Source organism: Aliifodinibius sp. S!AR15-10 (genome assembly GCF_031569985.1).
In the GTDB taxonomy this organism is placed as follows: domain Bacteria; phylum Bacteroidota; class Rhodothermia; order Balneolales; family Balneolaceae; genus JAMQKA01.
The window spans coordinates 57,672-115,342 of sequence record NZ_JAMQKA010000003.1 but is presented as its reverse complement, the minus strand read 5'-3'; the positions used below and the strand labels follow the sequence as shown (position 1 = coordinate 115,342).

General features: G+C 46.4%; 50 protein-coding genes (2 of these 50 cut by a window edge). 21 read left to right on the top strand and 29 right to left on the bottom strand.

Annotated features, from left to right (window positions below; translation table 11 throughout):
• The 4 genes from NC796_RS03380 to NC796_RS03365 all read right to left on the bottom strand — a co-directional run.
• Positions 1-823, bottom strand: the 5' portion of a protein-coding gene (locus NC796_RS03380; RefSeq protein ID WP_310682147.1) for a ParB/RepB/Spo0J family partition protein. Its footprint begins 116 nt before the window's first position; the window shows 823 of its 939 coding nt (coding positions 1-823); its start codon is at positions 821-823; its stop codon lies beyond the left edge, outside the window.
• A 26-nt stretch (positions 824-849) separates the two neighbouring features.
• Positions 850-1,647, bottom strand: coding sequence for an AAA family ATPase (locus NC796_RS03375; protein WP_310682145.1), 798 nt, complete (start codon positions 1,645-1,647; stop codon positions 850-852).
• Positions 1,648-1,886: 239 nt separating this feature from the next.
• Positions 1,887-2,999: an alanine dehydrogenase gene (gene ald / locus NC796_RS03370; RefSeq protein ID WP_310682143.1), complete on the bottom strand. Its 1,113-nt coding sequence runs from the start codon at positions 2,997-2,999 to the stop codon at positions 1,887-1,889.
• A gap of 113 nt (positions 3,000-3,112) precedes the next feature.
• A complete protein-coding gene (locus NC796_RS03365; RefSeq protein ID WP_310682142.1) occupies positions 3,113-3,379 on the bottom strand; it encodes a hypothetical protein in 267 nt (88 codons plus the stop codon).
• Between the two features lie 548 nt (positions 3,380-3,927).
• Here NC796_RS03365 and NC796_RS03360 point away from each other — a divergent pair.
• From NC796_RS03360 to NC796_RS03345, 4 genes are all read left to right on the top strand, one after another.
• On the top strand, positions 3,928-4,260 hold the full coding sequence (locus tag NC796_RS03360; RefSeq protein ID WP_310682141.1) for a hypothetical protein: 333 nt from the start codon (positions 3,928-3,930) through the stop codon (positions 4,258-4,260).
• A gap of 308 nt (positions 4,261-4,568) precedes the next feature.
• Complete coding sequence (locus tag NC796_RS03355) at positions 4,569-5,444, top strand: DUF58 domain-containing protein (RefSeq protein WP_310682140.1); 876 nt, start codon at positions 4,569-4,571, stop codon at positions 5,442-5,444.
• Positions 5,445-5,566: 122 nt separating this feature from the next.
• Positions 5,567-6,598: a hypothetical protein gene (locus tag NC796_RS03350; RefSeq protein ID WP_310682139.1), complete on the top strand. Its 1,032-nt coding sequence runs from the start codon at positions 5,567-5,569 to the stop codon at positions 6,596-6,598.
• Positions 6,595-7,587, top strand: a complete 993-nt coding sequence (locus tag NC796_RS03345) for a VWA domain-containing protein (protein WP_310682138.1) — start codon at positions 6,595-6,597, stop codon at positions 7,585-7,587. The genes NC796_RS03350 and NC796_RS03345 overlap by 4 nt, the downstream gene beginning before the upstream one ends.
• Positions 7,588-7,607: 20 nt before the next feature.
• Here NC796_RS03345 and NC796_RS03340 read toward each other — a convergent pair whose 3' ends face one another.
• Positions 7,608-9,671, bottom strand: a complete 2,064-nt coding sequence (locus tag NC796_RS03340; protein WP_310682137.1) for a GWxTD domain-containing protein — start codon at positions 9,669-9,671, stop codon at positions 7,608-7,610.
• 240 nt (positions 9,672-9,911) lie between these two features.
• Here NC796_RS03340 and mfd point away from each other — a divergent pair, with 240 nt between their 5' ends.
• From mfd to NC796_RS03320, 4 genes are all read left to right on the top strand, one after another.
• Positions 9,912-13,268 (top strand): transcription-repair coupling factor, encoded by a 3,357-nt coding sequence (mfd, locus tag NC796_RS03335; protein ID WP_310682135.1) that lies wholly within the window; start codon positions 9,912-9,914, stop codon positions 13,266-13,268.
• 126 nt (positions 13,269-13,394) lie between these two features.
• On the top strand, positions 13,395-14,339 hold the full coding sequence (locus NC796_RS03330) for an L-threonylcarbamoyladenylate synthase (RefSeq protein WP_310682133.1): 945 nt from the start codon (positions 13,395-13,397) through the stop codon (positions 14,337-14,339).
• 989 nt (positions 14,340-15,328) lie between these two features.
• Complete coding sequence (locus NC796_RS03325) at positions 15,329-16,039, top strand: 5-formyltetrahydrofolate cyclo-ligase (RefSeq protein ID WP_310682131.1); 711 nt, start codon at positions 15,329-15,331, stop codon at positions 16,037-16,039.
• A 550-nt stretch (positions 16,040-16,589) separates the two neighbouring features.
• On the top strand, positions 16,590-16,949 hold the full coding sequence (locus tag NC796_RS03320; RefSeq protein ID WP_310682129.1) for a hypothetical protein: 360 nt from the start codon (positions 16,590-16,592) through the stop codon (positions 16,947-16,949).
• 5 nt (positions 16,950-16,954) lie between these two features.
• Here NC796_RS03320 and NC796_RS03315 read toward each other — a convergent pair whose 3' ends face one another.
• The 3 genes from NC796_RS03315 to NC796_RS03305 form a co-directional block, all read right to left on the bottom strand.
• On the bottom strand, positions 16,955-17,725 hold the full coding sequence (locus NC796_RS03315) for a hypothetical protein (RefSeq protein ID WP_310682127.1): 771 nt from the start codon (positions 17,723-17,725) through the stop codon (positions 16,955-16,957).
• Between the two features lie 573 nt (positions 17,726-18,298).
• Positions 18,299-19,765 (bottom strand): M20 family peptidase, encoded by a 1,467-nt coding sequence (locus NC796_RS03310; protein WP_310682126.1) that lies wholly within the window; start codon positions 19,763-19,765, stop codon positions 18,299-18,301.
• 226 nt (positions 19,766-19,991) lie between these two features.
• Complete coding sequence (locus tag NC796_RS03305) at positions 19,992-20,792, bottom strand: dienelactone hydrolase family protein (RefSeq protein ID WP_310682124.1); 801 nt, start codon at positions 20,790-20,792, stop codon at positions 19,992-19,994.
• A gap of 258 nt (positions 20,793-21,050) precedes the next feature.
• Here NC796_RS03305 and NC796_RS03300 point away from each other — a divergent pair, with 258 nt between their 5' ends.
• The 5 genes from NC796_RS03300 (at position 21,051) to NC796_RS03280 (ending at position 27,321) form a co-directional block, all read left to right on the top strand.
• Positions 21,051-22,055 carry a metal-dependent hydrolase gene (locus NC796_RS03300; RefSeq protein WP_310682122.1) on the top strand — a complete coding sequence of 335 codons (1,005 nt, stop codon included), beginning with the start codon at positions 21,051-21,053 and terminating at the stop codon, positions 22,053-22,055.
• Between the two features lie 134 nt (positions 22,056-22,189).
• Positions 22,190-22,669, top strand: a complete 480-nt coding sequence (locus NC796_RS03295) for a TlpA disulfide reductase family protein (RefSeq protein WP_310682121.1) — start codon at positions 22,190-22,192, stop codon at positions 22,667-22,669.
• Complete coding sequence (locus NC796_RS03290; RefSeq protein ID WP_310682119.1) at positions 22,666-24,177, top strand: DUF6029 family protein; 1,512 nt, start codon at positions 22,666-22,668, stop codon at positions 24,175-24,177. Before NC796_RS03295 ends, NC796_RS03290 begins: the two co-directional genes overlap by 4 nt.
• An 18-nt stretch (positions 24,178-24,195) precedes the next feature.
• Positions 24,196-24,801 carry a redoxin domain-containing protein gene (locus tag NC796_RS03285; RefSeq protein WP_310682117.1) on the top strand — a complete coding sequence of 202 codons (606 nt, stop codon included), beginning with the start codon at positions 24,196-24,198 and terminating at the stop codon, positions 24,799-24,801.
• Between the two features lie 252 nt (positions 24,802-25,053).
• On the top strand, positions 25,054-27,321 hold the full coding sequence (locus tag NC796_RS03280; protein ID WP_310682115.1) for a PAS domain S-box protein: 2,268 nt from the start codon (positions 25,054-25,056) through the stop codon (positions 27,319-27,321).
• Positions 27,322-27,418: 97 nt separating this feature from the next.
• Here the strand turns inward: NC796_RS03280 and NC796_RS03275 are convergent, their stop codons facing one another.
• The 4 genes from NC796_RS03275 to purB all read right to left on the bottom strand — a co-directional run bounded on the left by NC796_RS03275 (position 27,419) and on the right by purB (position 31,857).
• Complete coding sequence (locus NC796_RS03275; protein WP_310682114.1) at positions 27,419-28,489, bottom strand: hypothetical protein; 1,071 nt, start codon at positions 28,487-28,489, stop codon at positions 27,419-27,421.
• Positions 28,490-28,604: 115 nt separating this feature from the next.
• Positions 28,605-29,588 (bottom strand): hypothetical protein, encoded by a 984-nt coding sequence (locus tag NC796_RS03270; protein WP_310682112.1) that lies wholly within the window; start codon positions 29,586-29,588, stop codon positions 28,605-28,607.
• Between the two features lie 71 nt (positions 29,589-29,659).
• A complete protein-coding gene (locus tag NC796_RS03265) occupies positions 29,660-30,460 on the bottom strand; it encodes a DUF1080 domain-containing protein (RefSeq protein WP_310682111.1) in 801 nt (266 codons plus the stop codon).
• A gap of 101 nt (positions 30,461-30,561) precedes the next feature.
• On the bottom strand, positions 30,562-31,857 hold the full coding sequence (purB, locus tag NC796_RS03260) for an adenylosuccinate lyase (protein WP_310682110.1): 1,296 nt from the start codon (positions 31,855-31,857) through the stop codon (positions 30,562-30,564).
• A 227-nt stretch (positions 31,858-32,084) separates the two neighbouring features.
• Between purB and NC796_RS03255 the strand changes: the two genes are divergently transcribed.
• Entirely contained in the window at positions 32,085-32,699 is a 615-nt protein-coding gene (locus NC796_RS03255) for an inorganic pyrophosphatase (protein ID WP_310682109.1), read from the top strand.
• Positions 32,700-33,029: 330 nt separating this feature from the next.
• On the opposite strand, the gene NC796_RS03250 is transcribed toward NC796_RS03255, so the two are convergent.
• From NC796_RS03250 to NC796_RS03205, 10 genes are all read right to left on the bottom strand, one after another.
• Entirely contained in the window at positions 33,030-33,656 is a 627-nt protein-coding gene (locus NC796_RS03250) for a rhomboid family intramembrane serine protease (protein ID WP_310682108.1), read from the bottom strand.
• A 158-nt stretch (positions 33,657-33,814) separates the two neighbouring features.
• Entirely contained in the window at positions 33,815-34,546 is a 732-nt protein-coding gene (locus tag NC796_RS03245) for an ABC transporter ATP-binding protein (protein ID WP_310682107.1), read from the bottom strand.
• 5 nt (positions 34,547-34,551) lie between these two features.
• Entirely contained in the window at positions 34,552-35,943 is a 1,392-nt protein-coding gene (locus tag NC796_RS03240) for an efflux RND transporter periplasmic adaptor subunit (protein ID WP_310682106.1), read from the bottom strand.
• 45 nt (positions 35,944-35,988) lie between these two features.
• The gene (locus NC796_RS03235) at positions 35,989-37,329 is read right to left on the bottom strand and encodes a TolC family protein (RefSeq protein WP_310682105.1); all 1,341 of its coding nucleotides are present in this window, start codon (positions 37,327-37,329) and stop codon (positions 35,989-35,991) included.
• Positions 37,330-37,436: 107 nt separating this feature from the next.
• A complete protein-coding gene (locus NC796_RS03230; RefSeq protein WP_310682104.1) occupies positions 37,437-37,829 on the bottom strand; it encodes a hypothetical protein in 393 nt (130 codons plus the stop codon).
• A gap of 15 nt (positions 37,830-37,844) precedes the next feature.
• On the bottom strand, positions 37,845-38,276 hold the full coding sequence (locus tag NC796_RS03225; RefSeq protein ID WP_310682102.1) for a phage holin family protein: 432 nt from the start codon (positions 38,274-38,276) through the stop codon (positions 37,845-37,847).
• A gap of 3 nt (positions 38,277-38,279) precedes the next feature.
• On the bottom strand, positions 38,280-38,492 hold the full coding sequence (locus NC796_RS03220; RefSeq protein ID WP_310682100.1) for a hypothetical protein: 213 nt from the start codon (positions 38,490-38,492) through the stop codon (positions 38,280-38,282).
• A gap of 768 nt (positions 38,493-39,260) precedes the next feature.
• Complete coding sequence (locus NC796_RS03215) at positions 39,261-40,484, bottom strand: ABC transporter permease (protein ID WP_310682098.1); 1,224 nt, start codon at positions 40,482-40,484, stop codon at positions 39,261-39,263.
• Positions 40,485-40,496: 12 nt separating this feature from the next.
• Positions 40,497-41,741: an ABC transporter permease gene (locus NC796_RS03210; protein WP_310682096.1), complete on the bottom strand. Its 1,245-nt coding sequence runs from the start codon at positions 41,739-41,741 to the stop codon at positions 40,497-40,499.
• Positions 41,742-41,834: 93 nt separating this feature from the next.
• On the bottom strand, positions 41,835-42,014 hold the full coding sequence (locus NC796_RS03205) for a hypothetical protein (RefSeq protein ID WP_310682094.1): 180 nt from the start codon (positions 42,012-42,014) through the stop codon (positions 41,835-41,837).
• Between the two features lie 497 nt (positions 42,015-42,511).
• Here NC796_RS03205 and bshB1 point away from each other — a divergent pair, with 497 nt between their 5' ends.
• The gene (gene bshB1 / locus NC796_RS03200) at positions 42,512-43,264 is read left to right on the top strand and encodes a bacillithiol biosynthesis deacetylase BshB1 (RefSeq protein WP_310682093.1); all 753 of its coding nucleotides are present in this window, start codon (positions 42,512-42,514) and stop codon (positions 43,262-43,264) included.
• 149 nt (positions 43,265-43,413) lie between these two features.
• Here the strand turns inward: bshB1 and NC796_RS03195 are convergent, their stop codons facing one another.
• From NC796_RS03195 to NC796_RS03185, 3 genes are all read right to left on the bottom strand, one after another.
• Complete coding sequence (locus tag NC796_RS03195) at positions 43,414-44,235, bottom strand: inositol monophosphatase family protein (protein ID WP_310682092.1); 822 nt, start codon at positions 44,233-44,235, stop codon at positions 43,414-43,416.
• Between the two features lie 180 nt (positions 44,236-44,415).
• Positions 44,416-46,455: a DNA primase gene (gene dnaG, locus NC796_RS03190; protein ID WP_310682091.1), complete on the bottom strand. Its 2,040-nt coding sequence runs from the start codon at positions 46,453-46,455 to the stop codon at positions 44,416-44,418.
• Positions 46,456-46,948: 493 nt separating this feature from the next.
• Entirely contained in the window at positions 46,949-47,191 is a 243-nt protein-coding gene (locus NC796_RS03185) for a hypothetical protein (protein ID WP_310682090.1), read from the bottom strand.
• A gap of 168 nt (positions 47,192-47,359) precedes the next feature.
• On the opposite strand from NC796_RS03185, the gene sucD reads away from it, so the two are divergent.
• On the top strand, positions 47,360-48,232 hold the full coding sequence (gene sucD / locus NC796_RS03180; protein ID WP_310682089.1) for a succinate--CoA ligase subunit alpha: 873 nt from the start codon (positions 47,360-47,362) through the stop codon (positions 48,230-48,232).
• 698 nt (positions 48,233-48,930) lie between these two features.
• Here the strand turns inward: sucD and NC796_RS03175 are convergent.
• Positions 48,931-49,269: a hypothetical protein gene (locus tag NC796_RS03175; protein WP_310682088.1), complete on the bottom strand. Its 339-nt coding sequence runs from the start codon at positions 49,267-49,269 to the stop codon at positions 48,931-48,933.
• 214 nt (positions 49,270-49,483) lie between these two features.
• Here NC796_RS03175 and NC796_RS03170 point away from each other — a divergent pair, with 214 nt between their 5' ends.
• Positions 49,484-50,491: a hypothetical protein gene (locus tag NC796_RS03170; protein WP_310682087.1), complete on the top strand. Its 1,008-nt coding sequence runs from the start codon at positions 49,484-49,486 to the stop codon at positions 50,489-50,491.
• A gap of 2 nt (positions 50,492-50,493) precedes the next feature.
• The gene (locus tag NC796_RS03165) at positions 50,494-50,652 is read left to right on the top strand and encodes a hypothetical protein (RefSeq protein WP_310682085.1); all 159 of its coding nucleotides are present in this window, start codon (positions 50,494-50,496) and stop codon (positions 50,650-50,652) included.
• A gap of 178 nt (positions 50,653-50,830) precedes the next feature.
• Here NC796_RS03165 and NC796_RS03160 read toward each other — a convergent pair whose 3' ends face one another.
• The 3 genes from NC796_RS03160 to NC796_RS03150 form a co-directional block, all read right to left on the bottom strand.
• Positions 50,831-51,400, bottom strand: coding sequence for a hypothetical protein (locus NC796_RS03160; protein WP_310682083.1), 570 nt, complete (start codon positions 51,398-51,400; stop codon positions 50,831-50,833).
• Positions 51,401-51,620: 220 nt separating this feature from the next.
• On the bottom strand, positions 51,621-52,910 hold the full coding sequence (locus NC796_RS03155) for a VCBS repeat-containing protein (RefSeq protein ID WP_310682080.1): 1,290 nt from the start codon (positions 52,908-52,910) through the stop codon (positions 51,621-51,623).
• A 29-nt stretch (positions 52,911-52,939) separates the two neighbouring features.
• Positions 52,940-55,798, bottom strand: coding sequence for a PVC-type heme-binding CxxCH protein (locus tag NC796_RS03150; protein ID WP_310682077.1), 2,859 nt, complete (start codon positions 55,796-55,798; stop codon positions 52,940-52,942).
• Between the two features lie 649 nt (positions 55,799-56,447).
• Between NC796_RS03150 and NC796_RS03145 the strand changes: the two genes are divergently transcribed.
• From NC796_RS03145 to NC796_RS03135, 3 genes are all read left to right on the top strand, one after another.
• The gene (locus NC796_RS03145) at positions 56,448-56,774 is read left to right on the top strand and encodes a hypothetical protein (protein ID WP_310682074.1); all 327 of its coding nucleotides are present in this window, start codon (positions 56,448-56,450) and stop codon (positions 56,772-56,774) included.
• 125 nt (positions 56,775-56,899) lie between these two features.
• A complete protein-coding gene (locus NC796_RS03140) occupies positions 56,900-57,397 on the top strand; it encodes a hypothetical protein (protein ID WP_310682071.1) in 498 nt (165 codons plus the stop codon).
• A gap of 77 nt (positions 57,398-57,474) precedes the next feature.
• Positions 57,475-57,671, top strand: the beginning of a protein-coding gene (locus tag NC796_RS03135) for a TonB-dependent receptor (RefSeq protein WP_310682069.1). It continues 2,053 nt past the right edge of the window; 197 of the gene's 2,250 nt are visible here — the first part of the coding sequence; it begins with the start codon at positions 57,475-57,477; its stop codon lies beyond the right edge, outside the window.

The window sequence follows — 57,671 nt, the reverse complement described above, 5'->3', positions numbered from 1 at the left end:
GTCTGAGCCGGTTGGATATTTCGTTGTAGAACGCCCGGTTCTCATCTTTCTTTTTATCTTTGGACTTCTGCTTTTTCTTTTTCCCGATCTGACGGACAGCCTCCTCAATTTGCCGGACAGAATACCCGTTCTCTATCGCCTTTTCAAAAATTTCTTCCTGTACCTCCGGATCTTCTATATTAATCAACGCACGGGCGTGTCCCATTGATATGCTGTCATCGCGCAGTGCTTTCTGGATGAAGGGCGGCAGATTCAACAGCCGCAGCATATTGGTAATGGTTGTACGATTTTTGCCCACTTTTTCAGCTACTTCCGCCTGCGTATAGTCACATTCTTCAATGAGCCGTTCATACCCCATCGCAATTTCAATAGGATTCAGGTCCTCCCGCTGGATATTCTCTATCAGGGCATAGGAGATGATATCCTCGTCATTGACTTCCCGGATGTAGGACGGAATCTCATCAATTCCCGCAAGTTTTGATGCTCGTAACCGGCGCTCACCGCTGATCAGTTCAAACCGCTTGTCCCCGATATAACGAACCGTAATGGGCTGTATAAGGCCATGTTTTTTGATGGACTGCGCCAGCTCTTCCAGGCTTTCCTCCTTAAATTCCTTGCGCGGCTGGTGGGGATTCGGGCGTATGTCACCAACCGGGATGTCCAACACAATGTTAACCCGCTTTTCAGGCTCTATGTAGGTTGATGAGGACTGTTCCCCCTCGGCCTGATCTTTCTCCTTCGGGGGTGCTTCAGCCTCTCCCTCCTCTTTATAATCGGGGAAGAAAGCTCCTAATCCTCGTCCCAATGCTTTTCTAGATGCCATAATCCTATACTTCTAAAACTCTTGCTCTAATTAGCAAAAACCGGGCTGTTTTTGAACATATTTTTATTGCGATGAATAATTTCTCGCGCCAGCGCCAGGTAATTTTTAGCACCTTTGCTCGTAGAATCGTAGAGCAGTGCTGGCTTCCCAAAGCTGGGTGCTTCCGCCAGGCGCACATTGCGAGCAATAATCGCTTCAAACACGCGGTCTTCAAAATATTTTCGAACCTCTTCCGCTACTTGGTCCGACAGCCTTGTACGCGTATCGTACATGGTCAGCAATACTCCTTCAATCTCCAAGTCGGTATTCAGATGCTGACGCACAATCTTAATGGTGTTCAGAAGCTGCCCGAGCCCCTCGAGTGCAAAATATTCACATTGCACCGGAATCACGACCGAATCAGAGGCCGTCAGCGAGTTAATGGTTAAAAGTCCCAGCGATGGCGGACAATCAATAATGATGAAATCATACTTGTCACGCAGTTCGACAATCGCCTTTTCCAAAATCCGTTCTCTCTCATTGCGATCAATCATTTCGATCTCCGCCCCAACCAGGTTGATATGAGAGGGCAACAGATCCAAAAACGGGAGATCGGTCTCGCGCACGGCTTCCGTTGCGTCGACCCCGCCAACCATTACTTCATAAATTGATTTTTCAACGGTTTTCGATTCTATCCCAAGACCGCTGGTGGTATTGCTCTGGGGATCGATATCCAAAATAAGTGTGGGATGCTCAATAGCAGCGAGGCTGGCTGCCAGGTTTATAGCAGTCGTTGTTTTTCCAACTCCACCTTTTTGGTTGGCTATGGAAATTACTTTACCCATGTAAAATTTCTGAATAATGGATTAAACAGGAAGTTTGAAAAAATATAATGTCCAACCTTTAGCTTAACAAAAATACTTATACACATCTTATCAACGATATTCAATAAAACAACCAACACATAAACGTTATCTTAACTCAAGAAATCGCTTTTTATTTTTTGTTGAAGCTAAGGTTAGTATGCAATTGGGATAAAACTTAAGTTTGAAAATGAGCATCAAATTGTTTTAGAAAAATTTTGTTATAGATGCTCACTAATTGGGATGTATGTTTTGTCAAACGCTTCTGCCACATTTTTGTAAACGATGTCACCGTTCACAATATTGACTCCTTTCTTCAGTTCAGGATCATCACATACGGCTTTTTTCCATCCCTTGTTTGCCAGGTTAATGGCATACGGGAGGGTTACGTTCGTCAATCCCAGCGTAGAAGTATTGGGAACAGCTCCCGGCATGTTAGCTACACAATAATGAAGTACATCATCAACAACAAATGTGGGATCATCATGAGTGGTCGGTTTTGAAGTTTCAAAACATCCGCCCTGGTCAATGGCAACATCGACGAGCACAGTGCCCGAGTTCATCATACCAAGCATCTCCCTGGTAACCAGATGCGGAGCCTTGGCTCCAGGCTTTAACACTGCCCCTATGACGAGGTCCACGTGGGGAATCATACGCCTGATGTTGGCCTCCGAAGAGAACATTGTGGAAACATTGTTCGGCATCACGTCATCAAGGTAACGCAGCTTAGAAATATTGATATCCATTATCGTTGTATCGGATCCCATCCCGGCCGTAATTTTAGCGGCATTTACGCCAACAATTCCCCCACCGAGAACCAACGTTTTGGCAGGCGGCACGCCGGGTATGCCCCCCAAAAGCACGCCGCGCCCCCCAAGCGGTTTTTCCAGGTATTTGGCTCCTTCCTGGGCGGCCATTCGTCCGGCAACCTCACTCATCGGGATCAGAAGAGGAAGTGATCCGTCTGACTTTTCCACTGTCTCGTATGCAATGGCAATGCTACCTGAATCTACAACCGCCTCGGTCAGCTGCTGGCTGGCAGCAAAATGAAAGTAGGTAAAAATGACTTGCCCCTCCCTCATCCGGGCATACTCCTCTTTAATCGGCTCCTTGACCTTCATAATCATTTCCGACTGGGCCCACACCTTCTCCACATCCTCTACAATCTGGGCTCCTTCCTGCTGATACAGGTCATCAGGGAAACCGCTGGCCACACCGGCTCCTTTTTGAAGTAGAACCTCGTGCCCGTTTTGGATAAACTGCTTTACTCCACCGGGTAGCAGGGCCACTCTATTTTCATGGGTTTTTATCTCCTTGGGTACTCCGATTTTCATAGCTGACTGTCTTTTTTGCTATTCAATTTTGTGCCCAAGGTAGGTAATTTTTCACAAAAAAGAAGATGTCCGAAAGCCAGAGGATACCCCGTCCGATGTATGGGGAAAGTTACTTAATCATCCAAATTGGTATACTTTTGCAGGCCTTTGTCAGTTATCTTGATGTGCCCGTATAGAAAAGGACCGCCAATAGTTACAATTTCGATATAACCGAGTTCTTCCAAATACTCCAAAAAATTTTTTATCTCAGTGCGATCAAGCTCAAGCTCCCGGTTTACATTTTTCACTGACAGCTTTTTGTTAATATCACCCTCGGAAATTTGGCCTATTTGCTTGAGCACAAGTTTGCTTTTATTACTAAACTCATTACCGATGATCATAGATGCTGATCGCTTTATTGGGTTTCTCTTCCTTCGCTCATTAAAAGAAGAAATGCGTCTCACCAAAACGTTATCCCAATGTTAACGAATTGTTAAAAAATGCAGATCGGAATATTTTCAACTCAGCCTTTTTCCGTTTTAACTTCTGCTTAAATTCTGTGCGCTGGTAAACGATTGGGAGGCAACTATTTGCAGCAAATAAGGCCCACAGAAATAACGTTTAAGTAACGTTACCCCAAATTATTTTGTAAGGATTTGCTCTGAAAGGTATCTATAGGGTGTTAACATTAGTTGAATAGTTTTAACCCTGGTCGCTTGAAAACGGCCGGGGTTATTTTATGTAAGAATGATTAACTTTTATGATATGGAAGACACGAATCAAATAGAGCTATTCCTGGACCTGGAAGATAAAACCAGAAAGGGATTTTCAAAGCTTGTTCCCAAGAGGGAAAGCCGGGACATTAAAAAGCCACCGCGCTATAAAAGTGTTACGCTGCCAGATTGGGTAAAGGAGAAAAGAAATCGGGACACGCCTAATAACTTATGTTATGGATCAAATAACTTGTAATAATTGTGGAGAATCCTTTCCCGAAAACGATTTAGAGGATGAGAATAAATGTCCTCACTGCGGAAAAGATGTTGACCATTATAGCATAAAACCAGACACTGGCTATTATGAGTTAAATCTTCAAGATGTTACATTTTGGCGCTGGATAAAAGAGTATGGGAAAATTGCTAGAATTGTTGGCTATATATTATCGATCTTAGTTTTCACTATTGGTATACTAGATGTGTTCTTTTTAAAGTCAGGAGAGATTTGGGGTTTCATTATATATATTAGCCTTAACAACAGTGTTAAACCACCTTATCAGCTGGTATGAAAAGGAGAGTATCACTTATAAAAAGAGAAAGTTGTAAATTCCCGTTCTAAGCCCCTATCTTTTCCGGTTGTGGGGTTAGCACCTCAATAAATTATTTGCCACCTAGTACCTTGCCCTGCTTTTCGTAGTCGGTAACCATTTCGTCAAACGCTAGCTTGGCCGGGTGTTCCAAGTCCCGGTAGAGCGGCCAGTACTTTTAAGCCATTAACCAATATTAACTAAGTAGTAGAGACTTTATTTTTTCTTCTGCTTAAATTCCTTTTCTTAGAGTTTAATGAAACAAAAATGAGCCTATTCCACTCACTCTTATGATCTCAAAAGAAATCCTGAAAAAAGTTCGTAAGCTGGAAATCCGGACCAAGGGTATGGTCAACAATATCTTTGGCGGGGAATACCAGTCTGTGTTCAAGGGCCGCGGTATGGAATTCTCGGAAGTCCGTGCCTACACTTATGGAGACGATATCCGGCAGATTGACTGGAATGTGACTGCGCGTACCGGGGAACCGTTTATCAAGCTTTTTGAGGAGGAGCGTGAGCAAACCCTGATGCTCTGCGTCGATATTTCGCCCAGCGGCCTTTTTGGCAGCCACGATCAGCGAAAAATGGACCTGGCAATCGAGATTTGCGCTGTGCTTGCCTTCAGTGCCATCAAAAATAATGACAAGGTGGGCATTGTCCTTTTCAGCGACGTCATCGAAAAAGTGGTTCCACCCAAAAAGGGACGGCTGCACGTACTGCGGTTAATCCGGGAGCTCTACACCACCGAACCGAAGGGAACCGGAACAGACCTGAGTGAAGCCCTTTCATATGTCAATCGGTTGCTGAACCGAAGGGCAATTGTTGTGCTGGCAAGTGACTTCCAGGATCGAAATTTTGATAAACAGATCAAAATTACCAGCCGCAAGCACGATCTGGTTAACATCATGATCAATGATGACCTTGAAGAAGAGCTGCCCGACCTGGGACTGGTCCCGCTTAAAGATGCAGAAACCGGATCTGAAGTCCTTGTGGACACCTCTAATAAAAAAGTGAGGGAAGCGTTCAGAAAGAAAAAGGTTAAGGAAAAACTGGCGTTAAAAAATAAATTCCGCCGGTTAAAAATTGACACAATCGATGTCCAAACAAATCGTTCCTACATTCAACCGCTGATGAATTTCTTCCACCGGCGTATGCAGCGCTATTGATCCGATTACGATTCAATTTGGGCTGTTCCTGTTTTTGGATTTCATTTTCCATACTTTCAGACACCTTAATTCGTGTTTCAGCTACAAGAAACTTACATGTAAGTACAGATAAATCTCTATCGATGGTGAAACATAAAATATCAACGTGGTTCCATGCGGCAGTTTTGCTGGTTGTCTTTTGGGTGGCCCACTCCGGTTTGCAGGCGCAGCATGTTACGGAGTATGTGCAGGTCGACTCGCTTACTGTGGGTGATTCCTTCTCATACAAGATAACACTCAACAAGGACCAAGTGTATGACCGCGTGCTGTTTCCAGACTCCTCGAATTTTGGAGATGCTATTGAGATCCGCTCGCGACAACACTTCAAAGTGACTGATTTTAAGGACAGCCTGGTCTACCGCCTGCAATATTTTGGAACAGAAGACACGCAAATTCCCGCTTTGCCGGTTGCATTGTTAGCAGGAAACGACACCACGACCGTATACACCAATCCGGTTTCGATATCCTTTAAATCTGTCCTTCAGTCTGAGGAAGAAGCTTTCCGTCCGTTAAAACCGATCTTCGATTTTGCCCGTGCCTGGTGGCCATACATTGCGGGACTCATCGTGCTGGCACTTTTTGGGTGGTACCTCTACAGGTTGTATCAGCAAAAATCTTTGGAACCCAAACCGGAACCACGGCCCGAATTCCAGCCCACACCGTTTGTGGATCCTCTCGCGCAGCTCGAAAATTCACTTAAACAACTGCGAAGCTTCACCTTCGAGGAGGAAGAGGATTTCAAGCAGTTTTATATCAATCTTGGAGATGCAATTCGCACCTATTTTGAAGACCTCTACAAAATTCCCGCTCTTGAGTCAACCAGCCGCGAAATCATTCAAGCGCTGGAAAGACGAATGGCTGACGAGCGGATGATCAACCAAACCCGCAAGGTGCTGCAGCAAGCTGACATGGTGAAATTTGCCAAATTCCAACCTACGGAAGAACAGGCAGAGGTTTCTCTCTCTGTCGCCGAAGAGTTTGTGAAAGTGGCACGCAATAATGACGGTCCACGTATTGAACAGATGCGCCGCCAGCACCAATCGCGTATGGAAGAGCAGCGCCGGGCCTACGAAGAAGAAACCGAACCTGAATCAAAAGAACTGCAAAACGCATGAGTTGGGCAAATCCGGAATGGTTTTGGCTATTGGCACTGATCCCCATACTGATAGCGCTGCAAATCTGGCGCAGGTATAAGAGGCGGCAGCCAAGTGTCACTTTTTCCGATGTCTCGGGACTCAAGGATCTGCCGGGCAACTGGCGAAGGTATGGCGTCTGGGCCGCTCCCGCCCTGCAATGGTTCGCCTTTGCCCTTATTGTGATGGCTATGGCGCGTCCCCAGCTGCAAAACACTACTGTGGAGCGTAATGCCGAGGGTATAGACATTGTGATGGCGCTCGACATCTCTACCTCCATGAAGGCTGAGGATTTGAAACCAAACCGGTTTGAAGCTGCTCGGAATGTGGCTATCGACTTCATTGACAAGCGTTTGTCTGACCGGATTGGACTGGTCGCATTTGCCCGAAAGAGTTTTACGGTTGTCCCTCCTACACTAGACTACGAACTGCTAAAACGACTACTCAATGACGTACAAATGGGTATTGTGGAGGACGGGACGGCGATTGGAATGGGCATTGCCACCGCTGTCAATCGACTCAAAGAAAGTGAAGCGGAAAGCAAGGTCGTTATACTGCTTACCGACGGGCAGAACAACTCTGGTGAAATAGATCCCGTTACAGCGGCCGACCTGGCAGTTTCCTATGGCATAAAAATTTACACGATTGGAGCTGGCACGAGAGGCACGGCCCCCTACCCTGTCCAGGACCCGGTGTTTGGCACCCGATACCAGAATGTGAAAGTGGATATTGATGAGGAGATGCTCACCCGCATTGCCAACATGACTGATGGCGAGTATTTCAGGGCTACCAATACCGAACGACTACAGGAAATCTACGAACGTATTGATGAGCTAGAAAAAACAGAAATCGAGGAGATCATTTATACCGACTACCAGGATTTGTATTTACGTTTTCTGATCCCAGCATTTTGTCTTCTGTTACTCGGCATAGCCTGTGATAAATTCTTTTTTAGAACGGAACTGGCCTGATTCCAAACTCGGCTGGACTGTCACTCCTCTTGTTCTTCTTCCTCTATTGTGAACTTGATTGATCTATTTACCTCTCGGTCGGTCCCCGGCTCCATTACGGTTAATTCAAGTTCGTAGTCCCCTGCTTCAAACGGCGAAGTATCAATCTCTAGATTTTCTCTGTACTGCGCGGCTCGTGATTCAAAATTCAGTGAAAGCCGGACCTGATCTCTTTTTGTAAAAATACGCTTGAAGAAACCGACCTTTTCAGTGGCAACATATTCAATCTGGAACGGCTCAGGGGCTGCTTGTTCTCCCCCCAGGTTATAGACTTCAAAATGAACAACAAGGTTTTCTCCCTGGTCGATCGTAGCATCCGGCTCTACCCGGAACCCAAACGGTAGTTTTTTGTCGTTTTCCTGCTGTCTTACCCCTACAATCAGGTCTCCCATCTGCAACTCAGTGTCTTCCACCGAAATTGGTTCCTGCTGCTCAAGCGTCATGTTACCGAATGCCCGCACATTTTCTTTAAATACACTTCTGCCGATCCGGCTGCTGTCTTTGTTGTTATGCTGAAGTTGAATCGCAATCTTTTGACTGGTTGGATCTGAAAAGTTAGGTACCCTGAAGTAGGTAATCTCGTCCGGCATGTGATCGACGTTGCCATAAAAATCCTGAACCCCGCGCAAAGGCTGAGGGGCAACGCTTTGCTTGAAAAGAATGTCATCCTCTTCATTGATACCCATAATCGTGCCGGTTAAATGGTATGAGGATATATTGAACTCCCGCTCCTGCAGCTGATCGACGAAATACGCCCTGTAGGGATTGCTTAGTACAAATGTAGCCAGGTAAGGTTCATTGTCTTCATCGAGCAGGCTGTACTGGTGCACATCCATCGGGATTTCGGGAAATTCCTTATTGAGTGTTGATCGCTCTTGTGGAGCCCTCATTCGGGCCTGCATCAGCCTGTTTTCATTCTGATACTTCAGCTGCCGGGAATCCCATTTATTTACCCCCTGCATGTTGTATAACTTGGACTCCAGCTCTTGGTAGGCCCGCTCAAAATAGTTGTCTACAGTAACCAGGTTTTGATAATACATCATCTGCAGGAAAAATGACGGGGGCACCCCCATCTGGCTTCCCGCCGTCCGGAAAGCAGAGTTGGGCATCATTTCCTCCACTGAACGAAGCATGCTAAACTGACCCGTATCTCCATCATCCCCAAATACAAAAATGAGTGGCGTAAAATTATTCTGAACCACATCCTGGTACACCCAAATCTCATAAGACGGGTAGTTGTGCTGGAACCGCACCCTGCGTTCATATTCCATTATTTGACTTCTTTTCTGCATGATTTGGCTCCGTAGAATCTGCCGCGCCGTGGCCTGGGAAACGGAGTCGTTACCACTGGGCAAGGGACCAACATCGGCATAACTTATTTGAAAGGCCTGCTGTATCCAGGATTGAACAAGACCCGAGCTAAAATTGAACAGTCCATCTCTGATCCGGTCCGGGGAGCCATATTTGACATAAACTTCCGCTCGCTCATCGGCATCATAAACCGAGACACCATTTCGGCTGAAATGCTCTCTTCCATACGCTATTCGCCTCCAGTGTTCAATAAGTCGCTCATTGTAGCGGGTGGTTGTCGTGGGATCATTTAGCTCCCAAAAATGAATTATTGCCCGTCCCAGCTCTTTAAAATCCTCATCTTTGAGAAGGTCTCTCCACTTTTTATACTGGTCACGGTTTGCAATAGGCTGTAACCGTTTTATTTCTTTAGATAATGCATCCTCAAAGATGGGATCATCGGGATTGGAGTAGCCCCAGTAGTACATCTCCACTGCTCGTTCATACTCCTCTTTAAGCTCCAGCTCGGTAACTAGTTCAATATAAGATGTGCCAATACGGGGATCCGTGATTCCATAATTGGAACGCTGGGCCTCTCCACTCCACAGTTCCAATGCCTGATCCTGGCTTCCTTCCTCTATCGCTCGTTTACCTTCCTCCAGAATTGCCTCGTAAACATCGATAGATTGAGCCGTTACAGGGGGGTAACCTATAGAGAGAAGCAAAAGAAATATTATGAGGCTTCTTCCCCGCATAGTAATAGTTTTAAAGTAGTAAAAGGCTACTCACCTACTATTTACCACCTTTATATATAATATTAATTTGGACTTAAGTACAAATCTATTTGTATTTTTTTACGTTGATAGACATCTCTTCTAACAACAAAAAGTACCCGTTTCCTGTTTCAGAAATGGAAAGAAAAAATATCATGTTACAATGGTCTGTTTGTCTTTGAACTGTTATTTTCCAGCGCTCCTTTTTAATAGATTTACCACATGGTTTTAAACAACATTTCAAACACTTTCCACAAGGCGATCCCGTGGAGTAGGCTTCGGGATCAAATAAAACAAAAAAACACCATCTTCCTGGATCATTTTGTAGGGTCTACCTCGTCCCTGATGGTCCATCAGCTCTCCAAAGAGTATGATGAAATCATCGCTATCTCAGCTGATTTTGAGTCGGCACAGTTCCTGAAATCTGATCTGGAGGAGCTCGAATCCCGAAATCCCCTGCTCTTCCCTCCCACCAACCACAAACCATACGATCAGCAGCAGATAATAGACAGCGGACTGATGGTGCAGCGGTCGGAAGTACTGGAAAAAATCCAGACCTCCGATCGTTTTGTGACGGTCACCTCCTCGAGCGCTCTTTTTGAAAAAATTGCTGCGCCGGAGACCTTTTCCGCGGCTTCCATCGCTATTAACAAAGGAGATGAGGTTGACTTTGAAAAGCTCAAAGAAGAGCTGGTCGACCAGGAATACAAGCACGTAAAGTTTGTGGATGAACCGGGTGAGTTTGCCTCCCGCGGCGGCATTGTGGATATCTTTCCCTATTCAGGGGAATACCCGATCCGGCTGGAGTTTTTTGGGGATGAAGTCGATTCCATCCGGCAGTTTGACCCCGATTCCCAACGCTCTATCTCGCACCTGAATACAGTTCGAATTGTACCGGATGCAACAAATTTAACGGTTGGCCACAAGGAGAGCCTGCTCACCTATTTTGATAACGACACGTTGTTCCTGTTCTTCAATCAAAGCCTGATTCGGTCTGACATCGGGGAGCGTTTTAAAAAGGCAGAAACGGCCTACCAGGAGCTGGAAGACCAGGATGAGTTCCCCGAACCGGGCAAGGCATTTCTCTCTGCTGAGGAATTTGATGAAGGGATTGCAGGCAAGGCAGCTATACATTTCGGCGGCTTTTCATCACAAAAAAACATCGACTGGGATTTCCGCCTGAATGCAACTCCCCAACCCGATTTCAATGGAAGCATCAAACTGCTGAAAGAAAATATCCGGGATCTCACCAGCGAGGGGATCCAAACCTATATTCTGTGTGATAACGAGGGGCAGCGCGACCGCTTTGCAGAACTGCTTGATGACCCTGATGACGACTTCCGGTACACGCTTGCAGTCAACACCCTGCACCAGGGATTCATCCTGAAAGATCAGGAAATCGCGGTTTATACCGACCACCAGATCTTTAACCGCTACCATCGCCCAAAAATGAAAAAACGTCGTTATCACGGCGGCATTTCGTTTAAGGAGTTGCGTGACCTGAGCGTCGGTGATTATGTGGTGCATGTGGACTACGGTATTGGCAAGTTTGCGGGTTTCCGGAAGATTAAGATCAAAGGCGTTGAACAGGAATCGGTGGTCCTGAAATACAAAGAGGATTCGGTGCTCTATGTCAACGTATCCAGCCTGCACAAGCTGCAGAAATATTCCGGTAAAGAGGGTACGAAGCCGCGCATTTCCAAGCTTGGATCGGGCAGATGGGCACGTAAAAAGGCACAAACCAAGAAAAAGGTCAAGGACATTGCCCGCGACCTGATCAAGTTGTACGCCGAGCGGAAGTCGAAAGATGGCTACGAGTTTTCGCCGGACACCTCCTGGCAAACTGAGCTGGAGGCGCGATTTGAGTACGAGGAGACGCCTGACCAGATGGAGTCGATCAAGGCGGTTAAAAAGGATATGGAATCCAGCACGCCGATGGACCGGCTGGTGTGCGGCGATGTGGGCTTTGGTAAAACAGAAGTAGCACTGCGGGCGGCATTCAAAGCGGTCAACGATCACAAGCAGGTGGCCATACTTGTACCCACCACCATCCTGGCGGAGCAGCACTACAACACCTTCAGCGAGCGGATGAAACATTTCCCGGTAGAGGTGGATATGCTTTCCCGCTTCCGAACCTCCAAAGAGCAGAAAGAAACCATTAATAAACTTGAGGAGGGCAAAGTCGATATTATCATAGGCACACACCGAATTACCTCCAAGGATATCAAGTTCAAAGAGCTGGGGCTGCTGATTGTTGATGAGGAGCAACGGTTTGGGGTGTCTGCCAAGGAGAAGCTTAAGGAGTATCGCGCTACGGTGGATGTGCTTACCCTTACCGCGACGCCCATCCCGAGAACGCTGCAATTTTCACTGATGGGGGCTCGGGACCTGAGCATCATCAATACCCCGCCGCCCAATCGCCAACCAGTGCGTACCGAAATTCACAGCTTCAACGAAGAGTTAATCAGTGACGCCATCCGCCAGGAGATGTCGCGTGGCGGACAGGTTTTCTTCATCCACAACCGGGTAAAAAATATTGAGGAGATCGCCGAAATGGTGCGGCGACTGGTTCCCGATGTGCGCGTTCGTTTTGCCCACGGCCAGATGGCGTCCAGCAAGCTGGAAAAAATCATCGCCGACTTTTATCACCACAAATTTGATGTGCTTGTTTCGACGAACATCGTTGAGAACGGCATTGACATTTCAAACGCCAACACCATGATTATCAATCGTGCCGATCATTTTGGAATGGCCGAGCTGCACCAGTTGCGTGGACGCGTGGGGCGATCCAACCGAAAAGCATTTTGCTACCTGATCACCCCGCCGGTCGAGACCCTCACGGATGAGGCCCGCAAACGTCTGTTGGCTCTTGAAGAGTTCTCCGACCTCGGGGCTGGATTTAACCTGGCGATGCGCGACCTCGACATCCGCGGCGCCGGGGACATCCTGGGGGCTGAGCAGAGTGGTTTTATCAATGATGTAGGTTTTGACCTGTACCACAAAATCCTTAACGATGCCATTAAAGAGCTCAAAAAAGAGGAGTTCAGCGATGTATTTGAGGACGTTGAAGTGGAAACCGAGCTGCCGGAAACCACAGTCGAGTTTGATGTGGCTGCCCTGCTGCCCAGTCGCTATATCTCTGACAACATTGAGCGATTGAATCTCTACCGAAAGCTAGCACAAGCTACCAAAGAGGAAGAGATAGACGACTGGGAGGAAGAGGTGCGCGATCGCTTCGGGCCGATTCCCGAAGAGGGACAACACCTTATTACAGCGGCTAAAATCAAGCTGTTTGCCTCTCACAACTTCATTACAAAAGTGACGGTTCGATCGAACCGGATGTGGCTTAAATGTCCGAAGAACAGCTCTGAACTGGGAGAGGAGTTTTACGGCAACAAGTTCCAGCCACTGCTCAAAGCACTGCAGGAGCACGCTGCCGATCGCATGAAGGTGATCCAAAAAGATGAACGGGTCCGGTTTGTTATCCACGATATTGCTGATATCAAGGCTGCGGCTACCTTCCTGAAGATGCTAAAAGAAGCTACTGTGGATGAAGACGAAAAAGTGGTGGTCAGCTAAAAATTATTGGTCAGCATATACCTAGCCGGAAATTCCTTTAAAACTTTTTATCCCTCTGTGCACACTTTGTGTAACTTTGAGCTATAATAAAGTGAATCACCCAAAAATTACAAGCTTCCCAAAAGGATGAATGTTTCCATAGAAAAGGCGATCGAACTTCTGGAAAGTGGTGAGCCTGTAGCTTTTCCCACAGAGACGGTATATGGTTTGGGAGCAGATGCCTGGAATCCCGGGGCCATAAAAAAAGTATTTGAGATCAAAGGCCGTCCATCTGACAACCCTTTGATTGTGCACATCGCTTCCAAGGCGATGGTGAATGATTTTGCTACTGAAATCCCGGAAGCCGCCGTAAAGCTGATGGATGCCTGCTGGCCGGGGCCGTTGACCCTTATTTTCAGGAAAAAGCCGGAAGTACTTGATCTCATCACTGCGGGACTTGACACTGTTGCACTCCGCTGGCCCAGCCATGCCCTGGCACAAGAACTTATCTTTCGCGCCGGACCGCTGGTGGCTCCCAGTGCCAACACGTCCGGGCGACCCAGCCCCACCAAGGCCTCTCATGTTACGGAAGACTTCGGCAATGATTTCCCAGTTATTGACGGCGGAGCAACCCAGATCGGGCTGGAATCTACGGTGCTGGATATTTCCGAACAACCCTTTCGCATCTACCGTCCCGGCTTTATTGACAAGAGTAAAATTGAGAAGATTACCGGGGAAGAAGTCATCCTTCAAAAAAAGAACACCAGCGGGCAGGAAACGCGCAGCCCCGGGACTAAATATTCCCATTATGCGCCAGAGGCAGTCGTTCGCTGGCTGGAAGAGGGAGAAACTCCCGACCAAAAAAATGCCCTTTATCTGCTTCATTCCCTGGAGGGAAAAGAGGACGAACATCACATCCACTACCACCAAAACTTTCAGCAGATGGCGAGCGAGCTTTATGACCGCTTTCGTCAGGCCGATCACCAGCAGTTAGATACCATAATTATTGAACCTTTTGACGAACGGGCACGAAAGGAACACCCAATTACTGAAGCGTTATTAAATCGAATTACAAAAGCGGTGGGAGGTTAAGAATTGTCTCGATTTAATCTTATATCTACTATCTTTACCCTATCAATGGCATTTTCCCTGCTATATGGATCGGAAACATATAGTAATATGGTTTGGTAGCATATAGTAATATGGGTATGATCCATATAGTTATCTGGATACAATTCACATAGTAAGGAAAATTCAAATTTCATTACTATGTGAATCAGAATTACATAGTAATGTGAATTGGATTAACATAACGTGAGTTCGACATAAACAGTCTTTACGATTTGCTTTTACCACTAACCTTCCAGCTGCCAAAAACCGGTCGCTGGCCGGCATTTAGCAGCATTCCGGGTAGCCCGAGGATCTATTCCAGCAATTGCTCGCTTCTGTCCGCTCTGCGGCGGAAGCCCCTCTGACGCTCCGCGTCTCTGTGGCACCATAGGTATACTGGACGCGGAGCGTCCCAACAGGTCCCAACGCAGAGCATTGGGACCAAGCGTGTGTTATTAATAAGAAATCGTATATCGAACTAACGTTAAAATAGTAACTGTCATCGCCGGATTGTTCCCGATGGTCACTTAATCCCTCTCAATGACAGGTTATATCTCGAATTGACGTTAACATAGTAATGAGAAGGTGATCCACATAGTAATGAAAATCACCTTTGCATAGTATAGAGAATTGGATTCAGCTAGTTAGAAAATTTTGCTCATCCATAGCGCGGGAATTAATTCCCGCGCTATGGATAAAGCCTTACTATCCTGTGGCCTTTTATTCATTCCATAAGTAATTCTGACATCCCGGTTATTAGGTAAATACTTGAAAGGGAGGATCTCTCCTGCTGGTCGAGATGACGATGAGGTGAAACAACTTGGTTGTTGATCGCTCCCCAGCATCAATATCCTACATTTAACCGTCATTTCGAGTGGAGCCTGCGTAGCGAGAAATCTTCCATTGAAAAAGATAAACTTCTTGGAACCAGGGCCTGTTAACACTAAAAAACTGTTTATTATAAACAACATATGTCCACTAAAGATGAGCTAAGATCTAAAATTTGGCAACTGATGGAAGAGCGGGAAGCAGGGGCTTTCCCATTTCCTTTAAAAGGGCGTATCCCCAATTTCAAGGGTTCCCACGATGCCGCGCGCAAGGTGCGTGAACTGGAGGAGTGGCAACGGGCAAAAACAGTTAAAGCCAATCCCGATGCCCCACAGCTTAAAGTACGTGAACTTGCTTTAGTCGACGGCAAGCGACTTTTTATGGCTGTTCCACGGCTGCGTGATCAACACCCCTTTCGCGAAATAATACCTCCGGGTAATACCAAGCCGAGGAAAGCGGTATCTATCAAGGGCAGCCAAAAATATGGAAAGCCAAGGAGTATGGAAGAACTGCCCGAAATTGATCTTATCATTACTGGTTCTGTGGCTGTACACCGGGATAGGAGGCGGCTGGGCAAAGGGGGCGGCTATTCCGACATCGAGTTTGCGCTGGCACAAGAGCATGGCAAGATCACAGAGCGCACCACTATCGTCACTACCGTGCACCCTCTGCAGGTTGCCGAGGAGGAGATCCCGTTTGAGGACCACGATATCCCATTGGATTATATTATCACCCCTGAAGAAATTATTGAGACCAAAACAGGCTACCAACGCCCAATAGGTATATTACCAGAAATACTTTCAGATTCGTATCGTGAGGAGATTCCGGTGTTGAAGCAAATGCTAAGTAACTAAAATAGATAAGTTCGGATTATAGCTGTTTCCACGGTCCAGGGTCCCCATGAATTCTGGATTCAGAATCACTGTTGCCCGTTTAAAATTTTTTTAAGTTGCCCTACTTCTCATTCCTGTTGTTCATTTTTTCATTGAAGAAAATCCGCCGGGAGTCGGACTGAAGAACTATGAACCAAAAAAATTCACCGGCTGGGGTAAACTTGACCTGAAGGGCTCTTTGATACGCTAAAAAAATCACAGATTTTTTCTTAACGCTTCACTCCGATTCTTTCCGGGCGGTCAACTTTACCAAGGCCGGATGCCAGAAGCTGGGCTTTGTGAGTGAAGCTTATTTATATAAGGGCATATTGAATTCCATTCCAAAAACGGCATGCTAATGAACTTGAATGCCATCTTTTTGCCTGACAGGTTATTTTTCCCGGACACTTATGATTCAGAATTCTGAATTCAGTAAAGTAGTATTTCACTCATCGGAATTGTGTTTACATTTTTTGCATCTAAACCCTGCAGTGTTACATTACCTTAAACGTAGTAAAAATAATTTTTCGGGATGTCGTACAATCAAAAGCTGGAAGATCGGATTGATCATCACCTCATCGATAACGAAAAGCTTATTAAAAACAAGAACCTCGGCTGGGTGGGATGGCTTCTGAATGGCAATATGTGTTTCGGTATTTTTGATGAACTGCTCATTGTCAGGCTAAGCTCCCCCCTTGCAAATTCCATAGTGAAGAAACGGGGAATCGAATTTTTCAGGCAAGCAGACCAGACAACTGGCAAAATTCTCTCAATTTCCTCTCGGATTTACAGCAACAATAAGGCATTGCATAAATTCATTGAAGAGAGTATTAAATTTACCTCCACCCTGCCACCCAAAGAAGCAGATCAGTGGACGAACCATCTGCAATAACATCACTACTCGCTGTTATACATCATAATGACTTCGTGGAATGCCAGATCTTCAAGCAGGCCTTTCTCCCGCAGTTCATCAAGATAGGAAACCGGGACATCGGCAGAAGCGAGAGCTGCGACCCCTGGAAAGCCAAACTGTTCGAAGTATCCTCCCTCTTTCATCGCTGCCAGGTAGTCAACTGAAACATCTGCTGAATAAAATGTGATAATTGCTGGAAATGCCAGCTCCTCCAGAAGTCCAGCCTCATTCAGTTGGTCCAGGTAAGAAACCTCGACACCCGAATGATACATGGCAGAAAGGGCCTGTATCGTAAACTGATCACGATACCCGGCCTCCGTAATGGCACTCACATATTCACTCATGCCCATCTCCAGCTCATCCTGGTTCGCATCAATTTCAGCCCGGATCTCCTCTTCAATTTCTGCGGGAATCTCGGGTAGTGACGGCAGTGGAGGAGTTTCCGGTAGTGGCGGTGGCCCTTGAACCTGGGCAGGGGCGTTGCCTAACAACCCCGAAATGACATCAGAAGTGCGATTCATCATGGCAGACACATTCCAATCAAACAACCATAAAACGCCAATAATTACACAAAGTGTTGCCACCAAAAAGTTTTTGGCAAAACGCTTCGTATCCTCCCAAAACTGCGATGACTTTGTTTGTTCGGGCTCCGTCATCAGAAGATCTTCTTCCCTGGGATTCAGCTCCGAATCGGGTACCATCCGTTCCAGGTCGTTCTTTAGTCGCTGGTATGTTTTTCGGGAATCCTCTGTCATCCAATTACATTTTTTTATCTAACGCAGCTTTCACTGGTATAATATACGCAATACCCCAGATAATTAAGTAACATTCGTTCGATCTAAAAATCTGTGGTCTAAAATGTTGAAATGTTGAAATGTTGAGTAGTTGAGCCGTTGAATTGTTGATCAAAAGGTCAAAGGTCTAAAAGTCCAGGGTCAGAAGGTCTTTTTGTTGTTGAATTGTTGAGACATTGAAGTCTTGAATCGTTTATATGATGTATACAAAAGTTGTATCCAGGTTCAAATTTAATCCCTCGACATTAATACTTTCGACCGGTTAAACGTCTAAACTGTTCAACGGTTCAATGAAGTTTTAAGGTTAAATATCAGAGGTCTAAGGTCCGAAGGTTCGCTTAAATGCTTTCTTTTTAGCACCTCATAAAAACAACAATATTTCGGTTTTTCATATGCTATAAAAATTTACAGCTTATGCTCCCGAACAATTCAACATTTATAATTTATCATTCAACATTGTCTTCCCTCCGCCCTTATGTAAATTTCGCTGAGAAAAGGGACAATATGGGACTCACTCGGACAGAGGAAGTTCAGTTATGAGGCATCTGCTGTAGATGCATTCTTCAGGAGCTGGTAATAATAAAGTATGTATTTATGATAGGTGTTTACCGCAATCCGTTCGTTGTGCCCGTGGATGCGATGCAGGTCCTCTGGCCCCACAACAAAAGGGCTGAAGCTGTACACCCTGTTCGTTAGCTCTGTATAATGACGTCCATCGGAAGTGCCCACCAACAGGCCTGGCGCCACGATTGCTTCTTCATACACCTGCCTGATCGTTTTATGAAACAGTGTAAAGGGTTCCGCATCTACCGGTGCCATGGGACGTGGATTTGTCTGAATATCGATAGGTTCCACGCTAATGGAGGTGTCACGAACCACTGAACGGACGTGATTATGGACCGTTTCTATGCTGTCTCCGGGTAGAATCCGAAAGTTGACGATCCCGGAAGCAGTAGTCGGCAGCACATTGTCTTTAACGCCGGCTTCCAGCATTGTGGCAGCCGTGGTGGTTCGTAATAACGCCGCCGTGGAGGGTGACTCCAGCAACCGGCTCTTTAACAGTGGATCAAAAGCCCAGCGGTTCGCCATAGCCATCTTCATCATGAACGGCAGCTCGGGACCGATAAAGGAAAACATCTGACCCGCTACTGCATCCATTCTTGCAGGGAATTGGTTGTTTTCCAAGTTGACAATAGCCTGACTTAACTTGCCTACCGCGGTATGGTCGGGGGGAGTTGATGAATGTCCCGAATTGCTGTGGGCTGTAAACTTCAGGCTAAGATACCCTTTCTCCCCTATGCCAATAACGGCTACCGGGCGGTCTACCCCCGCCATCACGCCGTCGGTAACCATCATGCCCTCATCGAGCACAAAATCTGGAGTTACGTCTCGATTACGCAGGATATTCACTATTTGAGCGGCCCCGTCCATCCCTCCGATCTCCTCGTCGTGTCCAAAGGCCAGGTAGATCGTGGATTCCGGTTGAAAACCTTCCTCCAGCAACATTTCAACTGCTTCCAGAATACCGATGACCGCGATCTTGTCGTCCAATGTACCCCGGCCCCAGATATATCCATCGGAGACTGTACCAGAAAACGGAGGATGTGCCCATTCTGTGCTATCGGTTGCAGGTACCACATCATAGTGTCCGGCCAGAACAATCGGCGCAGCAGTTGAATCACGTCCCTGCCAGCGATAAAGCAGTGAATAGCCCGAAACGCGCTGCAAAGAGAGCGTTCTGTTGACCATCGGAAACCGGGTGTTCAGATAATGGATAAAAAGATCAAACGTTTCATATTCGATATTCGAAGTGTCTTGGTAAGAGACGGTTGGGATTTGAATAGCACCGGACAGTTTATCAATCGACCGTTTTCGGTATACTGGATTATCGGTCACCGGCTCCACCTCCTGCTGCAGAGAATAAAAAGTGACCGTGTTAAAGAGCAGCACCCCGATAATTACCACGACTATTACCCCAAACCCGACAAGGTATTTCTTCATCTTGGAATCTGTTTGTATTAATGATTTCGGAAGAAAATAGAAGTATCGAAACAACTTCCTTTTGACAACAGTACCGGTGAAAAAGGAAATAACGCTGCTTTTTCAGCGTATCCGGCATTGATATCAAAAATATAAATCCGATACACCGAAAGATGTTCCCGCCTGATAAAAGGCTTATGCGTGTATGATATATTTCGCTTGTCCGTTGACTGCTGTTGTAACTACATCATAAATTACTCAACAACTTCACAAGTCGATTCCAGGAGTTGTTCCGGGCCTCAATATTAGGCTGTTCCCCGTTGGGATCGTCCCCGCTTCTCATAAATGCATGCCCTGCTCCTTCGTAGATTTCGTATTCGTAGGTATTCCCGGCAATTATCATCATCTCCTCGGTTCGACTAATCGTTGAGTTCACACGCTGGTCATCTCCCCCATAGAAGCCGTAAACAGGTACTTCTATCCGGTTAATCGCTTCTTGATCTTCAGGGGCAGTCCCGTAAAAAACAAAGGCAGCTTCGATGGTATCACCTGCATTGGTAGCAAATCGGAATGACTGTGACCCGCCCCAACAGAATCCCGCCACGGCAACTTTGCCATTACCTCCGTCCATATTTTGTGCATAGTTGAGGACTGTTTTAAGATCTTGGGTAACACCATCGGGATCCAGCTCATAAATAGCAGAACGTGCTGCGTCGGAGGTTGCGAAATCACTTGTTTTCTCAATCCCGTCCTGTGTGTTTGAAAGTAAATCCGGGGCGACAGCTATATACCCCTTCCCCGCCAGCTGATCAGCAAAACTGCGTGCCCAGTCGTTGAGTCCCCTGTTTTCATGTATCACAATAACGACCGGCACATCTTCATCCACCTGCGGATATACGACAAAGTTGTGCAGCTCCCGCCCCTGCGACTCCAATGTCACCCACTGGTGGTGTCGCGGCGAATTTTCAAGCTGTTTCAGGGCATAATCCTGGGCAAAAGCACTCATTGAAATAAGTACACATATAAAAAAGCTGGTGAAGGTCTTCATAACAGTAACTCCCCATTTTAGTTCGTAAAAAATCAATATGCGAAATTGAGACAAATAATGCTCCGTAGAATGCTTGATATGCTACCTTTATACAGACTGAAATCCCCCGACTACACAAATTCATTATCCTTACTATATAAAAGTGAAAAGCCTTAGTAATTGGGAAATAACCATACTGGAGATATAAAAATTTTCTATGGTTATAAGATTTTATTTTATAACTATAGTACGCATTTAATTAACTCCACGTTTCTAAATATGGATCCAGTTACTCACGGACTTATCGGTGCTACGGCATCGCAGTCGTTTGCGGAAAAAGATATATTGCGTTACGCTGCCCTGCTTGGCGCAGCCGGCGGCATGCTGCCCGACTTGGATATACTCATAAGCAGTCCCGCCGATCCTCTGCTGAACCTGGAATTCCACCGGCAATTCACCCATTCCCTTGTTTTTATTCCCGCCGGGGCCCTCCTCATAGCAGGCCTTTTCTGGTGGTTCGTCCGTAGTGAACTCTATTTCTGGGAATGTTATCTCTTTAGCCTGCTTGGAATCGCCACTGCTGGCATCGCCGATATGTTTACCAGCTACGGTGTGCAGCTGCTGTGGCCTTTTACCACCGAACGGTTTGCCTGGAATTTGATCTCCATATTTGATCCCATTTTTTCACTCGGATTGATCATCACTGTCGGGTTCTCCCTGTATAAGAAGAAAAAGGGTATCGCCTGGCTGGGCCTTATATGGATGACGGTATACCTCCTTTTTGCGGTCACCCAGAAACAGAAAGCTAAAATTGCCGCCCAAGCATTAGCCAAACAGCGTAACCATTTTATTGAACGCCTGATTGTAAAACCGACTATTGGTAATGAACTGATCTGGAGCACCCGTTATGTGAGCGGCCAAATGATTTATGCCGATGGCGTGCGCATTAATCCCCTCTCGGATCCACACGTTTACCCGGGGGAGTCGGCCGAGATAATGGATTGGCAGGAGCAGTACTCCGATTTCGAGGGTACCGTCTTATATCAAGATATTCAACGATTTGATGAGCTCTCGGAAGGCATACTGGTCGCCCACCCGGACCATCCGAATGTTATTGGTGACGGGCGATATGCTATGCTGCCCATATCCATTAAACCACTCTGGGGAATTAAAGTGGATACGACCCAACCCAGGCAACATGTAGAGTTCAATACCTATCGCGATGCCAGCCAGGAGGTGCGTACCAAGTTTAAAAACATGCTGTTGGGCAGGGCTATAGAGTAAAATGCGTTCACTGGGGCAATATCCCGCAGTTGACGTAGAGTATGCTGGTAAAACGGAATTGTTAGAATTTTGTGATACATTTCTCAATGATTATCCTCATAATAATGGGGAACCGTTCATTTCAATCGCTTTCTATGAAATTACTTACTTCTATCCTCTTCATTCTGTTGCTCTGGGTAGATTCAGGACCATCCGTTTACGACATTAAGCTGAAAGACCTAAACAACCGGACAGTTTCCTACAGTGAAGTAAAAGGAGAGCAACTTACAGTCATCGATTTCTGGGCGACCTGGTGCAAGCCGTGCGTCAAATCGATCCCAAAACTGGTTGAAATGCATGATGAGTTCGAATCCCGGGGCGTACAATTCCTGGCAATCAGTTTGGACGGACCCCGCAATCTCAATAAAGTAAAACCTTTTGCCAAATCGCTGGGTATCGACTATCCCATACTGTTGGATACCGATAATAATGTGATGAGCAGGCTCGGTGTTCGGGCGGTCCCTACCCTGCTGGTAGTGAACAACAATGACGAAATTGTTTATTTCCATGAAGGATATTCCCCCGGCGAAGAGCAGTTGATACGCAGGGAAATTCTCAAGCAGCTTAACTCATGAGGAAGAGTCTGCTTGTCACCTGCCTGGGTTTCCTGCTATTTATGATACAGGATCAGGCTATGGCTCAGCTTTATGGTACAAATACCTTCGAATTTCAATATGGCAACCTGCCGTACGAGGAGAACAGGGATCTGACGACCTCCTACGATCAGCTGGACCTCTATTTTGACCAGGGTAATCTCAGCCTTTATGGACGGACCGAGTATTTTTTAACCCCGTTTCGTGAGCGCAATTATTTTTCGCTCACCCAAAAACGTCTCCAGTACGAGGATGAACAGTTCAATATAAGGATCGGTAATTTTTATGAGACGATAGGCCGTGGACTCCTGCTACGCAGCTATGAGATACCCGGATCGGTGTTCGAGGACAGCTTCTATCGAACGCGGTATGCCTTTAACCGGGATATCGAGGGGCTTTCTTTTGGGTTTTCCAATGATTTTGTGGAAGCAACCGTCATTCGGGGCCGTCCGCTTTTTAATCCGCTTCCGCCCAATATTGAACCTGACAGCCTGCGCCGCCCGGAACTTATCGAGGCGGTGGAATCCCATTTTTTCCTAAGCGATGACATCAGTATCGGTGGAGCATTTATGCGGCTCCACGAGGATGGACAAACCGACTATTCGGAATATGGATCACTGATGTTAAACAGTGAGCTGCCTTTGAATTTACAGCTGACCAGTGAATACGCTTTTGCAACCGACACCGATCTTTTTGCCTTCAACCAGAAAGGCTCCTACGGCTTTTATGCCGGCCTCAACTACTTTTATGATACATTCGGGGCCAGCCTGGAATACAAGAATTACAACCGGTTTACGCTTGGTTCCGGATTCAATAACCCACCTTCACTCATAAAAGAGCATACCTACCCTGTGCTGAACCGAAGTACGCATGTGCTCTCAACGGCGGATGAAAGCGGCATTCAGCTCGAGGTATTCTACACGTTTGCTGGTGGACATACGATAACTGCCAACTACACGACGGCCAAAAATGAAGTAGTCAACCGGTTCGATTACAAGGAATATTTTATCGAGGGAAACTATAACGTGAATGATCTGCTGACCCTGAAATCCTTTTTGGATTATGCCAACGATGAGCTGAAAGGTGAGCAAGATCGCGTATCAGCTGGCTTCATACTGGACAAAATCTTCGATTATACCTGGAGCTTAACCCTAGACCTGCAGTTTCAACGATTTGACCGCCCCTTCAATCCCAATACCTCTGAAAATTATTATGCTTCGCTGGCCGTTAACTACATTCCGGATTTGACGGTGAGTGCGGTTTTTGAAGCTAGTACCGATCCCAATTTGACAGACGATCCCCGTACGCTACCCACGGAAACAGCAATACGAACCTGGATGGGTGGAAACGTTCGTTATAAAATTAATTCGGTGCATACGCTGGACATTTTTGCCGGGAAAAGGCGCGGCGGACCTGCTTGTACGTCGGGCATCTGCTATGAAATTTTGGACTTCGAAGGCGTGGAAGTTCGATTCTCAACACGTTTTTAATCTAAATGGGAAACAGCCATGAACCTATTTAAAAGATGTGCTCTTTTATACCTGCTTACCGGTTTGATACTGCTCATGGCCGGATGCAGCAGTAGCCCCTCTAATTCTTCTTCCAACGATCAAAATCCGGGCAATGGCGATGATATGGAGATGAATGATGAGGATAATGAAATGAACGAAGACCGGGAACCTGCACCCGATTTCACATATACCTCGCTGAGCGGGAATGAATATACGCTTTCGGAACTGGAGGGCAAGGTGGTATACCTGTTCTTTTTCGGCGCCAGTTGCCCCCATTGCCGAGACAACGGACCAGCCACCCAAACTACCATCTATGGGCCCTATCAAAGCAATCAAAACTTTGTGGCTCTCGGACTCGACACCTGGAATGAAAGCGCCAGTAATGTAGAAGCTTTTAAAGAGGTAACCGGCATCACCTATCCGCTACTCCTCAATGCCAAGGAAAGCCTTGTTGACTATTATGGAGATGCAAGCAAGTATGACCGCTCCGTGGTGGTCGATGCCAACGGGAACATCGCCTATAAAGGAACCGAATGGGTAAATGAAGATGCCGAGGAAGTTGCTGATGTTATTGGAAGGGAGTTAGGTAATATAACACAATAACCTATATTCGGGTAGGTGAACCGGATGATAGCGATATAACATTCAAGACAAATTAACCAGTTCTAATGAACAGATTATTTCTTTTCTTCCAACCATTTCTTAAAATGGCCTAAATATTTCTGGTTAAGGGCAGGCTTTTAAAAGACTCTCGCGGTAAATTAAACAAGATGATCGGCGGGAGATAAAACATTTTTGTGGTACAAACGCTCTTCTGGTTGACTAAACGGCTAATACTTCAACAATCATTTACAGATGTTAACACACTCGCAAATCACTTCTGTTTTTGCTGCCACTCCTTTACCATCTCTTATTCTTTATCCTGATTCAGATTTTACGGTAGCGGATGCAAATGAGGCTTTTTTGACAAAAACCGGGGCTACAAAGGTTGATCTCCTAGGAGAATCAATATTCGATATTTCTTTGGGGGAGATACCGCTGGCAGTACCTGAATTAAAAGATATACTTAAAAAAGTGCGTATCACGCAAGAAGCGGTAACAATGAAATTACCAAGGGCCGGGAATTCCGGGCGGGATGAAATATGGTATCAACTTACAAGCCTGACGCCGGTTCTCGATAAAAGTGATGCTGTGGATTTAATCATTTTTTCGTTCGGAGAAGTGCAAAACACAGATCTATTGACCGAAGAGAACTCTTCATCTGCAGACCCTGGCAACAACTTCCCTTTTGATTCCTATACAAGTGACAATGAAAAAGACAAAATATTACAGATGTTAATAGAACGGATCAAGGAACAGGAATGTCTTTACAAAATTTCGAACCTGGATGAACAAATACTGACAATACCTGAATTGCTAACAAACGCCGTCAATATCCTGCCGCGAGGGTGGCAATACAACGAAGTTGCAGAGGCAAAAATTGAATACAACGGAGAAATATTCACTACCGCGGGCTATAAGGAAACCTCCTGGAGTATGTCTGCTGAAACGAATATTCGAAGAGATTGTCCCCTGGCTGTAAAAATTTCTTACCTTACCCAGCGTCCCATCCATGATGAAGGGCCCTTTTTAAAAGAAGAACGAAATCTGATCAACTCAGTAATCAATCACCTGTCTCTTAAAATTGATAAAATCCTTACCAAAGAGGAATGGGATGAAAAACAGGAACTGCTTGACAAAGCATACAAACTGGCCCGAATTGGTACCTGGGAGTTTGACATGCAAACACACCATCTCCATTGGTCGCCCGTAACCAAGGAAGTGCACGGTTTTGGTGAGGACTACGAACCCGACGTGGAGAGCACAATAAACCTGTTCAAAAAGGGAATACACAGGGAAATATTTGCGAAGGCGGCTCATGATGCTATTGAACATGCCGAACCGTTCGATGTTGAGCTTAAAATCATAAGCGGTAAAGGTGATGAACGCTGGATACGCGCTACCGGGGAACCGGAATTCGAGGATGGCACCTGCACAAAGTTTTACGGCATTAGTCAAGATGTGAGCGACCGGAGACAGGCGGAGGAGGATCTGTTATTGCGGGAACGCCGATTCCGGTCGCTGGTACAGGATGGGTCCGATCTGATCGCCATCCTCGATTCGGAAGCAAATTACACATACGTAAGCCCGACTTCCGAATCCATTTTAGGGATTCCCGCAGATCAATTTATTGGTACCAACGCATTTGATTATATCCACGATGAAGATAAGCTGCGGCTATCTGGGTTGATCAGCGATCTTTCCACCGGAAAACGTATTTATATTCCACCTTACCGGTTCAGAGATGCCGAGGGCAACTGGCGGTGGATTGAGACTACACTTACAAACATGACAAAAGATCCTGCGGTAGGTGGACTCATTGCCAATTCCCGGGACGTGACAGAACAGATTCATCAGCAGCAACAAAATCTTGAATCACTAAAGGAAAAAGAAACCTTGCTGGCCGAAATCCATCACCGGGTAAAAAATAACCTGGCTGTTGTCTCTGGAATGATGCAGCTGCAAGCGACTGAAGAGGAAAATGACGAGATAAAAGATCGATTAAATGACAGCATCATTCGAATCAAAACGATGGCAAATATTCATGAGCAGTTATACCAGTCAAACAGCTTTTCAAAGCTGGCATTTGCTGAAAACATCCAGGCCCTGATCTTAAACATTAAACAAACGTTCCAGCCACAAACGGATATCAATATCGACTTTAATTGCGAAAATATTGAATTGAATATTAACCAGGCGATCCCGTGCTCATTAATTGTCAATGAAGTCATAACAAATATCTTCAAGCATGCTTTCCTAGGAAGAGAGGAAGGTAACATCGATATAAACTTATCTGAATGTGAAAATCAGCGGTCTCTGCATCTTTCTATCAGTGACGATGGTATTGGCTTTCCTGAAGACCTCGACACTACAAAAAGTAGCTCCCTTGGATTAAACCTGATTAATGTTTTATCAGATCAGTTACACGCCAGCCATCATTATAAATCGACAGACAACAAGACTACTTTTGTAATAGAATTTGAGAAAGACGAGTTGAAAGGGATTGGAAACAGCTTGCTTTAAGCCAACACGATAGGGTTTCAGCATCCACTTTCCCTACAGATGCTGGATTCCTTATCGATAAGAAGCAAAAATCTTAGCGAGGATTTGCAGCTCTGCCCTATTCAATCAGCCACTGCAAGGTATCCACCCCGTCCGGTTTCCAGGCGAGCGGGGGATTTTGTGCATCAGAAAGATATTCCGTTCGATTCTCAAAGCCGGGAATCGTTGTATCGGGATCCGTAATATAAATGCTTTGGAGCTGCTCACCGAATTTTGTAGCAAGCTCTCCCATTTTTTGGTCATCACCCTGCACCCAATAGCAGATGAAATCCTGGTCGAGCTCAAGCCCCCCTTCCTGCAGCAAAAAATCATCCAGCCAGGCCTGGGGCCGCTCAGTCGCCTTATTGTAGGCAAAACGATGTTCCAGCTTGGGACCCGGCTTCTTGTGCTGCGGATTATCAAGCCAAAATGACTCAATGTAGTCGGTAAACTCGCACTTCATATCATCCAACCCAAACGGGGCTACAACCACCGCCACAGAACGACACCCCTGGCCGCCGTACCGAAATATGGCTTCCACGAGATCTTCCATCGATCGGGGCTTTTTGTCCTCAAGGTAGGCCATCGAAAAATGTGCAGTCCGTATCAGGTACTTCGTATCCTGTTTTTCTAGCCCAAGGTTGGTAATTGATTCTTTGACGCCCGGTACTGAATCCTCTGACCCGGCAAAAAGGATGCGATCTGTCTGGAGCCCTTCCAAGTGCTCCAGGTTGTGCACCCACTGGATATCAAAATCTGTAAATGCACCAGTCTTCTTCACTTCGTTAAGGAACGTGGGCAGCAGGTAGGGATCCTTTCGTGATATTTTCCCGTAGTAGGTAGCACCGCTCAATATTGTTGCAAATGCATCCTGGAAGCCCACAAGAGGTATATTTCCCGCATGCAGGCAGAGCACATTTTCTCCCACAGCATTGGTTGCATCTGAGAGTCCAGCCTGGTCTGCCCACTCGCGAATTGCCGTTTCACTGATCGAATCCCTGATGGCCAGGACGGCATGCTTTACATCCTCAAAACTGAAATAGTCCTCTCTTACTGTCTTGTCAAAAGCTACGCTGAGGTACTCATTATCCTTGTTTAGCCATTTCCCAGTGGTTTCCAAAAGAGCATCAATTCGTTTATCCAGATCCATACTGATAATTCTTCAATTTACAAGCATCAAAATTACAGAAAACACTGGGAGGATGTTAAGCACCATTACCGAGAGCCCAACTCCCTCGTAACGGGTAGTTTAATTCTGACATTTGTTAATCTTCATCTATCAAAAAGTTACATCCTCGCAGATCTTTGGGATTCCAACGTCCCAGTACTTTAAACCGGCCGTCCTTGTGACGAACTCCCCTGTCTCCTGTCAATACAAACGAACAGGAATGCACATTCGCAAGATCAGTGATACCGATCAACCCCTCCTGGAATGGCGGCATCTCAGACAGCGGGTTTTCTGGATTCCAGACCGAGACCTCCATCCAGGGCGGCGTTTGGAACCACTGTCCGCCTGTGGCATAGGCCTGGCTGAGCAGTTCACACATGCCATATTCAGAGTGGATGCGATTGGGATGCAGACCAAAGCCCTCCGCCAGTCGCCGGTGCAGCTCCTCCTTTTCCAACTCGCGCCGGTGTGTTTTCATTCCGCCGGTCTCAATAACGATGCTGTTACCCGGCAGTTCGGGTGATTCCATCTCCAACAGATCCAAGAGCCCAAATGCAGCTCCAAATAGAAAAAGCTGTTTCCCCTGGTCAGTTACCTTTTTAATGTCTTCTTTATCCAGGGGTTCATCGAGAGGTAAAAAATGGCTCGAACCGGACGCGTCCTCTTTTATCAGCTCGTGCAGCATCCAGAGTAGTGAGGAGTCCGGATTCTCCGAATAACCCGGTGTATACGCCCAAATAACAGCGTTTCCAAGGTCGTAAAACTGCTCAAAACCTCTTCGCAATGATTCCTGGTACAGCTCTTCATCAGCCACAAGGTGCCGGCTTCGTTCCATCCCGGAAGTACCGCTGCTTTGAAACACGAGATCTGGCTTCTGCCGGGGCTTACAGGTCACAACCGCATCCTTAAATGCCTGGATCGGTAATAGCGGGGGCTTATTATCAGGATCAAACTCGTAGGATAACGCGTCGCAAAATCTCCGGTAAACGGCGTTATTTTCTTTCTGGTAGTGGTATACTTTTTCTAGCTTCTTTGAAAAATCAATCTCCTCATCAAAAATTAGCTGCTTCCAAGCGGTCATTGGTTGTATACATTTATTCAAGAATGTGCGACGCACTTGAGAAGTGCGTCGCACATTCTTTTTTGAATTCACTATTTGTCCAGCGGCAGGATCTCTACCGAACGAAAATGAACCGGGTGGCTTTCGGCCTGGAGCGAAATATATCCATTGTCGATCAGGAGATTTTCTTGTCCTTCTTTGATCAACTTTTGGGCGTTTGGATCCTCTGTGTCATACTGTAGGTCACTGTAGCTCAACACTTCTTCCCCGTTCACAAAATGACGAAAGAGTTCACCCCCCCGGACCTCCGCGACCACTGTGACCCACTGGTCACCATGATATGTGTCAGACTGTGAGTTTACACAATGTTGCGTAATTAGCTCGCCATCCATAACCACGTGCGTTCCCATTGAGCACATATTGGCCGTGGTTCGTTTGTCCGTGCCGTTTCCGCCAAGCAGTTGTACTTCAATGGAGACTGGCGACATCTGGTCTAGGCCCATTGTTTCCGGCGGCTGGCTGTGGAGTTTGAGTCCACTGTTGCGCCAGGCCCATTCGGGAGCACCCGGAACCTGTTCCCCCACAAAACGATACTCCGCTCGAATTTTGTAGTGGGAGTAGGGCGTCTTGTAGTACAAGTGACCAAACGCGCCGTTAAACTGGTCATAGTTCTCATATGAAGCCTTTAACAGCTCATCCTCTACTCGAAACGTGTTCTTGTAGTTGACCCCCAGCTTGTGTCCGGCAAATTTGGGCGTCCACCCCTCCAGGTTTTCGCCGTTGAAGATTGGGATCCACTCGCCAGTTTCAGATTCGCTTGGTGAATCCTGGTAATGGGCTATACCGGTTAGCAGTAGGATAACCCCTAAAACCGTAATGTTAAATAGCTTCATGATTTTTACCCTTTGGATTAAATTAATGATCACGATTGCCGGAGTCTTCTTGACTTTTCAGCTACTCTCAATCCTGCTGAAAGAAGCGATATTTACCTTGGTTATTCCAATCCCACCCGCTTAAATATACGATCTACATTTTTGGTGTGATGGTCCAAGTCGAACGCCTCATCGATCTGTTTTTCGGTGAGATTTTCCGTGATCGTATCGTTCTCTTCTACAAGATCACGGAACATTTTCTTCTCTTCCCACGACTGCATCGCCAGTGGCTGCACCGTATCATACGCTTTCTCGCGTGACATACCCTTGTCGATCAGCAGGTGCAGCAGGCGCTGGGAGAAAGTCAGCCCAAAGGTTTTGTAGATATTTTCCTCCATGTTCTCCTCGTAGACCGTAAGTTTCTCAATAATACCGGAAAATCGATTCAACATGTAATCCAGCAAAATAGTGGCGTCGGGGAAGACAATTCGTTCAACAGAAGAATGCGAGATATCACGCTCATGCCAGAGCGGGATATTCTCGTAGGAAGTCATCATATAACCGCGGAGTACACGCGAGCATCCACTGATATTTTCGGATCCCACGGGATTTCGCTTGTGTGGCATCGACGAGGACCCCTTCTGCCCTTTTCTGAAAAACTCTTCTGCCTCTCGCACTTCGCTTCGCTGCAGGTGGCGCACCTCAACGGCCATCTTTTCCAGCGTAGAGCCGATCAAGGCCAGCGTGGCGATGTAATGCGCATGACGGTCGCGCTGGAGTGTTTGGGTGGAAATAGGCGCCGGTTGCAGGCCCAGTCTCTCGCAAACCAACTCTTCCACTTCCGGCGGAATGTTGGCAAATGTACCGACGGAACCGCTCATTTTTCCAAATTCTACATCTGAAGCCGCTTTTTCAAAACGCTCCAGGTTCCGCTTCATCTCAGCATACCAGAGCGCACACTTCAGTCCGAATGTCGTCGGTTCGGCATGCACGCCATGGGTACGCCCCATCATGACGGTATATTTGTGCTCTTTGGCCTTGGCCGCCAACACATCAATGATATGCTCGATATCCTCTTTCATAATTTCATTCGCCCGTTTCAGGCGCACACCCTGCGCCGTATCGACTACATCGGTGGAGGTCAGCCCATAGTGTACCCACTTCTTTTCATCACCGAGCGACTCAGACACGGATCGGGTAAAGGCAACCACATCGTGACGTGTCTCCTTCTCAATCTCTTTTATGCGGTCCACATCAAAAGTGGCTTTCTCATAGAGCTTTTCAACGTCTTCCTCAGGAATGTGTCCCAACTGGCTCCAGGCCCAGCAGGCGGCCAGTTCTACATCCAGCCATGCCTGGAATTGACTTTCGTCGGTCCATATTTCTGCCATCTCCTTACGCGAATATCGATCAATCATGAAACTGTTTAGTTGGTTTGAATTAGAGCCAAAGATATTGTTTTTAAGACAGGATGTCTTGTCAAATTATACCGAATATCTAAACTTTTTGGACTTTTCAGGATGCAAACCTGTTAATAAAAATCAATGTCGAGAATAGGAAGATATTTACTCTTCAAAAAACTATCTTTCGCCCGAGTTATGATCCATAACTTGTTATCATCCATAATTCAGAAAAATTTATATAAATGACTAATTTTCCCGATCCTTTTTATCGCTGGCGACCTCACCCATGGCATGGTCTGGAAACTGGCAATGTCGAATCCGGAATTATTAATGCATTCATCGAAATAACCCCGTTTGACCTGGTGAAGTATGAAGTTGACAAAGCCACGGGCTACCTGCGTGTGGACCGACCGCAGCAGAGCTCATCCCTTCCCCCCTCCCTTTACGGGTTCATCCCCCGCACGTACTGTGGAAACCGGGTCGGCGCACTCTCTGAATACACTGATATGGGAGATCACGATCCTCTCGATATCTGCGTGTTGAGTGAACGTCCCATTAGCAAATCCGAGGTTATCCTGACGGCCCGAGTCGTCGGTGGCATCCATATGATTGACAATGGAGAAGCCGACGATAAGATCATTGCGGTGCTGAACAATGATAAATTTTGGTCAGATGCGCATGATATTTCTGATCTGCCCGAAAATATCAGGCAGCGTCTCCGTCACTACTTTGCTACCTACAAACTGGTACAGGGTGAAGAAAAAACCGTTACCGTTGAAGAGGTATATAATAAGGAGAAAGCACTGAAAGTTATTGATGCTTCTACCGAAGACTATGACCAGGCGTTTGGCAAGTAGTTAACTGGCTACGGAGATCATACGCATTGCGTTAGTACAGAATGTAAAAAGCGCTGCTTCGAAATTATTTGATGCGAAGCAGCGCTTTTTTAATGATCGCTCTTAAACGAGCGAAGAAGATAACTATGCGAGCAAGCAAAGTTATTTCCTGAGGGCCATGAAATACTTTGGTGTCATTGCGAACGGAATGCGGCAATCTCCCCTCGTGTGGGGATCGCCACGCCCCAAGCCACCAGCCGGCGGACGCGATGACGGTTTTATATACCACGGTTTTGCAAAGCCTTCTTCCCTAAGTATTACATCAAGTTATAAGGATACTTAAAAAATGTTTTAATAGTACCTTTCACCTTTGAGTCCCCAATATTTGATAAGGATATAGCCCACCAGCATTCCACCCAGGTGCGCAAAATGAGCGACGCCGGTAGCAGTACCGACCACCCCGTTGAAGAGTTCCAACCCCCCGAAAATCAATACAAAGTATTTTGCTTTAATCGGGATCGGTGGAATAAGGAGCATGATGGGCCGTTCGGGGAACATCATACCAAAAGCAAGCAAGATGCCATATACAGCGCCAGAAGCCCCAACGGTAGGTGCTCCACCCCCGCCAATGAACATGTGCAGCAGAGCGGCTCCGATTCCGGTAAGAAAGTAATAGTACACAAAACGCTTGGTTCCCCAGAAATTTTCAATCGCCTGGCCAAACATCCAGAGTGCAAAAAGGTTCATAAAGATATGGCCAAATCCCCCGTGCAGAAACATGTAGGTAACAAGCTGCCAGGGCTGAAAGAGACCGGATCCAATGGGCCATAACGCACCGAATTGGAATAAAAACTGTCCCACTACGGGGGTACTTAATCCCACAAAAAACAGGCCATTGATGATAAGCAGATGCTTTACAGCAGGTGGGAAAATTGAGAACGCAGTGTTGGGACTATAATTATTGGAAGTATAACTCAAAATGCAGTACTTAAGAATTTAATGTAACGTGATGCATGTACAGATCATATCCGGCAGTAATAAAACAGAATAGATTGATTTCTAAAAATAAAAGATCAATAAAATATACGGCATTGCCTGTTTAAATGATTCACCGGAATTACATTTGAGTTACTCAATTACGCCGGGGTGACGTTTATTTCCAGGTTCGCCAATTCGGGATTTTCAACCTTGTCGTCACGTTCAATTTTTCCATCACGAAGCCTGACGATGCGGCGGGCGTGATTTGCGATTTCGTCTTCGTGAGTAACCACCAGGATCGTATTTCCCATTCGATGTAGTTCTTCGAAAAGGAGCATAATCTCTTCCCCGGTTTTGGTATCCAGGTTCCCTGTCGGCTCATCGGCAAGCAGTATCGAAGGGTTGTTAACCAGTGCCCGGGCAATTGCCACGCGCTGCCGCTGGCCACCGGAAAGTTCATTGGGTCTGTGGTCCATTCTGTCGCCAAGTCCAACGCGTGTGAGCGTTTTTGCTGCCCTCTCGTGGCGTTCGGAGGACTTGACACCGGCGTAAATCAAGGGTAGTTCCACGTTTGCCAGGCAGTTGGTTCTCGGTAGCAGGTTAAATGTCTGGAAAACGAACCCGATCTCCCGGTTTCGCACCTCTGCCAGCTCCGCATCCTCCAGTTCACTTACATCCTGGTTATTTAAAATATATTTGCCGGATGTAGGCGTATCCAGACATCCGATTAGGTTCATCAGCGTTGACTTACCAGAACCGGATGGTCCCATAATGGCAATGTATTCGTTCTCTTTTACATCGAAAGAGACACCGTCGAGGGCCCGAACTTCGTTGTTCCCCATCAGGTAAATCTTGGTAAGATCACGGATCTCAATTACTGCTCTTTTCATAGCTACTAGTTTTGGGCGAATCGTTGAAATTGATTGTTGTCCACCTTCACTTTATCCCCGTCTTTAAGATCACGGGAGAGTGTTCGATAGCTGCCGATGACGATTTCATCTCCAGCCGATATTCCTGAAAGAATCTGTATGTGGCTGTTGTCACTGATGCCGGTCTCCACTTGCTGGCGTTTTGCAATGCCATCCTCCACCTTAAAGACAACCTTGCGGAGATCTTCCTCGGGAATAACCATGCCACCGTCCGTATCCGAAGTATCAGATTCAGTGACGTTTGTGGAATCGGATTTCACACCTGTACTATCCTCGGCAAAGTCACGCACGGTTACGGCTTGAATCGGAAGTGACACCACATTAAATACGGTCTCTGTCTCAATATCGACGGTAGCTGACATGCCGGGCTTGAAGCTGGGCACAAACTCGCTGCCGGGTAGCTCCTGCGCAGCCTGTTGAACCAGATCCTGGCTGCCGGCCATGTCCAGGTTGTGAGGTGTTGTAATTCTGATTTTCACCTCGTAATTGGTAACCTGTTCATTGGTGCCCGATCCGGTAATCTCAGCAGAGTTGGCAATTTCAGTTACAATTCCATTAAAAATACGTTCTGGGTAGGCATCGACTTCTATATTGGTGGTGTCGCCCGGAGCCACATTGACAATATCATTTTCATTGACCTGCACCACTACTTCCATCTGGTCCATTTTAGAAATCCGCATCAGCTCCGTTCCGGTCATCTGGGTCTGCCCAAGCACCCGTTCGCCCTCTTCCACAGCCAGTGCACTTATGGTGCCATCGCGCGGTGACCGGATCGTTGTTTTTGCAAGCTCTTCTTTTGCCTGGTCGAGCTGGGCCTCAATACTTTGCACCTGGTATTCGGCAGCCTTGTAGTTAGCTTTTTGAGCTTCATAGGCAGTTTTGGCCTGAATATATTGGGCCCTGGAAATTGCTTCTTTCTCGAAAAGCTGTTGTTGTTGGTTGTAAGTTGATTCTGCTTCCAAAAGATTGGCTTTGGCCTGTTCAAGGCGCGCTTTTTGAGTCAGCAGCGTAGCATTGGTCTCTTCGATACGGGCCTCATAGATATCCGGTTTAATGCGTAGTAAGAGGTCATCTTTCGCTACATAGTCGCCCTCTTTGACGGGCAGCTCGATGATTTCACCGGATACTTCTGGTCGCAAAATAACCTCCACTTCCGGCTGAATTTTACCGGATGCTGATACCATTTGCGTAATCGTCTTCAACTTGGCTTTTGCCGTTTCCACGGTCTTTCCCTCTCCCTCTCCTCCAAGCCATCCCATCGATTTGGCCACAAAGCCACCGACGGCGACCAGAATTACGAGTACTCCCCCCACCATCATCAACCGCATGGTGGGTGATGTTTTCGTTTTTTTTGACATAGATAGCACCTCTTTTTTAGCCTAACACTCTTTATACATGCTCTCTTATTCTAATGATATATTCTCATTAAGCTTCCCAATGTAGTAGTCAAGCAGCTGCTGTTGAAATATAAGCCGGAAAAGGGCTTGCGCTCTGCTGGCCTGTGCCTCCACATATTGGGCATTTGCGTCACTAAGTTCTATCAACGTTCCTGCGCCAACATTATATCGCTGTCTTTGGGTCTCGTAGGAACGCTCGGCAGCTCTCAATGCTTTTTCTGATGATTCAAGCTGTTTTACATATGAGGTATAATCGTTATATGCCTGGTTTACCTCCTGCACAATTTGGAGTTCAATATCCTGGAGATTCAACAGGGCATTACGGTAACTTATTCTCTGAGATTGAACATTTGTTCTCCTGTTGAGATTGCCAAAAATTGGGATGTTCAGGGAGAGGCCCACTGAGCGGTTAATATTCAGGTCAAAGAATTGGTCATTAAAACTAGATCGCTGCAGTTCTGAGTAACCGCTGGAGAGGTTGCCGCTTAGGCTAAGAGAAGGATACAAGCTCCCTTTTGTTGCACTGAGCTGGTGCCGGATCGCTTCAATATTGTACTTTTCTCGTTGCAGGTCAGAACGATTTTCCAAGGCGGTTGTGACCAGCTCTTCCAGATCATATTCCGGGGCTGTTATTGTCTGTCCATCAATATCGGGGGAAACAAATTCATATTCTTTGCGTGGATCAATCTGCAGTGTTTGAATCAGTTGCAGGCGGCTGGACTCCAGCGCGTTTTCCGAATTAACAACCGCAAGCTCGTTATTGGCAACCTGTGCTTCCTGGTTATATAAGTCCACATTGGGACGTGATCCAACCTCTACCTGAGCTCGGACCTGCTCCAATGTTTTCTGTGAAGCTGCCAAGTTTTCCCGGTCTATTTCGAGAAACTGCTTGTCCAAGATAAACTGAAGATAATTGCTGGCGGTGTTGAAGATAATATTCTCCCGGACGCGTTCAAGATTCTCCTCGCTCGACATCTTATCAAACTGACTGCTCTTAAGGGAGTGCAGGTTTTCAAAGCCACTGAAAATAGGAATATCCGCACTGAGGCTGCTACGAAGGGAGTTGTTTGTTTCCGTCGTAATAGAACCAGTGCTCTGATCAAAAGTACGACCGACGTTTCTGTTTCCTGAAATATTGGCGTTCAGGGAAGGAAGGTAATCCGCCTTTTCACTCAATTCCTGGTTTTGGGAAAGTTCATAATTATTCTGGGCAACTTTTAACTGGTAGTTGTTTTCTAATGCAATCTCAATGGCTTCTTCCAGGGTAATGGTTTCAACGCTGTCTGTTTGAGCCTTTAGTAACAGGGGGAACCCTAAAATCAGTACTACAATTATCCCACGTTTCATATAAGCTTCAGTTAAATTTTTATGATTATGATGATTTCAATCCGTGGTGGTACACGAATCTTATTTTGAATAGTTTCATGATAGAGAAAGGATGGTCCTCACGATATCTAAGCTTTATCATTTGTCAGTTCATCCACCCCGTTGACGAGATCTTCCTTTTTTCCTTCCAGGAATTCATCCAGATAATCGGTGGCAGCTGTTACTGCTTTCCGGGTCGCCAGTTTTTTCAGTTCAGACAACAAAAGAGAGGTAAATCCTTCTTTGGTGTGGCTGGCTCCTGAGCTTCTTTTGGGTTTGTGGCCAGCTAAAAAACCCACCAGCAATGATACCCCTACGACTGGTATTGGGTATTGCTTTATAATCTCCGACGGTTTCAACTTATGACTCACATCACTGCGAACTTTGTCAATGGAGCTGTCCAGCTCTGTTTGAATCCGATCCAGCTCGGCTTCGAGTTCTTCCTTTTTTGCCTTTATCTCATCCAGTTCTTCATTCGACATATCGTACAACTCTTTTTATTTAGTCGGTTCGTCTGTTTCTTTGGTTTTGAGCATCAGCCGTTCGTTCTTGTGCTCTTTGTTTTCCGATATCGCTTTGATTATCTCTTTTTCAAAGTGATTTTGAATCCCATCCAGCATACTTTTCGGCTTCAGGTAATAAAACATAAATCCTGCGACAATAAGCGGCAGGGATACCAAAATATAGCCCAGGCTTTCGTTATCAAGCAGATCACCCAGGAACAGCGCCAGAGCAACCAGCAGGAAAACGGCCCCACTGGTAAGCATGATAATACCGGCCACTTTTTGGACCGACTCCGCTATCATTCGTGAAATATGCTCTCCCACATTCAGCATGAGTAGCTCTACACGCTTTTCCACATATAATTTGAGGTCGCCTGAAATCGTTTTAAGACGCCTACTCAATGGATCGTTCTTATCTGATGACATAGTTTATTCGTCGGAACTTAGAATTTTGCCAATGATGTATCCTATCAGCAAACCGCCGGCTACACTTTTGACAGGATTTTTGCGAATAATCTTTTCCGCACGAGCCTTTAACTCTTCAATACGCTCATTTAACTTATCGTCTTCCACGATCTTGCGCCCACGATCCAGTGCTTCGTCTAATCTTTGATTCAAGTTTTGGAGAATTTCTTCGTTCATCGAACTGTAATTGGGGTTAATGGATATCCTTCAAAAGTTAACTAAAGAATTTTTCCTGTAAGTTAAAATGAGAAGTTACTGTTCTTCCCAATTCATTTTTTCAGACAAACTATCAATAATATATGGAGCCAATCTGAAGAGAATCTGAAGTGAAAATTGCAGTTACTCGCACTTGCTGGTAGCTGTCAATTTCTGATAAGCCAAATCGAACTTCTAACTGCCATTCTTTTTAGTCTGAATAAAATACGATTAAAGTTTGTAAAGCTTGTTGGGAGAGTCCGGCGAATCCCTGCATTAATTAGGACTTCTCTTTTCCTTGCATTTGGAACGCTCAATGCACTGGCTTCCTTCTCCCGAAGTTTTTTCACTCGAAGAGTGTTCATTTTTGTATCGATGAAAAAACGAACCAAAAAAATCGCCGGCGAATGAAATTTTTGTTGTGTTCCCTTCACCTCCGCTAAAATCATTTAACTCGAACCGCTGGACCCCGCGGATCTCAGGCAGAAATGATTTCTTCACGCTCCGGCTCCGGTCACTCGGATCAACAAAAATTTCAAAGGCCGGAAGGAGCATTGAGAGTTAAAAATTAGGATTTGGGATTATTCAGTTCCCCCAATTCAACAATTAACCTTTAACACTGCTTTGCCCGTGACTTTTCGGGTGGAAGTTCTTTACCCCGACTCCCGACGGATTTCAGTCATTCAAAAAATAAACACCCTCATATGATAAAATGCTTTTTATTTCGATTTTAAGGAGTTCTGATTTTCATCACTCATACCTTAAACTCTCAATAGGATCAAGCTTGGCTGCTTTAAAAGCGGGATACACACCAAATACGATACCGATTATCGTCATCCCCACAATGCCTGCAACAGCCGCCATCCAGGGAAACACGATGCTCGATTCCATCCAAATTGCCAGCGCATTTCCGCCAATTATTCCAATGAGCATTCCCACAATGCCACCGATTTGACAGATGACGATCGCCTCCATCAAAAACTGTGACGTGATCGCCTTTTTGGTAGCGCCCACCGCTTTGCGAATGCCGATCTCACGGGTCCGCTCGGTCACCGACACCAGCATAATGTTCATAACTCCAATGCCAGCACCCAAAAGTGCAATTCCCCCCACGACAAAACCAAAAATATACAGCACTCCCGTAAACTGGTCGAATGCCCCCGAGAGCGACTCATTGGTTTCGATCTCAAAATCGTTCTCCTGCCCGGGCGGCACTTTGCGGATGGTGCGCAGCAGGCCGGTAAGCTCATCCATTGAGGCGCTGATCGAGGTCATCGAAGGAGCTTTCACCTGTATATCGATATTTCGCTCACCGCCATACACATTCATCGCCGTGGTGTAGGGTATGAGCACGAAATTGTCGAGCGAGCTGCCAAATACACTCCCTTTCTCATCAGCCAGGCCGATAACTCGAAACGGACGCCCATCAATACGGATCGTCTTGCCCAGTGGGTACTCGACTTCAAAAAGATTTTCCCGGACGTCCTGTCCAATTATCACGACCGGCCGACCATACTGGATATCCTGGCTGGTAAAATTCCGTCCGTCGGCTAGCTCATAGGCATTGTTTGTCAAATAGTACTGGTTACTCCCCCTGACCGGCACATTCGGTTCGGTCTCCTCTTCCCCATAAACAATCTTGGTTGTAGAAAACACTTCATCCGGGTTGATATCGCTTACCAAACGGACCCGCGCCTGGAGCTCTTCCATCGTCTCAAAAGTGATATCTTCGCGATTGCGGTATTTTTGCCAGTCTCCGCCCATCCTTACCGAAGGATATTTCGACACATTAATCACATTTCCGCCCATCAGGGTGAGTGTTTCCTTAAAAAAAGTGTCGAGCACCAGGACGGCAGTAGAGGCACTAATTATGGCGAAAACACCTACCACGATAGCCAGCAACGTCAGCGCCGAGCGCAACTTATTGGCTGCCAGTGAAGAAAATGCCTGTTTTATGACTTCGAGTATATTCATATCGGATACAAATTATTCATACCTGAGAGAATCAATGGGATCAGATTTTGCAGCGCGATAGGCTGGTAAAAAGCCAAATGCCAAGCCTACAAGCGTACAGATGCCGAACGCCAGAGCCACCGTCCGCCAGCTCATGTAGGCAACAAAAAACTGGTTTATGATCTGTGTTGTAATAATAGAGAGCAGAACGCCGATCACCCCACCAATCATACAGATGATGGTCGCTTCAACAAGGAACTGGGCCAGTATCTCCCACGCTTTGGCTCCCACCGCTTTGCGGATGCCGATCTCCTTGGTGCGCTCCCGTACCGAGACAAACATGATATTCATTACTCCGATCCCACCTATGAAAAGGGCCAGCGAGGTCAGGAAAATTCCGATGCCGTAGATGGCAAATGTCATTGATTCATATTGCTGCCGAAACGCTTCCGGCTTATTGATCGCAAAATCATTTTCCTCCAAGGGATCCAGTTGCCGTATGCTGCGCATCAACCCTTCAATCTCGTATTCCCCCTCAAGCTGGGCTTCTTTACCTGGAAATTTTACGGTCAGGCGGACGTCTAAACGCGAGCCATAAATCTCCTGGAAGGCAGTCATGGGAATGATAACCTGGTTGTCGAGATCCTCCAGTCCCAGGAATGACCCCTGCCGTTCCATTAGTCCGATCACAAGAAACCGCTGCCCGCCAATTTTGACCTGTTTCCCGAGTGGATATTCAAACTCAAACAGGGCATCTGAAACACTCTGTCCCATTACCACGACATTGGAACCTGTGCGCTCTTCCTCGGCTGTAAAAAACCGACCTTCAGCAATATCCATTGAGCTGGTTCGGGTTATTGCTTCTGTTGCGCCCTGCAATATGACCCCATCGGCGTATTTATCCCCAAACCGGACAGTCGCGTTGCGCATGGAACTGGCGGATACTGCTGAGGCAAACCGGCTGCCTTCCTCAAGCTCTTCCGCGTAATCGATCTTCATATCGCGCCGGTTGCGGTATTCCCACCACTTATATTCACCGCTTCCCAGTCCCCAGGGCCATTTTTCAACATAAATTACATTCTGCCCCAGCATGCTCATGCTTTTTTCAAAGGCACGGTCAATGCCGTCGATAGTAGTGGACATTGTGGTTACGGAAACAATACCGATGACAATGCAGGTTGCTGTTAGAATGGATCGTGTTTTATTGGTCCCCAGCGCCCGAAATGAAATTTTCAGGCTCTCCCATACACTATTTGCTACCCGGTAAAATTTAGACATATCTCTGCGATGACTGATCGTTGATCAAGAATGAACCTTACGAAAAGAAATTCATTTGGTTACAGGTGAATTAGCTGGATAGGGAATAAGGAATTATTTCCTGATGGATTTCCCAACGGTCTCTTTCCACCAGTTCATTTTTTCAATGAAGAAAAAACGAACCAAAAAATTCACCGGCGGAGTAAATTGTCGCTGTGTTCGCTCCACTCCGCTAAAATCATTGAACTCGTTCTGTAAAAAAACGCAGAACTCAAACAGCAATGATTTTTTCACGCTTCGATTTCATTCTCTTTCCCCAGCGAAATTTACGTTAGGCCGGATGTTAGATTTATGAATTGTCAATGTAAAATCAGATTCAGATTAATGTTGAGATTATTTCTTGGTAACTCGGCCTTTCCAACATTTGGCCTTCATTAAAGCAAAAGATGGAAGCAGAAAGAATTTCTGTTCGAAACCGGTGCGGCAGAAGACAGTTTCAACGTTAAAATTCTAGTCAAACCGGTTGAGTTAAATTCTTCTTGATCTTTTCGTCCCTTTTGGACTGTGTCCGACTGCCGGCGTGATCAAGCCAAAAGGGACACCTCAAAAATTGGGATTAGTCCAGGAATTATAACTGGCATCCATTACCACTCACACAGTACGTTTTCCTTTGAACACCTCTCACTTCATAAAATGACTAAATTTCAGAATCTCCCGATAGTTCATTATCATTTTGCTCCTATTGATGCACCCTGAAAATCTACTTCTTAATTTTAAAAACTTAATCTCCGGTGGCAAAACAAAAATTGGATATTCTCGCACTAGCTGCTCACCCCGACGATACTGAATTGTGCTGTGGTGGCACCCTGGCGAAGTTGGTCCAGCAAGGCAAAAAAGTGGGCGTACTTGACCTGACGCAGGGGGAAATGGCAACGCGGGGCACACCGGAAGATAGACTCCAAGAGTCACAGAATGCAGCGGACCTGCTGGGTCTGGAAGTCCGCAAAAACCTGGGGCTGCCGGATACCAGGCTCGAAAACACCCGTGAATACCAGAAACAAATAATCCAGGTGGTTCGGGCCTATCGACCGCATGTCTGTTTTGTAGGTGCTCCAACCGACCGGCATCCCGATCACGGTGATGCCACAACACTGGTACTGGATGCCCTATTCTACAGTGGTCTCACCAAGATCAAAACACAAGACGATGAAGGTAATAAACAACAGCGCTGGCGCCCTTCACACATCTTGCATTATATGCAGGATCAACCGTTCGAGCCGGACCTGGTGTTCGATATTTCTGATACCTTTGAACTAAAAAAGAAGGCGGTTCTGGCGTTTGAAACCCAATTCCATGTGAAGAATCCCGGCGATGATCCAGAAAGTTATATCTCGTCTGAACGCTTCTTCAAAAATATTGAGGCCCGGGCCCGCCACTACGGCCATATGATAGGCGCCGAATATGGCGAGCCGTTCAAGTATTATAATGGACCAATTCCGTTCACTTCTTTTGGGGAGCTGTTTGATTCTGATCCTTTCAGATGATTAGTGATGCGTGATGCATAATGCATGATACGTTGTCACTTCATAAACGAAAGAAGTCAAATATATGTAATCAGCACAGATTTTTATCTGATGGTAATTATTGCTTAAAAGGGTACATCCTTACGCATTTACGAATTAAGCATCAGGTATTAAGCCTGTTCCGCCTTACGTTCCTCAGAAGTAAAATGCTCTTCGACTGCCTTTAGCAGGAATGAATGGATCGCCTCATTACCCGCTAAAATGCGCTTTCCGAAAAGCCAGTTATCTCCGCCCTCCCAATCGGATAGCACGCCGCCCGCTTCTTTGATGATCAGGCTGGCAGCGGCCACGTCCCAGGCATTCAGTGAATACTCGTAGAAACCGTCGTAACGTCCCGCCGCAACGCAACACATATCGAACGCTGCTGAGCCCGGTCGACGCACCCCATGCGTGTTGTGCATAAGGTACTCAAACAGTTCCAGGTAATGTTTCACCAGGTACAGATCACGATAGGGAAATCCGGTCCCGATAAGTGTATTTGCAGGATCGGTAGTTTTGGAGACATGAATCGGCGACCCGTTCAGGTAAGCCCCCTGCCCTTTTACTGCACTGAAAAGCTCATCACGTCCCACTTCGAGCACTACGCCAACCTTCGGCTCTCGGTGCTCCCACATCGCCACCGAGACACAGTAAATCGGGAAACCATGCGCAAAATTTGTGGTACCGTCGATCGGATCGACCAGCCACGTTCGGGCTTCTGGTACGCGGCGTTCCTCCTGGCTTTCTTCTGCCATCACCTGGTCTTCCGGGAAGGCTTCCTGTATGATCTTCAATACTACTTTTTCCGTTGCCAGGTCGGCATCGGTTACCAGGTCATTTTTGCCTTTCAACTCGATATCAAAATCTTTGTCGGTGGTATATTGGATAATAATTTCACTTCCCTTGCGGGCTGCCTGTTTGGCAATTTCTAATTCCTTTGAATAATCGTTCATTTGTACTTTGTGTGGCTAGCTTTAGAATTAAATGGAATGATGGGTAATTCGTGATACGTGATTCGTAATGCGTAAGGGGTCACAACTTTCACGCATTACGAATCACGGTTTACGTATCAGTCGGCATTGTTTATAGTATAGGATATTACTGGTTAGTTACGAGAAGGGCATACTATCTATCTATTCCTCTCCCTTCATCTTATACTCAAAGACCTTCTTCGTCAGGCTTTCGCCTTCATCTGACTCTGGATCAGGGAAGAGTTCGTCGGGGGGAGTTTTCTGCAAAAGGGTACGTTGCCTGCCAACCTCTTTCATCGTTCGCATCACCTTCTTGCGCTCCTCGGTGGTTTCACATTGATCATATTTTTGTTGGAGCTCACGCTGAAGGCTTTCCAGGTAATGAACCTTCAGGGCTTTCAGGGCTCCTTTTGCCGTCATATAAGGATTTTTATCACGCTTGTACCGCACCCCGGTTTTCTCAGGATGTCGCTCACTTACCGAGTGCTCTTCCAGTACAATTTCTCCCACCAGCTGGGGGTAGGGATGCTCCCGATCGGCATACACCTGCACCGAAACCTCCTTTTCCTCTTTATATCGCTCGATGATATCCAGGTAAAATGTCTTCAACTGCTCATTCTCGAACTGCTGCTCATTACAGAGCGAACCGATATAATCGATCATGGTCCGATCATACATCAGCATCAGGCGGATGAGTTCTTTCTCATAGTTCGGCTTCTTGCCCGGGGGCGTTTTGGGCTTTGCTCTCCGTTGCGGTTTCGAATTCTCAACCTGCTGTTCAAAAGCCCGTGTATGACCATCAGGCTGGTGTGGAACGGGGGCTTGCTGCTGCTCTTCCCGCTGTCGCTTTTGCTCTCGTTCCCTTTCCCTTTTCTTCCGTTTTCGGGCCCGTTCTTTCTGCTTCTTAAGCTCCTTCAGAATCTTTCCCAGCTCTTCAAAAAGCGCCCGATCACCAATTTTTGAGATCTCATTCAGCTTCTGAACTTTGACCTCTCGCTTAATTTTGTCGGGTATGTGGGCGATCGATTCCAGGATTAGAGTAATTACCTTTTCCTTTTCTTCATCCCAGCTGCCATCTTCCTGCGCTTTATGAACCAGGTAGTGCAGGAAATCCTCTGAATTTTCCTCTTTCAGCTCACGGAATGAGTCCTCCCCGAACTGGCGTACAAATGAGTCGGGATCCTCGCCCTGTGGCAGTTCCAGCAGCTTTACGTCCATCCCTTCGGCCAGCCCTATGTTGATACCGCGCTTCATCGCTCGCTGCCCGGCGGAGTCGGAGTCATAGATCATTGTTATCGCATCGCCATAACGGTGCAACAGGTGCATCTGTCCCGGAGTCAGCGAGGTGCCACTGGAGGCGACCACATTATCAATGTTATTCTGATTGAGCGTGATCACGTCGGTGTAGCCCTCCACCAGCAATACGTCACCCGACTTGCGGATGCCCCCTTTGGCAAAGTTGACCCCATAAAGCACTTCACTTTTATTGTAGACTTTGGTCTGTGGGGAGTTGATATATTTGGCGGTTTTCTCATTCCCCAGCACCCGCCCTGCAAAAGCGATCACTTTTCCTGATGGATTGAATATCGGGAACATCAGTCGCCCGCGGAAGGTGTCGTAATAGCCCTCGCCACGCTTGCTGGGTTTGATGAGGCCGGCTTCCGACAAGTATTCTTCATTTAAACCTGAATCGACGGCCGCTTTGTAGAGCTTTTCTCCTTCCCTCGGGGCATAGCCCAACCCGAATTTCTGCATAATTTCCCGGTTGTAGCCCCGCTCCTGGAGGTACTGCCGGGCCTGCTCTGCCTCATTGCTTTCAATCAGCTGCCGATAGTAATAGACGCCGGCATAGCGCAGGGCGTGATAGATACCTTCCCGCAGGTTGTGTTCTTCATCAAATTCCGGGTCATCCTCTTCGGGTAGGGAGACTCCGAATCGCTGAGCCAGCGTGCGCATCGCCTCCACAAAGCCGATACCCTCCATCTCCATCACGAAGTTGAACACATCACCCGATTCTCCGCATCCAAAACATTTATAGATCCCCAGATCCGGCGTTACATGGAAAGAAGGGGTATTTTCGTCATGGAATGGACACAGGCCTTTGTAACTGCGGCCCGAGCGTTTCAGCTTGACATAGTCTTCCACTACCTCGACAATGTCGGCCGTCTCGCGAATTTCCTCTTTCTTTTCGTCTGGTATCATAGCAGTGGATAAATGTCTTAATAATAATAAGAGAAAACCAGTCTAGTTTCACCATCAACTATTGCTTTATTGCTCCAAATATGCGTTACACAAATAGGCACGAAGTAGACTCAGAGTATCACAAAGTTTTGCTGGTGGTTCTTTGTATATCCTTCATGTATCTTGGTGATTAGGGCCTGTAGCCGCTCGGCGGCTTACTACTCCGCCTGCCTATCCTTATAACTACGGCCGGGATCTCCTTTACTATGTATCCTGCCTGATATTACCATCTCTTACACTCCGATATTGCAATATCGTACTCCATGATATTAGTATATCGTGCCCCGTGATATTATAATATCGGACAGGATGATATACCCATATCCCACACCATGATATAGTAATATCATATAGCATGATATGGTAATATCACACGCTCGGTGCTTATAAGGACAGGAAGGCCAGGCAGTAAAGCTCGGTAGGACTGAGTAGTAAAGGGTACACCGATCGTCCGCTAAGAAGGGGCAACAGGATAGGCAAGCCGCAGTCGCAGCCCCTCTTTCGTCAGGGGACAGACGACTGAAGAAAGATGGTAACGGGAAAGATACCTTATCAAATGAGTAGGGCTTGTTGGAGCACGTTGCAGCCGTGCCCGCACAAAATCCATAATTCGGGCTTTAGCAGCCTGTAAAGTAGTAAGAAACGGGCATTTGCAGTGGAGTAGATATGAAATACCGATAACAATTGACCTGTTCATTTAAATTACTTTGGCCTACCGGGGAAATTAACACAAATTATTTGACTGCTCTTGAAAATTTCTTTATTCCATTAAATAAACCCTCATCCACTTTTGGCAAATAACCCTTTAGTCGGTATATTCCCACCGATTAAATTAAACGCTAATTCAACCCAGAAATTCTGATTCATGAGCGTACTCGTAGGCAACGACACACGACTGGTTGTTCAGGGCATTACCGGAAGCGAAGGTAGTTTCCATGCAGAACAAATGATTGAATATGGAACGAATGTAGTAGCAGGTGTTACCCCCGGTAAAGGTGGTCAAAAACATTTAGATCGACCTGTTTACAACACTGTCGCAGATGCAGTAAAAAAAGAAGGAGCTAACACTTCGGTTATTTTTGTACCCCCGGCTTTTGCGGGAGATGCGATCTCGGAAGCCGCATTTGCAGGTATTGAGGTAATTATCTGTATTACGGAAGGAATCCCGGTTAAAGATATGGTGACGGCCAAGCAGATTGTGAACAGTCACGGAGCTACGCTCATCGGCCCAAACTGTCCTGGAGTTATTACTCCCGGGGAGGCGAAAATTGGCATTATGCCCGGCAATATTTTCACGCCCGGCAAAGTTGGACTGATCTCTCGTTCAGGAACGCTTACATACGAAGCGGTCGATCAGCTTACCAAGGCGGGTATGGGTCAGAGCACCGCAATCGGTATTGGCGGCGACCCGGTCATTGGAACCACCCACACCGACGCCGTAAAACTGTTCCAGGACGATCCTGACACCGAAGCGATTGTACTGATTGGTGAGATTGGTGGAACAGCCGAGGAAGAAGCAGCTGCCTACATCAAGGAGAATGTGGACAAGCCCGTTGTTGCATTCATTGCAGGTAGCACGGCCCCTCCCGGACGACGAATGGGACACGCCGGTGCCATCATTTCCGGTGGACAGGGAACGGCCAAAGATAAGAAGAAGGCCCTGCGAGCTGCGGGCGTTACCGTCGTTGACAGTCCTGCCGATATCGGCGTTACGCTGAAAGAGATGGTCGCAGTTTAAAAGAAGAGTTTATCTCATTTCACAGAGCTGTCATCTTTCCAAAAGATGGCAGCTCTTTTTTATTTGGGGGCTTGACAAAACCGTAGAAGCAGAGTGTCCGTTTGCTTCAGGCACAAAGTAGCTGAATGGAGATAGAATTATTGCCGTGAACGTATTGAGTTAAAAAATAGATAAGCCTTATCACTTGCTCGGGGGATTAATTCTAATAGAAGTCGGTTTAACATTTAGCGGTTGAGTTGTGAAGCCATAATCTACAATAGAATCTCTCAGTCATCCTGTACCCCGATGCAGGATCTCGCAAGGGTATATGCGTTGATTCTATTTCGGTTCAATATCAACGTTTGTCATCTTTCCCAGATCCTGAATGAGATCCCGAGTCAAGCTCAGGACTAAAGGTACAGGATGACTGAAAGGCATTTCCTAACTGCTCAACGCCTTCGGTTTAATCTCAATCAACGAGTCTCTCTCCCTGCTTGTAGGGAGAGAACAAGAGTGGGTCACCAAGAGGCAAATACAGTTACAGGGCATCATTTTTTTTGAGATTATGGGAATAGTAAAGTGCGGGAACCTCGATCAACACCCATCCTCTGCTACGCACAAGGTTTCGTAGAGCAGGCTTTGTTTCCTCCCTGATAATCATGGAGAAAAACTCTTTATTAAGACTTATAATCCTCTCTCAGTTTTATGCCGAGCCAAGGTTATTTATTATTTTTTGACTTCGTCCCTTCCCAACAGCTGCTGTCCGGTACTATAACCGGCATGTTATATTCCAGGTCCGGGGCGGACATCTGCGGCATCGCATCCCTGAACTCCTCGCTTGGTTTGTAGATCGGCATGTTAAAATCGATGCAATTATCTCGCTGCTTATTTTTGGGAGGTTTCAAAAAATTAGGTAGGATTGTGATCAGCGAATCCTCTTGAATTAATCCAAATGACAACGGATCCTGTTGAACTTTGGGTTTCACTATTTGTTGAGCTTCCAGACTGGCAGTGACAGCCAGTAAGAATATTGTTAAAATCAACGTGTACGCCTTCATCTCCATACCTTTTACTTAGCTCTCGATATGTTTACGGCAGTCCGATTCATTTATTGTAATCCGTGAAGTATCGCTGTCATTACATACCATAAAACGGAGTGGACTTTTTAAATAACTCTCTTAATTTAGTGGAGTCAATTTCGACTCAAATCCAATCCTGATGGATCGAAAAGAGTTTATTAAATCTACTTCTGCCTCAGCCTTACTTTTTTCTATGGGAATAGATTCAATATTCAGCACTCCAACCAAGACGCCACTGGCTGATGCCGTAAATACTGTAACCGGTACCATCCCGAGCACAAAACTGGGGTTTACGTTGGTACACGAACATATTCTTTCTCGTTTCGGTCCCCCAGCCGAGGAGCCGGGCCAATATAATGAAGCTGATGTGCTCGAACAGGTAGTGCCCTATCTGAAATATATAAACTCACTGGGCTGCCAGACGATTGTTGACTGCACCGCGGCTTATTTTGGGCGAAATATAGCTTTACTCAAAAAAATATCAGAACAGAGTGGAATCAACATTCTAACCAACACCGGTATCTATGGGGCTGCCGGTGATGATTATATTCCCGGTTACGCATATAATGAGAGTCCTGAAAAGCTGGCTGCTCGCTGGATTGATGAATTCGAAAACGGCATCCAGGGAACAGAAATTAAGCCGGGATTTGTGAAGATCGGGGTCGACTCCGGTCCCCTTTCCGATATCGACGCCAAGCTGGTCCGGGCAGCTGCGCTGACGCATCGTGAAACAGGGCTCCTGCTTCAGATTCATACCTCGGATAATCCCAAAGCGGTCGATCAGCAGCTGCAAATATTAGGGGGAGAAGGTGTACATCCCTCGGCCTGGGTGTGGGTGCATGCTCAAAATATGGATAGCCCGAAAGCATTGCTCCGGGCGGCAAAAAAAGGAGCGTGGATCTCCCTGGACGGACTCCGAACCCCAAATTACCTGAACGGGTATGCGGACAGTACCAGCACCGTAAATCATCATCTGCAATTAATACGAGCTTTTAAAGAAGAAGGGATGCTGGATCATATTCTGCTGGGCCATGATGGATCCACCTATCCCCCTGACGGCGTAGCTAAACGCCCAATGGACGTTCTCATCAACACTTTTATCCCTATGCTTAAAGCTTCTGGTTTCACAGATCAGGAAATCAACCAAGTAACCCGGCAAAATCCCGCACAGGCATTTTCAATTAACGTCAGAACGATATAGCGATGATCACTTATTTTTTGATTGGCTTCGGCATCGGAACCCTGATGATCAGCGGCATCAAGCATTACGAGGACCGCCATTGGAAATATTTTCCAACCAAATTTATCACTGCAACGGGATTTATCTGTATTGTTATCGGGATGGTAATGCTGTTATACTGATGGCCTTTAACGCGTTTCCTGGTTAGTCATCTTCACGGGCGACCATAACGATGGATGTATCAGACATTCTGCGGAATCCGCGTCATCTGCGGGCCCTGTCGTTCTCCCGCTGATTACGCAGATCGCGCAGAAACCGTATAGTAGCTCTAAATTCAACCGGTAAATACGTTGGTCATTATTATTTCCCATCAACAGTTGAGGATTCATTGAAAAATTCAATGGCCCACTTTAGGTACTTCAACAGTTTTTCTTCCTCGTTTCCATCATAATCGCTCTCTAAGAGAAATGCGTATATGGCAGATTCCTTAGACTTTAAGCTGGAATCCCTATAGTCATGCCTGATTTTAATGCAGCTTCCCTTCTCCTTTCGACAACTCAAAATGAGAATCTTATTTCTGCTTTTATTTGATTTCTCCCGGATCGACGTCCTTTTCGGGTCAAGCTCATACAAATTTAGATAGGTATATTTTTGGGCCAACTGTTTATCCTCAGGATTAAAATCAGTAACACGAAACGAGCCGTATTCATCGAGTTCCCAGTACAGGGAGATGTTGCCCGTAAGCCGCTGTATGGTCTCCTCTCCCTGCGTATTAATCCATTCCACCGCTTCACTCTTTGACTGGGAAAATCCCATGTGAGAAAGAGATAGAATAAAAATAATTGACGACCCCAATACTCTCATCAGCTTCTTTTGGGAGAAGAATTGTTTGAAAAGCGTTATCCCTCCACCTTGTTGCTCAACACACATTCTTTCAAACGTGTTTAGGGGTTAGATTAGATGGCAAAGAACCGAGAAATATCCTCTGTGTCATCCCGGATCCCGATCCGGGATCTCGTGTGGGCACCAAACGCTGATCTATTGAGAGCTGAGATCAACGGCAGAGGCCCTGCGAGATCCTGAAACAAGTTCAGGATGACACAAAGCCTGCTTTTTAACCGCTAAACGCATTCTTTCATTTAAAATGCATTTACTCTGAAATCTCTATCGGGTCAGGTCTATTGAATTCCCAAACGTCTCGACTCACCGATTCTGGTTGATTCAGGAATACAAATGTACCCTTTTTGTTGCTCACCACAATATCGGGGTAGCCATTCCCGCTCAAATCGCCTGTGTCTACCTCTACGCCTACTCCAGAGTCATAATCCACCAGGTACGGTACAAAGGTTACTTCAGGGCCACTTCGGTCGAGTTTAAACCAGTAGAGAACGGCGGCATTGTTATGAAAATCGTATCCATCGGGACCGTGTGCCCAGAATCGCTTCCCGGTCACCAGGTCTTTCACCCCGTCATTGTCCATATCCACGAGATCGATGGCATGTATTTCAGCAAATTTAACGCCGTAGCGGTTATCAGCGGTCGAATCTCCCATAATGATGTTTTGTTCAAAGGTGATTTCATCCTCATTCCGGGTCTGGCGAAACCATGCCAAGCCCCAATAGTGGGCATTCAGGCTGCTTACTACATCGTTCAGTCCGTCACTATCAACATCGTAGGCATACATCTGTGCGCCTCCCTGTTGATCGGCCCCAAAATCCACTTCGTGATATTCCCATTGGCTGTTCAGCTGATCTTTGCCCGGATTCTTCCACCAGCCTTCTTTCTTCATGATATCCTCCAGTCCATCACCATCGATATCCCCAATACCGAGACCATGGGTGAATTTCCCCCAGTCATGTTGCTCGGAAATGCGGGTAAACGACCAAGGCTGGGTAGGATCATCGGCGTTCCGTGTGGCGTATCCAAGATATCCATCCGTATGAAATACCAGTTCCAGCTGGCCATCCCGGTTCAGATCATAAAATTGTGGCGATTCGTTATCAACGCGTTCATGAATCAGGTGGCGGTTCCAGTAATCGTCCCCGCTTCCGGGGTTCTCAAACCAGTGGGCAGCCTCACCGGGAAATCCCACCATCAGGATATCATTCCGATCGTCCCCGTTTACATCCTCAATATTCACGATGAAATTGTCGGAATATTTATAGGGATCGTACTCCCTGGGCTCGTAGTATGCATGCTTCGTTTTGAAATCAGGGCCTTCATACCAGTATGATCCCGCAATGACATCGGGCTGGTTGTCTTGATTGATGTCACCAATTCCAGCCCCTTCTGCATAAAAGGCGGAAGACAACTGGATCTTTTGAAATTTATGAATAGTATAGTCTCCGCCCTGTCCCTTGGATTGTTGACATGAGGAAAGAATAGTGACACCGGCTGCGATTATCATAACAGCCAATACACTGACGTGTACTTTTTTCATTTTATGATCTCCAGTGAATTTGGAAATAGTTAATCAGTTTGACCAAAAATCAGATCGAGCTCCTGCTGCGCCTGGTCAAATTGACCCCTGTTTGGCTTATCCTTTAGCTTTTTCTCGGTTTCTTCAAGCGCCTGCATCGCTTGGTCCGTTCCGATAGCCGCGACACGCTTGATGGTGTAGGGCAAAATAGTAGGCAGTTCGGCATTCATAGCCATATCCAACGCACGGTCCATATCTTGCTCTATCAGCGGTTCGGCGGCAAACCACGCCATCAGTGGCAGGTTGTGATCGTCAGCATCTTCAGAATGCGCATAAAGTCCTTCCAGCACATTCCATCTTCGCGTCGGCTCTATCCGCTGAAGGGCCGATGTAATATATAAACGGACTAATGCCGAATTATCATTTCGCGCCATCTCCTCGATTTTCTTTACCCCCCTGTCAGGCACATTTTCATCCTCAGCCAGCAGTTGAATTGCCCAGCTTCTGACGTACTCGCTGTCATGATCCATCAAACCGATATAATCCTGATCTGTGAGCCCATCCGTTACATGCAGTGCCCACAGTGCCCTGAGCTTTCGGGTAACATCCGGGTTTTGATTCAGGATCTCTTTCAATGCTTTATGCACTTCTTCATCCGGCCCGCGTTCATGCAGGATCCGACGTGCATGCCGCACATACCACTCATTTGCATGCAGTTGATATTCCACGAGTTCTAAGCTGGACTTTTCTTTCAAATTGACCTGCACATACTCATCCTTCTCATGCCGAATATTAAAAATCCGGCCTAGCGTCTTGTCATGAACTGCGGGATTCGGACTGTGACACTGGTTTTTGTCATACCAGTCGATAGCGTAGACCGAGCCGCCCGGCATGTAGCGGAAATCCAGCCACTGCGACCACGCATCATGAGTTTTAAGAAAATCTTTGCTGTGCGAAGCCGTATACCCAGAACCCTTGCGGATGATTTTATCCGCATTCATCCGGTAGCCGTGGATATTATTCATAAACAATGTATTGTCGTATCGAGACGGCCAGTGCTCGGCTCCCTGGTAGAACATCGCCCCGGCGTGGGCATGCCCTCCGCCTGCTGACCCAGAACGGAAATTACCAGCATGGGGACCGTTGTCTCCCACCCAGTGCACGTGGTCAGCTACCGTCTTGATATCGTCGTAGATATGAGCATTAAAATGCTGTCCGGCCTGCCGATTATATCTTCCGCCCTGGATTACATGAAAAAGATGAGGAATCACACACGCGGTTATAAAAGGATGCCCGTACTTGTTGAAATCCAGTCCCCAGGGATTACTTGTGCCATAAGCGAACACTTCAAACTCATGCTTTTTGGGATGATATCGCCAAACTCCCGCATTCAGCTTTACCCGCTCATCCTCCGGCGTCCCGGGCTTCCCAACTTCTGAATGTGTAAATATTCCATGGTTACCGTAAAGCCATCCGTCAGGTCCCCAACGGAAACTGTTCAGGGTTTCGTGGGTATCGTCATAGCCCCATCCATTCAATAAAACTTGGGGTTTGCCAGCCGGTTTATTGCCACTTTCATCAATCGGAATAAACAGAAGTTCCGGGGCAGCCCCGACCCAGAGACCGCCGTGGCCCACCTCAATAGCACTAACAAGATTAAGTCCTTCAATAAAAACCGTTCGCTTGTCGAGCTTGCCATCACCGGTGGTATCTTCAAAGATCAGGATACGATCTTCACCCTCTCCTTCCGGCGCTTTTTCAGGGTAGGTATGCGCCTCAGCCACCCATATTCTGCCTCGATCGTCTATGGTAAATGCTATCGGCCGGACCACCCTTGGCTCGGAAGCTGCGAGCTTTACAGTAAATTCGTCCGGCAAATCCATCTCTTTTACTGCTTCTTCTCCAGAAAGTCCCGCATTTTCGATAATGTCTCTCGGAGGAAGAATGACGATCTCTTCGGGACGAAGCTCATCGGGAAATTCGGGTCGCTTGGAATAAAAACGAAAGTCATCAAAGCTGATATGAGCCCAGATGTTGTCCCCGATGTAGGGGATTTGGGAGATGCCTGTCTCATTGTCTATCAATTTGATATAGATCTGCTCCCCAACGTGATTCTGCAGATCCACCACAACAGGGCGGAGTCGGTGGTGATCGTTGCCGGTAATCTCAAAGATAACCTCATCAGTTTCAGCATTCAGGATTTCAACGCGCGTTTCTTTAAGTGCCCCACCTGAAACCTTGAACGCCGCGTAAGGATGGATTACTTTGAACGACGTCGATGTCAACGTTCCGGTTTCCGTTGAATGCTTGGTCCCACCACTGCTCACGTAAAACTGACCGCTGGAATTAATGCTCATATCCTCCCCATACACGGCCGTTGACCGGTCAGATACCGGTTGGTCTTCAAACGCTTCGCCTTCTGCCGTCCAATTATTTAGTGTACTATATTCAAAATCCATATTTAGCGGTTCTCCATCTTTCTCTGGTGGAACGCCTTGGGCAACGACCTCTTCGGAAGTGGCTTCAATAATTTCAAATTCTCCTTCCATACCGGCCTTGCGGTGACCGGGAATACTACAGTAATACGTGTCATTTGATTTAGCTACAAATGTGATGCTGGTCGTTGCTCCCTTATCTATGATGGATTCACTTTTCACTCCCAGCTTTTCCATAACGATGTCATGGGTCAGAGTCTCTCCATTTTCAATAGTGATTCGAACTCTCTCACCCTTTTTCGCCTGGAGCACCGGGTTCCTGATGCCATCAATAGATCCACCGATACCGGTATAGCCTGTTATTTTGGCTTCCAGTTTGTATTCGCGATCAACCTCTGATTCCTGGGCAAAAGTGTGGCTTTGAAATATTAGCGTTAAAAATAGCAGTGAGATGACTGCGGTAATCCGGCGCATAGTAGTAAAATTGTTATTATTGGTGTTCGAAATATTCCCCTATTGTTCATTTGTAGATGGCCGAGGTCACTAACAAACTAAAATGGTACAAGCTTTTATCAGAAGAATGAGTTACCCTGCTTTTTTATACTCACCCAGCCCAACCATGAGCAGAATTTTAATCCCTGTTAACTAAATATTCAAAGTGTAGCTACGTATTTATCGGGCGCTTCCATTGAACAATTATGAAGAATAATGATTTGAACTTCCCTTTCATAATCATTGGAAAACAATCTAATATTACTTACCTCTAACGTATTTAGCGGTTGATTAGATGGCAAAGAACCCCAAAATACCCTCTGTGTCATCCCGGACTCCCGACAGCGGTCGGGAAACTCGTAGTAGCACTAAGCGCTGATCTGTTGAGAGTCGATATCAAAGATAGAGACTCTATGAGATCCTGAAACAAGTTCAGGATGACACAAAGGCTACTTTTCAATCGCTAAAAGTGTTTCCCTCTATGAAATTTTGATTTGCAACGATAGGAAGTTAGTAGGTTGTTCCCCAAACTAAACTGAATACAAAAACTTTAACGAAATGAAGTTCGCATAACTACGTTATTTCCTTTAATATCGAGCCTTGAATTGTAGATAAAGATTCAACCTTAACTATGAAAAGTAAGCTCAAATCACTGGTCGGTTGCTTACTGATGGTCTTCCTGACCACCGGGCTTACTATTTCCACGCTTCACTCCCACCACGAACTGGAATGGCACCATCACCATCCGGAAGATTATGCTGATACAGGAAACTGCCTCTCCCCGGATACCACACCATGCCCGATTTGTGGATATCTCTTCAATACCGATTTACCTGTCGACAATTCCAGGGGAGTAACACTCTATTCGTCAAAAGAACTCCATTTAGAAGATGATATCTTTCTCACCCTTGTATTCGAGGTTGTAAATAAAGGCCGATCTCCCCCTTCCATTGGCTAATATATCGCACCATCCCTATAAACGATTGATGACGAACGCGCCGCTCTGCTAATTGATAGCAGTCGAGGTGTAATGTGATCTATCCGTTTCGAACTGAATTTATTATTTACAACCATTTTTAGATTATGAAATATTTTAATACTTCTACATTAACCGTAAGTCTGTTCCTGTTGACCGTCGCAACACTTATAACTGCCTGCTCGAATCCCGCCAGCTCTGGTGAAGAGCACGAGCACACCGAACCGGAAGGCCTGCAACTCGTCATGAATGGCGAAACCATTATTGAATTCTTCGACGGGCAAGTAACCGGCAACCTCACACTGACTGAGGGAGAAGAAACCTCGCTTATTACCGTAGAATTCTTGAATGAAGAGCGGGAGCATATTCATGCGGAAGATCTCGATGAGGGGTACTCCCTCGGGTGGAACATTCAAAATCAGGATGTGATCGAAATTGAGCAGCATGACGAAGATGGGCGCTGGAGCTTCCACATTATCGCCAAAAGTGCCGGAGAATCGACAATTCAGCTACAGCTAATGCACGGAGATCACTCCGATTTGGAAACACCTAGTGTAGATAAACAAGGGGCAATCCAGGTAAAAGTAAACGCTCCGCCGGCGTAACTCTTGATTCCAGCATAATTCCAATTCTTCAGGGGCAAGGTCTTGACCCTTGCCCCTACATTTAAGTTTAAATACTTATGTTTAAAATAAGCATACCCAGCATATTCATTATTCTCATAATATTTTGGGGGACTCAAACTCTTTCCGCATCAAATCCAGAGGGGTCGGGATCACTGGCTGGTGAAGTCAGCGATCGAGATACGGGAGAACCTGTGGCTTTTGCCTACCTGCACCTCGAAGAATTGAATCGAACGATAACCGCCCACAGTGATGG

Bases quoted from the DNA above. Each gene is read 5' to 3' on its own strand.
- NC796_RS03375 (WP_310682145.1), bottom strand. From the start codon at position 1,647: ATGGGTAAAGTAATTTCCATAGCCAACCAAAAAGGTGGAGTTGGAAAA.
- ald (WP_310682143.1), bottom strand. From the start codon at position 2,999: ATGAAAATCGGAGTACCCAAGGAGATAAAAACCCATGAAAATAGAGTG.
- NC796_RS03365 (WP_310682142.1), bottom strand. From the start codon at position 3,379: ATGATCATCGGTAATGAGTTTAGTAATAAAAGCAAACTTGTGCTCAAG.
- NC796_RS03360 (WP_310682141.1), top strand. From the start codon at position 3,928: ATGGATCAAATAACTTGTAATAATTGTGGAGAATCCTTTCCCGAAAAC.
- NC796_RS03355 (WP_310682140.1), top strand. From the start codon at position 4,569: ATGATCTCAAAAGAAATCCTGAAAAAAGTTCGTAAGCTGGAAATCCGG.
- NC796_RS03350 (WP_310682139.1), top strand. From the start codon at position 5,567: ATGGTGAAACATAAAATATCAACGTGGTTCCATGCGGCAGTTTTGCTG.
- NC796_RS03345 (WP_310682138.1), top strand. From the start codon at position 6,595: ATGAGTTGGGCAAATCCGGAATGGTTTTGGCTATTGGCACTGATCCCC.
- NC796_RS03340 (WP_310682137.1), bottom strand. From the start codon at position 9,671: ATGCGGGGAAGAAGCCTCATAATATTTCTTTTGCTTCTCTCTATAGGT.
- mfd (WP_310682135.1), top strand. From the start codon at position 9,912: ATGGTTTTAAACAACATTTCAAACACTTTCCACAAGGCGATCCCGTGG.
- NC796_RS03330 (WP_310682133.1), top strand. From the start codon at position 13,395: ATGAATGTTTCCATAGAAAAGGCGATCGAACTTCTGGAAAGTGGTGAG.
- NC796_RS03325 (WP_310682131.1), top strand. From the start codon at position 15,329: ATGTCCACTAAAGATGAGCTAAGATCTAAAATTTGGCAACTGATGGAA.
- NC796_RS03320 (WP_310682129.1), top strand. From the start codon at position 16,590: ATGTCGTACAATCAAAAGCTGGAAGATCGGATTGATCATCACCTCATC.
- NC796_RS03315 (WP_310682127.1), bottom strand. From the start codon at position 17,725: ATGACAGAGGATTCCCGAAAAACATACCAGCGACTAAAGAACGACCTG.
- NC796_RS03310 (WP_310682126.1), bottom strand. From the start codon at position 19,765: ATGAAGAAATACCTTGTCGGGTTTGGGGTAATAGTCGTGGTAATTATC.
- NC796_RS03305 (WP_310682124.1), bottom strand. From the start codon at position 20,792: ATGAAGACCTTCACCAGCTTTTTTATATGTGTACTTATTTCAATGAGT.
- NC796_RS03300 (WP_310682122.1), top strand. From the start codon at position 21,051: ATGGATCCAGTTACTCACGGACTTATCGGTGCTACGGCATCGCAGTCG.
- NC796_RS03295 (WP_310682121.1), top strand. From the start codon at position 22,190: ATGAAATTACTTACTTCTATCCTCTTCATTCTGTTGCTCTGGGTAGAT.
- NC796_RS03290 (WP_310682119.1), top strand. From the start codon at position 22,666: ATGAGGAAGAGTCTGCTTGTCACCTGCCTGGGTTTCCTGCTATTTATG.
- NC796_RS03285 (WP_310682117.1), top strand. From the start codon at position 24,196: ATGAACCTATTTAAAAGATGTGCTCTTTTATACCTGCTTACCGGTTTG.
- NC796_RS03280 (WP_310682115.1), top strand. From the start codon at position 25,054: ATGTTAACACACTCGCAAATCACTTCTGTTTTTGCTGCCACTCCTTTA.
- NC796_RS03275 (WP_310682114.1), bottom strand. From the start codon at position 28,489: ATGGATCTGGATAAACGAATTGATGCTCTTTTGGAAACCACTGGGAAA.
- NC796_RS03270 (WP_310682112.1), bottom strand. From the start codon at position 29,588: ATGACCGCTTGGAAGCAGCTAATTTTTGATGAGGAGATTGATTTTTCA.
- NC796_RS03265 (WP_310682111.1), bottom strand. From the start codon at position 30,460: ATGAAGCTATTTAACATTACGGTTTTAGGGGTTATCCTACTGCTAACC.
- purB (WP_310682110.1), bottom strand. From the start codon at position 31,857: ATGATTGATCGATATTCGCGTAAGGAGATGGCAGAAATATGGACCGAC.
- NC796_RS03255 (WP_310682109.1), top strand. From the start codon at position 32,085: ATGACTAATTTTCCCGATCCTTTTTATCGCTGGCGACCTCACCCATGG.
- NC796_RS03245 (WP_310682107.1), bottom strand. From the start codon at position 34,546: ATGAAAAGAGCAGTAATTGAGATCCGTGATCTTACCAAGATTTACCTG.
- NC796_RS03240 (WP_310682106.1), bottom strand. From the start codon at position 35,943: ATGTCAAAAAAAACGAAAACATCACCCACCATGCGGTTGATGATGGTG.
- NC796_RS03235 (WP_310682105.1), bottom strand. From the start codon at position 37,329: ATGAAACGTGGGATAATTGTAGTACTGATTTTAGGGTTCCCCCTGTTA.
- NC796_RS03230 (WP_310682104.1), bottom strand. From the start codon at position 37,829: ATGTCGAATGAAGAACTGGATGAGATAAAGGCAAAAAAGGAAGAACTC.
- NC796_RS03225 (WP_310682102.1), bottom strand. From the start codon at position 38,276: ATGTCATCAGATAAGAACGATCCATTGAGTAGGCGTCTTAAAACGATT.
- NC796_RS03220 (WP_310682100.1), bottom strand. From the start codon at position 38,492: ATGAACGAAGAAATTCTCCAAAACTTGAATCAAAGATTAGACGAAGCA.
- NC796_RS03215 (WP_310682098.1), bottom strand. From the start codon at position 40,484: ATGAATATACTCGAAGTCATAAAACAGGCATTTTCTTCACTGGCAGCC.
- NC796_RS03210 (WP_310682096.1), bottom strand. From the start codon at position 41,741: ATGTCTAAATTTTACCGGGTAGCAAATAGTGTATGGGAGAGCCTGAAA.
- NC796_RS03195 (WP_310682092.1), bottom strand. From the start codon at position 44,235: ATGAACGATTATTCAAAGGAATTAGAAATTGCCAAACAGGCAGCCCGC.
- dnaG (WP_310682091.1), bottom strand. From the start codon at position 46,455: ATGATACCAGACGAAAAGAAAGAGGAAATTCGCGAGACGGCCGACATT.
- NC796_RS03185 (WP_310682090.1), bottom strand. From the start codon at position 47,191: ATGAACAGGTCAATTGTTATCGGTATTTCATATCTACTCCACTGCAAA.
- sucD (WP_310682089.1), top strand. From the start codon at position 47,360: ATGAGCGTACTCGTAGGCAACGACACACGACTGGTTGTTCAGGGCATT.
- NC796_RS03175 (WP_310682088.1), bottom strand. From the start codon at position 49,269: ATGAAGGCGTACACGTTGATTTTAACAATATTCTTACTGGCTGTCACT.
- NC796_RS03170 (WP_310682087.1), top strand. From the start codon at position 49,484: ATGGGAATAGATTCAATATTCAGCACTCCAACCAAGACGCCACTGGCT.
- NC796_RS03165 (WP_310682085.1), top strand. From the start codon at position 50,494: ATGATCACTTATTTTTTGATTGGCTTCGGCATCGGAACCCTGATGATC.
- NC796_RS03160 (WP_310682083.1), bottom strand. From the start codon at position 51,400: ATGTGTGTTGAGCAACAAGGTGGAGGGATAACGCTTTTCAAACAATTC.
- NC796_RS03155 (WP_310682080.1), bottom strand. From the start codon at position 52,910: ATGAAAAAAGTACACGTCAGTGTATTGGCTGTTATGATAATCGCAGCC.
- NC796_RS03150 (WP_310682077.1), bottom strand. From the start codon at position 55,798: ATGCGCCGGATTACCGCAGTCATCTCACTGCTATTTTTAACGCTAATA.
- NC796_RS03145 (WP_310682074.1), top strand. From the start codon at position 56,448: ATGAAAAGTAAGCTCAAATCACTGGTCGGTTGCTTACTGATGGTCTTC.
- NC796_RS03140 (WP_310682071.1), top strand. From the start codon at position 56,900: ATGAAATATTTTAATACTTCTACATTAACCGTAAGTCTGTTCCTGTTG.